Here is a 53,696-nt window from a genome sequence, read left to right on the forward strand (position 1 = left end):
CCTCAACGGGGCCGGCTCCCAACTGGTGGGTGTGGTCGACGGGCTGCGGCTCCTCGATCACACCCCGGCGGACCGGGGCCCCCTGGAGGGGCTGCACAGCGCCCAGGCCGAACTGCTGCGGACCGTGGCCGGACGACTGGAGCAATGGCGCCACTGCCTCGAGGTGCCCCACCGTCACCGACCGGCGCCGCCGGCCACAGCCATGGCCGCGCCGGCCCGCTGGGGGAACCTGGAGCAGGCCCTGCATGATCCGGATCTGGACCGGTTCGACCTGACCCTGCTGCAGCGCAATGCCAGCCGGCTGATGCTCTGCGGCCAGGCCCTGCGCAGCATCGAGCAGGCGGAGCACAGCTGGCGGGTCCTGGGGGAGGCCTCCGGCTGACGCCATGGCTGGAGCGCCCCCGTCCCCAACGCAGGTCTCCGGCCACCCCCCGGCGCTGGCGCTGGCGCTGCTGCTGCTGGCCGCCACCGGATCCGGCAACGCCGAACCGCTCCCCGCCGGGCCCGGGGCTGAGCCAACGCCACCGGAGGCGCCCCCACCGCAGCCGGCCCTGGTCCAGCTGGAGCCGGGTTGGGGCACCCTCCAGCAGACCCTGGGCCTGCCGGCCTGGGTGGATCTGGACCTGGAGATCCTGGCCGAACCGATGGTCAATCCCGTCGGCGGCCTGGTGAGGGAGGCGAGCTGGATCCAGCAGACCACCCTGGCCCTCACCCTCCGGGCCCCCACCGGCGAGAGCGCGGGACAGGAATGGAAGCGATGGGCGATGCATCTGGCCGTCGCCGGCTACAACGGCGATCCCAGCTACGCCCAGCGGGTGGGGGCGGCGCTGCCCCTGCAGGAGGTGGCCAACCCGGTGGGGTTCTGGCTCACCCGCGCCAGCCTGGAGCGCCGCTCCGCCGACGGCCGCTGGAGCCTGGAGGCGGGGCTGGTGGGCATGGCCCCCGACCTGTTCAGCGCCCCGGTCGAAGGCTTCTACGTCCACGACGCCCTCAACGGCGCGCCGGTGCTGTTCACGATCCCGAACTTCCCCGTCTTTCCGGTGGCGGCGCCGGGCGCCCGGCTGGTGCTGCGGCCGACCCCGGCCACCACCCTGCGGCTGGCCAGTTTCAACCTGGCCGCCACCGACGAGGTCGCCAAGCTCCTGGGGACCGCCAGCGGCCTTCCCCCCGGACGGGGCTGGACCCACCAGCTGCAGTGGAGCTATGCGGCCCCCTGGCTCAACCGCCGGCTGGGGGAGCCGATCGCCGCCTGCCGCCACGCTGGCGGCCTCCGGGCCCGGGGCCGGACCTGCGGCCGGCCCGTGATGGTGGAGCGGCAGCTGCCCGGCGGGCTGCTGCAGCTGGCGGCCTATGCCGGGACCGGGCCGAACCGGGGCCTGTACGGCAGCGCCACCGTGCCCGTGGCCCTGCCCTGGGGCCTCGACCACCGGCTCTGGGCCGCCACCGCCGCGGGCTTCGACACCGCCGCCAACCCCACGCCCAGCTACATCGGCGGTGGTCTGGTGAGCCAGGGGGTGCTGCCGGGCCGTCCCCTCGATCTGCTGATCCTCGGCGTGGCCCGCACGGGCTTCAGTCCGATCAGCCAGCCCGGTCTGAGCCACGAAGGGGTGGTGGAGCTGGGCTATCAGATGCGGATCAACCAGTCCTTCAACCTGCAGCCCAGCCTCCAGTGGGTCCTCAATCCCGGTGGTGCCGGCCGGGTGCCGGGCCTGTTCGCGGCGGGCCTGCAGCTGGGTTTCAGCTTCTAGGAGCCGGGGAGGCCGATGTCGAGCAAACTGGGCGCCGGACGGGGGAAACGGGAGGCCATGGGGGGCAGCGGAACGGGGCGGCCCCTGGCCAGGTGGATCCTCGCCGGCATGGCGCCAGGGATGGCACTGGGTCTCGGCCTCGGACCGGGCCCCATCGCGGCCCAGCCCCTGCCGGCGACCGGTGCCGGCGATGTCCGGCGCCTCGAGCGCCGCTGGAACGAACTGGATCGCCAGATCCGTGCCCTCGATGAGCTGCTGCCCGCCGAAGCGGCCCCCCTCCCCGCGGCCGGGCCGGACAGGGCGCCGCTGCCGGAGGCGCCGCTGGAGCCTGCGGAAGCCAGCGCGGCTGACGGGCCACCCCAGGGGCCCGTTCCCCTGCCGCCCCTGGCACTGCCGGAGGCGGGCGACCTCCACCCGGGCCAGCTTCAGGCCCTGAGCCTGGAGCAGTCGCTGGCGATCGGTTTCGCCAACAGTCCCAGCCTCCAGGCCCGCCGCGACGCGGTGGCGGTGGCCCTGGCCGAGCTGCAGAGCCAGATGGGCACCTACTGGCCCCGGATCTCCGCCTATGCCAACGGCGGTACCAACCAGGCCAGCACCAGCTTCTTCTCCCCCACCGGCACCGGGACCCTGTTCGCCCCCAGCAACCCCTTCTTCATCCCCCCCGGCGGCAGGGGCTCCCTCAACACCAACACCAACGGGGTGAGCGGCGGCCTCGAGCTGCGCTACGCGCTGCTGGATTTCGCCCGCACGCCGAAGGCGCGGGCCGCCCTGGCGCGACTGCGCGGCAGCCGTCTGGACTACGCCGATGCCCTGCGGCGGCTGCAGCTGTCCCTGAGCGAGAGCTACTACCAGCTGCAGCGGGCCGACCAGCTGGTGCGCATCCGCGAGGCCGTCGTGCGCAACGACCTGCTGATCCTGCAGGACAGCCTGGACCTCAAGCAGGCCGGGCTGGTGCCCCGGCTCGACGTGCTGCGGCGGCAGGCGATCGAAGCGGACGGCCAGGAGCAGCTGATCGCGGCCCTGGCGGAACGGGCGGTCGCCCGCCGGCGGCTGGCGGCTCTGCTCAACCTGCCGCCCCAGCTGACCCCCACCGCCAGCGACCCGATCCGCCTGCAGCCGCGCTGGCCCCTCGACCTGGAGGCCAGCCTGCTGGCCTCCTTCCGGGACAACCCGGAACTGGAAGCCCTCCTGGCCACCCGCGAGGCGCTGCTGCGCCAGAAGGATGCGGTCGCTGCCGAACTGCTGCCGAAGCTGTCGCTGTTCGCCAGCGCCGGTGCCGGGGCCACCAACGCCAACAACTGGAACGTGCGCATCGCCGACGGCGGCTGCTGCGGAACCACAGTGGCCACCTCCCTCAACACCTACGGCACCGACTGGTCGGTGGGCCTGGCGGTGAGCTGGCTGCTCTTCGATGCGGGGACCACGCGGGGCCAGGCCCGGGCCCTGGAGCGCCGCGGTGCCGCGGTGGCCCAGCAGTACGCCGCCCAGCGCAACGACATCCGGCTGCGGATCGAGCAGGCCTTCCTGGGCCACGAGGCCAGCCTGGCGCGCCTGGTGGCCGCCAGGCGGGGCGTGACGGCGAGCCTGGAGGCCTTCCGGGATGCCCGCCTGCGCTACCAGGCGGGCCTGAGCAGCGAGCTGGATCTCTCCAACACCCAGGAACGGCTGATCGCCAGCCTGGTCCAGCGCCTGGAGGCCACCGTGAACGTCAACGTCACCTACGCCCAGCTGCTGCGCGAACTGCTGCCCATGCCGACGGACCCGGAGGCCACGGTTCCGGCGCGCCTGCAATGGAGCCCATGACGATGCCCCCCGAAGCGATCGATGCCGCCGATGCCCGGCGTGACGGCAGTCTGCGCCTGGGGCAAGTGGTCGCCCTGCTGCTGGCGGCGCTGCCGCTGCTGTTGCTGCTGCAGCCCTACCAGTGGCTCTCGGCCCTCGGCTTCCGCCTCCAGCAGGCCTGGCCCCTGGGCGGGGGAGGGGGGATCCCCGGCGGCAGCCTGCTGCTGGTGTTCGCCGGCACGACGCTGCTGACCCTGATGGCGAACGGCCCCCTCAAGGGCGGCCGGGGCGGCGGACTCACCGGGGTGCTGGCCCTGCAGCTGGAGCGGGTGCGCCAGGGTCCTTCACGCACGGCAGCGCTCGCCTCCCTGGATCTCAGGCGCCAGCTGGCCCGGCTGCCGCTGCTGCTGCTCACCCATGGCGCCGGCCTGACGGTGGGGCTGGAGTCCCCCTCCGCCTCCCTGGGGGCGAGCCTGCTGCTGGCCCTGCGGCAGTGGGTGGCCCCCCTCAAGCGTCTGCCCCTGCCGGTGCTGCTGGCGACCGGCGCCGGGGCGGGTCTGGGCATCGCCTTCAACTCCGTCCTGCTGGGGGTCACCTATGCCATCGAGGAGCTCTGCCGGCGGCGCTCGGCGGCCCTCATCAACGGCACGCTGCTGATCACGGGGGCGGGCGTGATGCTTGGGGTGGCCACCGGCCTCTGGGGCAGCACCCCGGACGCGGCCCCCGCCCACCAGGCCGGTGCATCCCTGCTGGTGGGAGGCGGCGTCCACCTGCTGGGTCCCGCCCTGCTGCTGACCCTGGCCGCCGGCTGGCTGGGGGGCGTGTTCGCCGCCGGTACGGCCTGGATGGCCGCTTGCTGGGGCCGCTGGCTTGCGCGACCGGCCAGGGCGGGGGGATCGGCCCTGGCCAGGCCCCTGGCGGGGGCCCTGCTGGCCGCCCTGGTGATCAGCCTGGCGGCCGTCGCCAGCGGTGGCTGGAGCCTCAACGACGGCCAGCTGCTGATCCTGCGCATGGCCTACGGCGAGGATCGTCCTGGGCTGGAGATCCTTCCCTGGCGGCTGCTGGCCTCAGTGCTCAGCATCGCCATCGGCGCCCCCGGAGGTGTGATGCACGACGCCATGTCACTGGGGGCGCTGCTGGCCGGACCCCTGATCGCCGACCTGCCGCCCCTGGAACGGCAGCTGCTGGTGTGGACCGGGGCGACGGCCCTGTTCAGCGGGGCCTGCCGCACGCCCCTGTTCTGCGCGCTGTTCGTGATGCAGATCGCGGGAACCATGGCGCTGCTGCCCTGGCTGCTGTGGGTGGCCGCTCTGGCGGCACCGATCGGCCGCTGGGTATGGACAGAGACGTGGAACGAGGTGCAACTGGAACGCTGGCTTGAGATTCACGGAGTCAAGGAGACAGAAGGGATGAAAGCAGCATGAAGAGTCCACCCCTGTCCCTTTCGCGACAGGGACTGCCCCGGAAGTGACGGCCGGGAAAGAGACCTGGGACGGGCAAGCAAGAAAACGCTAAAGTGGAAATCGGGGTCGCAGGTCTACGAACTGTTTCACCAACTGACCGACCAACAGCCCTTGCAACCTGATGTGTTTCCCCGTCGGCCGGCCATGTATCGAAGAGGGATCCATTGAAACCGCCTGAGACCCCTGACGACGAACCGCTTCGGCTGGCCAAGCTTCGATCCCTGGGTCTCCTCGACACAGGACAGGACGCCCGTTTCGATCGGCTCACCAGACTGGCCCAGAGGATCTTCAAGGTTCCGATCGCAATGGTCAGCCTTGTCGATGAACATCGGCAGTGGTCGAAATCCACCTCAGGTCTAGGTGGTTCGGAAGCCTCCAGAAGCGTGTCGTTCTGTGGTCATGCGATTCTTGGCTCAGAGGTATTCATCGTTCCCGACGCCTTGGAGGATGAACGATTCCATGATAATCCTCTGGTTCTGGGAGAGCCCCATGTTCGCTTTTATGCGGCTTGTCCCTTGACGGTGGACCATCGAAAGATCGGCACCCTGTGCATCGTCGATCAGGCACCCCGAACCCTTGATGGGGAGCAGATCGAGATCCTGAAGGATCTGGCGAGCGTTGTGGAGCAGGAGGTGGTCTCCACCCTGCTGGCCACCAGGGACAAGCTCACCGGCCTGGAGAACAGGCGCGGATTTCTTGCCCTTGCCCAGCAGAGCCTTCAGCTCTGCACGCGCCAGGCGATACCGGTTTCGCTCCTCTATCTCGATCTGAACGATTTCCAACGAATCAACCACCTCCACGGGCGCCAGGCTGGTGATGAGGTCCTGATCACCCTGGCGGATCGGATCACGGATGTCTGCCGAGACTCCGATGTGGTGGCCCGACTCGGTGGGGATGCCTTCGTGGTCCTGCTGATCAACGCCACCCGGGAGCAGTCCGACACCGTGGTCCATCGCATCGAGAAAGCCCTCGAGCAGGACAACGGACTGTCGAACAAGGACGATGCCATCTCGTTCTCCTATGGCATCACCGCCTATCAACCGGAACGGCATGAAACCATTGTCGAGCTCCTGGCCGATGGGGAGGCCCTGATGAAGGAGATCAAGCAGCTGCGATCCCTCCAACAGGAGGATGGCCAGACCCCTGGGCCCGCCGCATCAGAGGCCGACCGCGCCCGGGCAGGCGCCAGCAGCGTGTTGCAGAAGCACAGCAGCTGAACTCCCTGCCGCCGCAGGAACGGAGTCCACGGCGATCCATGAATCCGAAATCAAGGGGCCAGAGGCGATCCTCTCTCGCCAGCGGTCTCCAGGATCCTGCGGATGGTCTGGTCAAGCTCCTGGAGTTTCACCGGCTTGGCCAGGTACTCGCTGGCACCGGCAGCCAGGCACTTCTCCCGGTCGCCTTTCATCGCCAACGCCGTCAGCACGATGATGGGCATCACCGCCAGCTCTGGCCTGTCGCTGGAGCGGATCATGCGCAGGACGGAAAAACCGTCCACCACCGGCATCGACATGTCCAGAATCAACAGGCTGGGAACACGGTCGTGCAGGAAGTCGATCGCCTCCTGGCCATTGACCACCTCCTGCACCCGGTATCCCTTGGCGTGGAGATAGCGTGCGTAGATCAGTCGGTTGACCCGACTGTCCTCCGCCAGCAGGATCAACGACCGCTCCGCTGGAACGCCGTCCTCGGCTCCGTCCGAGGCCATCGGCGCCGTATCCGGCGCTGATTCCTCCGTGGATGCCTCTGGGGGGAGTGTGACAGGAAGCCGGACGCTGAAGCGGGTTCCCTGTCCATGGGCCGATTGCAGGCTGATGTCCCCGCCATGGGCCAGGAGGATGCGTTTCACGATCGAGAGGCCAAGGCCGGAGCCCGTGAACTGGCGGTTCAAGCCACTGTCGATCTGCACGAAGGGCTGGAAGATCTTGTCCTGATCCTCCCGATCGATGCCGATGCCTGAATCGATCACACAGAGCCTGAGCGTGGCCTGACCAGCCGCCGCCTCCGGGGGACAGCTCAGCCCGACCTCCAGACGAACCGATCCTCCAGCGGGAGTGAACTTGACAGCATTACTGAGCAGGTTGATGAGAACCTGACGCAGCAGCCGCCCATCAAGCAGAACAACAGGCAGGGCAGGGTCGATCTGTGAGGACAGGTGAATCGACTTGGCCTCCGCCATTCGCTCGATGGTGGCGATGCAGGCGTGGCAGAGAACAGGGATCGAGACGGGATGGGGATGGACTTCAAGCTTGCCGGCTTCGATCTTGGTGATGTCAAGGATATCGTTGATCAACTCCAGCAGATGGTGTCCACTGCGATCAATCTCCTCCAAGGCCTTGCGCTGGATCGGGGACATCTCGCCATAGATATTCTCCTGCAAGGATTCCGCCATCCCGAGAATGCCATTCAGTGGGGTTCGCAGTTCATGGCTCATGTTGGCCAGGAACTCATCTTTCAGGCGCGTCGAGCGAGCCAGCTGGTCATTGATCGAGGCCAACTCATCGTTCACGGTGATCAGGCGTTCTTCAGCCAGCTTCTTCTCTTGCAGCTCGTCCTCCAGTTTGGCGAACAGGTCAGCCTGCTGGATGGCGATGCTGAGTTGGCTCGCGACATGATTGACAACTTGAAGATCCTCCTCACTCCAGCGACGAGGCCGTTTGGAGTGATGCATACACAACAGCCCCCATAGACGGGAACCGCAGATCAGTGGAACCACCAGATTGGCCTGAATCTTCAGGCCAAGAAGAAGCTCCCGATAGCAGGGCTCCAAGGCGGCTGTCGCCACATTATCAATGACCTGATGTCCGCCCTTGAGGTAGCGAGAGACCAGCGCATCGTCGAAACAGGTATCGTCGATCGAAACGGCCAACAACGACTCCGTATCTGGCTGAACCGCCTCCGCGATAAAGGCACCACGATGACACTGGCAAGCCTGATCGAACTGATAGATGGCCACCCGGTCAACCGCAAGATAGGGAAGCATTTCGTTGACCGCCACCTGAAAGATGCGCTTGAGCTCAAGAAACGTGAGAATCCGCTCCGTGATCTCCCGCAGGATCAGTTCACGTTGTATCTGGCGCTTTAGATTGACAGCATTCTGCTCCATTTTCTCCGCCATCTGATCAAACGCCACGGAGATTCCAGCCAGCTCATCGGAGCCATCCAGTCCACTCCTTACCGCCAGATCGCCTTCACCCAGGGCGTGGCTGGCGGCGATGAGTTTTCTGATCCGACTGGTCAGCGCATACTGAAAGAACAGCCAGACGCAGATACCGAGAAGAACCAGAAGAGCATTGAACGCCAGAGTCCGCCGGAGCGCTTCACGGAACGCGGTGCGCTTCGCCTCGGCCAGGCTGTAGTCAACATAAAAAATACCGACACGAGATGGCTTCAGTTCGCCAGGCAGGGGCTTGAGCAGGATGGGATAAACGGCTGACAGATGAAGGCGGTCCGTCGAGAGTCGGACCGTTCCCCGAAGCGAACGGCGAGCCTGGGAAAAGAGGGAGGCCAACGGCGCCGCTTCCGTCGCTCCGATGGGTTGGCCCTCAAGGCTGTAGTCACTGGCACGGAGAACGATGTTCCTGTCGTTGAAAAGAATCACATTCCGATAGCCCGCATTGGTTCCCAGCTGGCTGATCAATGCAACGACTTGATCACTCTGCTGATCAGTTCGATAGAGATAGTCCACCATTCGCGCGGCCTGGGAGACCGAGGACTTCAGATAGATGGTGGCGCTTTGCTCGGATCTGCGATTGGCATCTTGAACTTCCAGAGCAAACTGAATGGCACCAATCGAAAAACCACTCACGACAATCAGGGCCGGGATCGTGAAGCGAAGGGGCGGAGGGAATCTGGTCATGCTGCGATCCACCGCCTAACGACGAGCCAGCGCACGCTCGACAAACTGAGCATCCAGAAGACTGGCAGGGTCTATCGTTTTCGTGATCAGCCCGTTGTCATGCATGACCCTGATCAGGTTGGTCATGGTGACCACCAGCGATGGATCCCGCTGAGTCAGCAACGCCACATTCGTTTCCAGTGACGGCTGCTCCAGCAGACGGAAAGCCTCCAAGAGTTCCTCCGGCTTCACCCGGGTGCGCCTGGCCATGCGCCGGGCGGCATCGGCCGGATTGCTTTGGAAATAACCCAGGGCCTTGAATCTCGCCTCCACGAGGGTCTGCAGATTCTCGGCGTTGTTGGCGATCGCCTCGCTGCTGGCGGCCAGGGTGTCCACAATCTCTCCCGGGATCCCGCTGCTGTCAAACAAGGGGATGGCGCCCGCCTTGAGCAGGTTGGTGCGCGCCGGGCCAAAGGTCACCACCGCATCGACCCTTCCAGCCCTGTAGGCAGCCTCGTGATCCCCCAGTTCCAACGACACCACCGTGACGTCCTGGGGGGTCATGTCGTTGAGCTCCAGGGCTCGGCCGAGAAAAAAGGCCCCCAGGGCGGTGGCCTCCACGCCGATGCGCTTGCCCTTCAGCTCTCCCATCGTCCTCAGGCCAGGTCTGGCAAGGATCACGTCCCCTCCGTTGGAGAAGTCCATGATGGCGATGATCCGGATGTCCCCCTGGGTGGCGGCCAGGGTGATCACCTGATCGATCGACAGGCCTGCTCCATCGATTTCATCGTTTCGGTAGGCCCTGACTTCCTCGGTCCCGGAAGGAAAATCAATCAGTCGGATGGGCTTGTCTTTCAGCTCACCCAGGTCTCTGGCCAGGTAGAGAGTTTCATAACCGGTCCAGAGGTTGGCGCCGATCCGCAGGGGCAACGACGCTGGCCTGAAGCAACCGAACAGCGCCGCCAGCATGGCCAGGACGACCATACCGATCAGAACCCATCGCGGACGGTACGGAATCCTCACTGTTCTCTGCCGCACCCTGGAGCCTGCATCCATGGGCTGAATTATCAGCGTCTCAGGAAACGACGATCCGGCGAGGGAACAAAACGTTGATGCACGGTGTCCTCCATGGGCAGAAGTTCAACACTTACCAGCCGGAGTCCTGCGACGAAGCGATCATTCGGGACGGGAAGAATACCAGCGCTCGATCCTGTAGCCCAGGATCACCAGGAGCACCACCAGCCAGAACCACAGTTCCGGTGGGTTGGCATTGCACAGGACTACCAGGAGCACCACCTCACTGACCAGCCAGGGGAGCTCCTGGCGCAGCAGGGGATTGCGGATCTGCCACCACCGGCGGTCAGCCATGGCGCTGCTCACTCATGGCGGGGCTCCACTCTGGCGCAGGGAAGGACGGTCCCAGAGCCGATCGATCCGGAGGCTGCGGTAACCGCCCGTCAGGGAACGCAGGCCCGGAATCACGTAGGTGATCGGGGTGCGCCACTCCACGTAGGCATGGGCGGCGATCGTCAGGCCCTCCCGCACAGGAAACACCCCGCTGCCGCCGGAGAGGGTCCAGCGGTAGCCGTCCCGGCTGGTGGGGTCCCGCTCCAGGGCGATCTCCGTCCGCATCACCGGTCCGTGCTTGAGCAGGTCCCGGGCCAGCTGGGGGTTGCCGATGGTGGTGGAGATGTCCTCCTCCGTGGCCGGCAGGGCCAGCACCTGAACCACCTTGCCGACGATGCCGCCGAACCGACCCCGCTGGTCCCAGAGGGGCACCACCTCCACCGGCAGGCCGGCCGGCAGGCGGCGGGCATCGGCCGGGGCGAAGTAGGCCACCGCCTGCAGCCGCGGCCCCCCGGCACCGCCGGCGCCGGCCCGGCCCAGGGTGCCGAGGCGCTGGCCGGTGGCCACCGTCTGGCCCTGAATCACCTGCAGGTCCAGCACGGTGCCGTCCCGGTCGGCCAGCACCTGGCCGTCGAAGGCCAGGCGGGCCTCGGTGACCCGGATCTGACGGCGCATGTCGTCGATCTGGTAGCGACGCCGCAGGGCCTGGGTCTGGATGTCCAGCCGGACCTGCTCATAGCGGGTGAGCAGATCCTTCTCCTGGATCCTGACCGCATCAAGACTGACGCTGGTGCTGGTCAGGCCCTGCTCGGCCGCCACCACCTCGGAGGCCAGGGGCGCCACCACCTCCCGCTGGCTCAGCCAGCGCAGGTTGCGCACCTTCTCCGCATAGGTGGCCGCCAGCTCCTCATAGCGGCGCCGGTCCTGGGCCAGCTTGGCCAAGGCGGTGTCGAGGCTGAGCCGCTCGCTGGAGAGCCGCAGGGCATCGCGCCGGTCGAGCTCGCGGTTGTCGCGCTCCAGCTGGGCGAGGTTGCCGCGCTGCTGCTGCAGCTGGCGGTCGAGCACCGGCAGGTACAGCTCCATCAGCACCTGCCCCTTGCGCACCTGCTGCCCGACGGCCACCCGCAGCCGTCGCACCTGGCCGCCGGCGCGGGCATCCAGCAGACCGGCGGTGTCGGGGTAGATCAGCACCCCCTGCCCCATCACCTCCGTGGGAACCGGCCAGAACAGCACCCAGAGCCCGAGGGCCCCGCCCATCGCCACCAGGCAGGCCCCCACCTGGCCGCGATCGCTGAGGCCACTCCAACGACGGCGCAGGGTCGCCACCGGCCGGCGAGACTGGGCTGCTCCGGGCGGAAGGGCTGCACCGGTCGGGGGAGCGGACGTGGCCATCGCCGCCAGCATGCTGGATGGAAGGCCGCCTGTCAGCCCGGCAGGACGCCGAATCCGGCCAGATCCCCCGGATCGGCCAGCCCGGCGATCACATCGGCCAGCAGGGGGGCGAGCACCGGCACCTGGGCGAAGGCGCCGCCGAATCCGCTGAACACCCAGAGGCCCGCCGTGTCGCCCAGGGGCCCCACCAGGGGAAGGCCACCGCTGCAGAAGGCCACCGGCACCTGGTGGTAGGGGCCCGGCAGGGCGGCCAGCACCGGATCGAGCCCGGCCAGGCCGGCCCGCAGGCGGCGTTCCATCACGGCCACCGCAGGCGGCTCACCGGGATCCACGCCCGGCCGCACCAGGCTGATCTGCCCCAGCAGCAGCCCCTTTCCCCGGGGGGCGAAGCCGGCATCGACGATCCAGCGCTCCTCCGCCAGCTCCGGAGCCCGGGCCTCCAGGGACGGCCGTTGCCAGTGGCGCGGCTGCACGATGCGACGCGAAGCCGCATGGCGCTGCCAGGGGCTGGACGAGGCGGGCGGCAGGGAAGGGCTTGCCGGCAGCGCCAGCACCCCGGCCCAGCTGGCGCGATGGCGCTGCGGCAGAGCCGGGGCCAGGGCGCGGCAACCGGCCCCGGCCGCCAGCACCACCTGATCCGTCACGAGGCTGCCGCCGGGCTCCAGCTGCAGTTGCCAGCCGGCGGCCACCGGCCGCGGCGGCGCCACCACCCTCCCCCGCCGATGCTCGACAGCGGCCGCCGCCAGCGCCCCGGGCAGGGCGGCCATCAGCGCCGCGGTGTCCACCTGGGCGAAGGGGGGGCGCAACAGCGGGGTGGTCCAGCCGCCGCCATGGAGGCGCAGGCCGCAGCCCCGCCAGCCGAGCCGCCCATGGCGCGCCTGCAGCCGTCGCCAGCGGGCGGGGGCCTGGTGCAGCAGCCGGCCCAGGGGCCCCGGAGCCCCGGCCCACCAGGCCACCCCCCCGTAGCTGAGGGCCGTGGCCGTCGCCTCCCCCGCATCCACCAGGGTCACCGCCAGACCCCGCTCCGCCAGCTCCAGGGCCAGCAGGCTGCCGGCCAGCCCGCCGCCGATGACGGTCAGCGAGCCGGGGGCGGACACCTTCAGATCTGCAGGGTGAAGGAGCCGATCACCACGGCGAACAGGTCCTTCACCTTGTTCCAGCGGGCCTCGTTGGTGCTGGCGGCGAAGGTGTAAAGGCGGCCGCGGTCGACCACCACCGTGGCGAGCTCGTGGCGGTCCCGGTCGGCCAGATGGACCGTGTACTCCAGGTCGTAGTAAGTCCGCCCCCCCTGCTCCCGCTCGTGGGCCTCCACCAGTTCGGCATCCCGGCCGCTGCCTTCCGGGGAGATGACGCTGCGCCGCAGGGTCTCGCCCACCTCGACGGCGCTGCCGAGCTGGCTGAGATCCCGGTCGGGGGTGACCTCGGACACCACCAGGCTGAGGGTCTCGTCGCTGTTGATCAGGTCGTGGAAGACCACCTGGGGACCATTGCTGACCTGCACCCGGGTCCAGCCGGTGGGGTACAGGAAGGCATAGCGGCCATCCGGGCTCTGGAAGGAGTTCAGGCCCGCGGCGGCGGCGCTGCAGCCCACCAGCATCAGGGTCAGCAGCAGGGCCGCCAGCAGGGAGCCGCCCCGGGCGCGCCAGGGGACGGTGGCCGCAGGGGCCGCGGCAGCGGTGGCAACGGGCTGGTGGGTGGCGTGGAAACCCATGGCGCGGGGCGGGGCAGGGGAGCTGGCGGGAGCCGGGGCCATCCTCACCCGGCGCCGTCGCCCGCCGCGAGTGGGCCGCCTAGATTCCCTTCCACCTGCGGCCGGTTCGCTGAGCGGTTTCACCCGACCCCTGGCCCGGCTGATCGACCAGTTCGAACGACTCCCCGGCATCGGGCCCCGCACGGCCCAGCGACTGGCCCTGCACCTGCTGCGCCAGCCCGAGGAGCAGATCCGCAGCTTCGCCGATGCCCTGCTCGCAGCCCGCAGCCAGGTGGGGCAGTGTCGTCGCTGCTTCCACCTCTCGGCCGAGGAGCTCTGCGAGATCTGCCGCAACGAGGAGCGCCGCAACGGGCAGATCTGTGTGGTGGCCGACTCCCGCGACCTGCTGGCGATGGAGCGCAGCCGCGAATTCCACGGCCAGTACCACGTGCTGGGCGGACTGATCTCGCCGATGGATGGGGTGGGTCCGGAGCTGCTGCAGATCCAGCCCCTGGTGGAGCGGGTCGACCGGGAGGGGGTGATCGAGGTGATCCTGGCCCTCACCCCCAGCGTGGAGGGGGACACCACCAGCCTCTACCTGGCCCGCCTGCTCAAACCGTTCACCAGCGTCACCCGCATCGCCTACGGCCTGCCGGTGGGGGGGGAGCTGGAATATGCCGACGAAGTCACCCTGGCCCGGGCGTTCGAAGGACGCCGGCGCATGGAATGAATCCCACGCCTGACCCCGACGCCTGAGAGCGACCCCATGACCGCCACCAGCCGCTACAGCGCCATCCCCCCCGCCGAGCGGCTGCCGGAGTGGATCCGGCGTCCCCTGGGGCAGGCCTCGGCCACCGAACGGGTGCAGGGGGTGGTCAAGGCGCAGCGGCTGCACACCATCTGCGAGGAGGGCCGCTGTCCCAACCGGGGTGAGTGCTACGCCGCCGGGACGGCCACCTTCCTGCTGGGGGGGCCGATCTGCACCCGCAGCTGCGCCTTCTGCCAGGTGGACAAGGGCCGGGCCCCGGTGCCCTTGGACGGGGCCGAGGCGGAGCGGGTGGCGGAGGCGGTGCAGGTGCTCGGTCTGCGTTACGTGGTGCTCACCGCCGTGGCCCGCGACGACCTGCCCGACCACGGGGCGAGCCTCTTCACCACCACCATCGCGGCGATCCGCCGCCGGGATCCCCAGGTGCTGATCGAGGTGCTGACGCCCGATTTCTGGGGCGGACACCCCGACCCCGAAGCGGGCCGCCGGGCCCAGCGCCAACGGCTGAGCGCAGTGCTGGCCGCTGCACCGGTCTGCTTCAACCACAACCTCGAGACGGTGGAGCGCCTGCAGGGGGAGGTGCGCCGCGGCGCCACCTACCGCCGCTCCCTCGACCTGCTGGCCATGGCCCGGGAGCTGGCGCCGGGGATTCCGACCAAGTCCGGCCTGATGCTGGGCCTCGGTGAGACCGCCGCCGAGGTGGTGAGCACCCTGGAGCACCTGCGGGCCGTCGGCTGCCAGCGGCTCACCCTGGGACAGTACCTGCGCCCCTCCCTCGCCCACATCCCCGTGGCCCGCTACTGGCGGCCGGAGGAGTTCGAGGAGCTGGGCGCCATCGCCCGCGCCATGGGCTTCGCCCAGGTGCGCAGCGGCCCCCTGGTGCGCAGCAGCTACCACGCCGAAGCCAGCGACGCCGGCACCTGAGACCAAAGGACGCGGCGCGTGAAGCCAGCGGCACGCCCTCAGAGACCCAGCAGGAAGGCGTCCCGGCGGTGGAAATCGGGCGCAGCCCCCGGATGGGCCAGGGCCCAGTAACTCAGCTGGCTGCGGAGATCCTCGATCACCCCGGCGATCGCCACCTGCAGGGGGGCACCGGCGGGGATGGCGGCCGGCAGCGGCAGGTCCAGCTCCATCGACAGGACACCGTCCCGCTGGCTGACCCGGTGCAGGGGCCGGTCGTAGCCAGGCTCCGGCCGCAGCCCCTGCCGGTAGTCCTCCAGCCGGTACAGGTTCCAGTGGCCGGCCGGGGAGAGATTCAGTTCCCAGTAGGGCCGCTCTCCCGCGATGCCCCAGAAGCACTCGAAGCAGGTCGCCGTCCAGAGATTGTCCCGTCGCTCGGGCGAGGCCACCGGTGGCGGCACCTGCACCGTCTCGATCGCGCCCCCCAGCCGATAGCGGAGCTTCAGCTGGGCACCCTCCCGGCTGACCTCCCCCTCCAGCCGCAGGTCCGGAGCGGGGCACTCGCCGCCGAAGGGACGGAGGTCGAAGCCGTGGCGGAGGGGAGCCGGCATCAGGGGGCGCCGGCGCCGCCGGCCCGGAGCTCGTCGATCACGGCGAGGATCGATCGTTCCTGGGCCTCGATGCTGGCCGTCAGCCGGAACTGCACCAGGGCCCGTTGCAGATTGTGGTCGGGCCGCTCCGTCCGGAAGTAGACGTTTCCCGCCAGGTGATCGGTGAAGAAGCGCAGGCCGAGCTCGAAGCTGATCAGGCGGATCGCGGCATAGAGACGGTCGTAGTCGGCCTCGGTGAGAAAGCCTGAGGCGGCGGAGAGGTAGCCGCCCAGCACCGCGCGGCAGAGATCCACATCGAAGCGGACGGCCTCCAGATCCGCCGTCTCCTCACCGAGAGGATTGCAGCAGGAGCGCAGGCAGTCGCCGATGTCGTAATGGATCAACCCGGGCTTCACCGTGTCGAGATCCACCAGGGCCACGGCCCGGCCGGAGCCGTCCTCCAGCATCACGTTGCTGACCTTGGGATCCCCGTGGATGGGGCGGAGCCGCAGCTGGCCGCTGGCCCTGGCCCCCTCCAGCACCGACGCGAAGCCCCGGCGCTCCTCCACGAAGGCCCGGCAATGGCTGACGTCGCCCCCGGCTGCGGCCGGCGCGCCGGCCAGCACGGCGTCGTACTGCTCCAGGTACCGGGGGGTGATGTGGAATCCCTCAAGGGTGTCGGCCAGGCGCTCCGGCGGCAGATCACTGACCAGGTGGTGGAACAGACCCAGACCGACGCCCACCTCCCGGGCCTGGTCGGGACTGGTCACCAGATCGAAGCTCCTGGAAGATTCGACGAAGGTGATCAGACGCCAGAAGCCGTCCTCCCGCTCCACCCAGGGCCGCTGGTCGGCGCGGCAACGCACCACCCGGGGGACCTCCCAGCGGCGCTCCCCCAGGGGGGAGTCCCCCTCAGCCAGGCGGCGCTCGACGTGGTCCCCGAGGGCGAGGATGTTGGCCATCACCAGATCGGGGCGGGGAAACACCCTGCGGTTCAGCCGCTGCAGGACGAAGCGCCGCACGGGCGGGCCGTCACAGACGACGACGAAGCTTTCGTTGACGTTGCCACTGCCCAGAGGTTCGAGGCTGCGGATCGGGCCGGGAAGATCGAACGCCTCGGCGATGGAGACCAGGGCGCCGTCGGATTCCCCCAGGGTCATGGGCCGCTCACCGGTGGCGCAGGTGCAGTTGATGGTATGCCGCGCTGGCAGCCCTGCAGGAGGGCGAGCACCTCACGGTCGCTGAGCTGCTCGAAGTGCTTGTACCACAACCCCACGGCCTGCAGGTCCTCGACGACGGCCAGGGCCTCGATGCGGTCCACCAGGCGGCCCAGTTCGCCGGCGACCTCCCGATCCACCACCGGCACCGCCAGGGCCAGGGAGGCCGGGCTCACCCGCCGCAAGGACAGCAGCGCCGCCTTCACCGTCATGCCGGTGGCGATGCCGTCGTCCACCACGATCAGGTGTCGGCCGCGCAGCTGAGCGCCGGGTGGGTCCCCGAACAGGCGCTGGCGCCGTTGCAGTTCCAGCTCCTGATCCCGCAGCCAGCCGTGCTCCGTTGCCGTAGTGGCCCGCTGCCGGCCCCCCGCCCCGTGGCGCCAGACCACCACCCCGCCAGCGGCGACAGCCCCGACGGCCAGCTCCGGCCAGCGGGGATCGGCGACCTTGCGCACCGACCAGGTCACCAGGGGCAGCTCCAGCCGCGACGCCATCGCGGCCGCCAGCGGCACTCCGCCCCTGGGCAGGGCCACCAGGGTGGTGTCGCCGCGGTGGCCCCGGCGATCGGCGAAGGCCTCGGCCAGGGCCAGGCCCGCCTGGTGTCGGCTGGTCCAGAGGGGAGCGCGGGTCACCATGGCGAGAGGGACGGCAGAACGGATCGTGCGTGGGCACCGGGGCCACGGGCCCTCCCCATGCCACCTGCTTTCCCTGTGTTAGCCATCGCCGCCGGCGGCGGATGCAGCAGAGGCGCGGCTCCCTCAGGGGACGCTCTGGAGAGACCCCCTCTGGGTCTTCACCTTGGCCCAGACGGCTTCGGTGCCGGCCGCCATCGGCCTGGAGCTGAGGGCGTGGATCTGCAGGACCTGCCCCCTGGGGATGATGCCGAGGGACGAACCTGAGCGGATCGTGCCCTGGGAGCGCAGATACACCGATGTGATGGTGGTGACATCGGCATTGGGCGAGGGTTTCCTGGCGACGTTGATGGTGCGGTCGTCGAGCAGGGCGCCGGAGGGATCCGCCTTGCCGATGTAGATCCATCCCTGCAGGTCGGAAGCGGCGATCTTGGCTGTCGTGATCTCCTCGAGGGCCTGGGCCACGGGCGAAGGTTGCACCTGAACATTCACCACCGCCTCCTGCTGGCGCGACCCCGGGGAATCGCCGATCAGCTTGTCTTCCTTGCGGATCTGGCGCTGCACGATCACATCTTCCGTGCGCGCCAGCATCTCGAGGGCGTTCTTGCAGGTTGACTGCTCCGGAAGTTCCTTGCATTCCTGCCGCAGCAGGAAGGCCGCAGCATCCCGGAGACTGTTCTTTCCACTCTGGAGGGCGATGTTGGCAATGTTCATCTTGTCTTTATCATTGGCCGCAATGATGTAGAGGCCAATCAGGGCAACCTTGCCCTTGGTTTCATTCTCGCCCGTGAGATTGTCCATCTGATCGAGGATCTGTCTGGAGAAGGCCTGGGTTCGCCTGGCCTCCTCGAGAGAATGGGTGATCTGCATCGAGCTCCAGGCCTGGAAAGCCCCGGAGAGGGACACCACCGATGCCGTGAAGATGCTGAGATTCCTGATCAGAGAGGAGGTCTCATCGGAAGGAGAGGGACCCATGCTTCCTCGGACCGCACCGCCGTCCTCAGGCTATGGGAGGCCAGCCCTGGTGGCCCTCCGCTGCAGGCAACGTCACATCACCCACCGGGCAGCGGCCATCGGCACCGGCCTGCGCTCGCCTCCGCGGATCGTGACGCCTGATGGTTCACCCTCAGCGTGGAGCCTCAGCGTTGACCGTCTCCATCGGCGTGCTAGATCGGAGGGGTCCGCCGGTGAGGCGGACGCCATCTCAGGGATTCTGAGGTTCACCATGCATCACGACGCCGCCGTCCTGATCGGACGGTTCCAGCCCTTCCACGAGGGGCATTTCGGGTTGGTCGAGGCGGCTCTGCAGAGGGCCGATCGCTTGATCCTGCTGCTGGGCAGCCACCGCTGCGCTCCGGACATCCGCAACCCCTGGAGTAGTGGCGAACGGGAGGCCATGATCCGGGCCGCCCTTCCGGCCGCGTGGCAGCGGCGGCTGGAGGTGATCCCGATCCGTGACCACCTCTACTCCGACAATCTCTGGCTGGCGGAGGTGCAGCAGAAGGTGCTCGCCGTCACGGCCGAGGACGAGCGGGTGCTGCTCATCGGTCACCGCAAGGATCGCAGCAGTTACTACCTCGATCTGTTTCCCCAGTGGGACTTCCAGGATGTGCCGCTGAAGAGTGATGTCCACGCCACGGCCATTCGCCAGGCCTACTTCTCCGATGCCGATGCACCGGGGTGGGCCGCCCATGTCCCGGAGGCGGTGCGGGCCTTCCTCACGGACTACCGGGCCACGGGGCGCTACCGCTGGCTGCGCCAGGAGGCCGACTACATCGCCGGCTACCGCCAGCTGTGGTCGGTGGCGCCCTATCCGCCCACCTTCGTCACCACCGACGCGGTGGTCGTCCAGTCGGGCCATGTGCTGGTGGTGCGCCGCCGGGTGCGACCCGGCCAGGGGCTGATCGCCCTGCCGGGGGGCTACCTCAACCAGCAGGAGCCGGTGCTCGAGGGAATGCTGCGGGAGCTCCGCGAGGAGACGGGTCTGAAGGTGCCCCGGCCGGTGATCGAGGGATCGATCGCCGATCGCCACGTCTTCGATGCTCCGGGCCGCTCCCTGCGTGGCCGGGTGATCACCCACGCCTTCCTGATCCAGCTCAAGGGCGGGGCCCTGCCCGCTGTCCGCGGCGGCGACGACGCCGAAAAGGCCTTCTGGATGCCCCTGGCCGACATCTACGTCCACGAAGACAGCTTCTTCGAGGACCACGTCCAGATCATCCAGCACTTCATCTCCCGACTCTGAGCGGCGCCGCCGCCGTCGCCGACAGCCGTTGCCGACAGCCGCCCCATCGACGCCTGCGGCCCGGGGAGACCGGGCCGGGGCCAGCCATCCACCCCGTGCGGAGCGCACACCATGGACTTCAATGTTCTGCTCGACACCGACAGCTACAAGGGCAGCCACTGGCTCCAGTACCCCCCCGATCTCACCGCCATGGGGGCCTACCTGGAAAGCCGCGGCGGCGAAAACCCCGACACCCTGTTCTTCGGCCTGCAGATGCTGCTGCAGGACACCCTGGAGCGGCCGGTCACCCGGGGCGATGTGGAGGAGGCCGCCGACCTCTGGAGCGCCCACGGCCTGCCCTTCAACCACCAGGGCTGGCAGCGCCTGCTCAGCGTCCACGGCGGCCGGCTGCCCCTGCGCATCCGGGCCGTCCCCGAGGGCAGCCGGGTGCCCACCGGTAACGTGCTGATGACAGTGGAGTCCACCGATCCGGCCCTGGCCTGGCTGGTCACCTGGGTGGAGACACTGCTGCTGCGCCTCTGGTACCCCACCACCGTGGCCACCCGCAGCTGGCACTTCCGCGAGCTGCTGCGCTCAGCCCTGGAGCGCTCCGCCGATGACCCGGTGGCCGAACTCCCCTTCCGCCTGCACGACTTCGGCTCCCGCGGCGTCTCGAGCCGGGAAAGTGCCGCCATCGGCGGCCTGGCCCACCTGGTGGCCTTCCGCGGCACCGACACCGTCGCCGCCCTGGTGGCGGGCCGGCGCCACTACGACGGCCCGATGGCCGGCTTCTCGATTCCGGCCGCCGAGCACTCCACGATCCTGGCCTGGGGGCAGGAGCACGAGCTGGAGGCCTACCGGACCATGCTCGACCGCTTCGCCCGGCCCGGTGCCGTGCTGGCGGTGGTCTCCGACGCCTACGACCTCTGGAACGCCGTCGACCATCTCTGGGGCGAGCAGCTGCGGGAGCAGGTGATCGCCTCGGGCGCCACCGTGGTGATCCGGCCCGATTCGGGCGACCCGGTGGCGATCGTCCCCGAGCTGCTGCGGCGCCTGGAGGCCCGTTTCGGCAGCCGGCTCAACGGCAAGGGCTACCGGGTGCTGGAGCACGTGCGGGTGATCCAGGGGGACGGCATCACCGCCACCAGCCTGCCGCTGGTGATCGAGGCGATCCTGGCGGCGGGCTTCAGCGTCGAGAACGTGGCCTTCGGCATGGGGGGTGGCCTGCTGCAGCTGGTGAACCGGGACAGCCAGCGCTTCGCCTACAAGGTGTCGTGGGTGGAGCGGGCCGGCCGGATCCGGCCGGTGCACAAGAGCCCGGTCACCGATCCCGCCAAGACCAGCAAGGCCGGCGTGCTCGACCTGATCCGGGACGAACGGGGATACCGGACGGTGGTGCTCGAGCGTCCGGAGCCCCATCCGGCCAGCTGCCTGCAGACCGTCTTCGAGAACGGGGCCCTGCGGCGACGCTGCAGCTTCGAGGAGGTGCGCTCCCGGGCGATGCAAGGCTGAGGGCCCGCCCGCCGTCCCCCCGACGCCATGCCCGGCCACCGGTTGCCGTCGCTGCTGTTCCTGCTGGCCCTGCTGCCGGCCGGGCCGGCGGCAGCGGCGCCGGCCTTCCAGGCCACCGTGCTCTCGATCGGCGATGGCGACACCCTGCGGGTGCGCCGTGGCCAGCAGCGGATCACGGTCCGGCTGGCCTGCATCGATGCCCCGGAGACGGCCCAGAGCCCCTGGGGACAGCAGGCGCGCCAGGCCCTCCTGATGCGCCTGGCCGTTGGGCGGCCGGTGACGATCCAGCCCCACAGCACCGACCGCTTCGGGCGCACGGTGGCTGAGGTGATCCGTGACACCAACATCAACCTGGCCCTGGTGGAGGAGGGGCTGGCCTTCGCCTACCGGCGCTACCTGGCCGGCTGCGACGGGTCGGCCTACCTGGAGGCCGAGGAACGGGCCCGCCGCGGGGGGCTCGGCGTCTGGCGGATTCCGGGTGGGATCACCCGGCCCTGGGACTTCCGGCGCGGCCGCCGCTCCGCCCGGATCCCCGATGACACCACCCCCGACGGGCGCCGCCACTTCTGCAGCCAGATCGGCTCCCATGCCAGGGCCCAGGAGCTGCTGCGCCAGGGCCACGGCTACCTGGATTCGGACGGCGACGGGGAGGCCTGCGAAAGCCTGCGCTGAGCAGGGCCAGCCGGAGGGTCGAGGGGCATGGGCGGCAGCGCTCCTAGGGTTCAGGGGCCACCGGGTGGCTGGCCATGATCCCTCCCGAGGCCACGGACTGGCAGGCCCTGTCCGGGTCGGAATGCCTGCGCCGGCTCGGTGTCGAGAGGGAGGGTCTGGGCGGAGCCGCCGCGGCCGAACGCCTGGCCACCACGGGCCCCAACCGGCTCCATCTGCCGCCGGGTCCCGGGCGCTGGCGGATCCTGCTGGACCAGTTCAGCAACGTGATGCTGCTCCTGCTGCTGGCGGTGGCGGCGGTGTCGGCCGCTCTGGCCGTGGTGGATCACGCCGTCCCCAAGGATGCGATCGCGATCCTGCTGATCGTGGGGCTCACCGCGCTGCTCGGCTACCTGCAGGAGAGCCGGGCGCTGCTGGCCCTGCGCAGCCTGCTGGACCTGGCCCAGCCCCTGGCGCGCGTCCGCCGCGACGGGAGCTGGCAGCGTCTCCCGGGTGACCAGCTGGTGCCGGGCGACCTGATCCGCCTCGAGAGCGGTGATCAGGTGCCCGCGGACGCGCGGCTGCTGGAGGGCAGCGACCTGGGGCTGCAGGAGTCGGCCCTCACGGGCGAAGCCGACCTGGTCAGCAAGCACCCCGAGCCGCCCCTGGCAGCGGACACGCCGCTGGTGGAGCGCTGCAACTGCCTCTTCCTCGGCACCGCGGTGGGCCGGGGCCGGGGGCTGGCGGTGGTGACCGCCACGGGCATGGCCACCGCGCTCGGAGGCATCGCCACGCTGATCCACACCGCCCGCCCGGAGCCGACGCCCCTGCAGCAACGGCTGGCGGACCTCTCCCGCCGGCTGGTGGCCTGGGCCCTGGGGCTTGTGGCGGGGGTGGTGCTGGGGGGCTGGCTGCTCGGCGGCGCCCCCCTGGAGCTGCTGGAGCTGGCCCTCTCCACCGCCGTGGCGATCGTGCCGGAAGGGCTGCCGGCGGTGATCACGGTGAGCCTGGCCATCGGCACCCAGCGGATGGTGCGTCGCGCCGCCCTGATCCGCCACCTGCCGGCGGTGGAGGCGCTGGGCGCCATCACCGTCATCTGCACCGACAAGACCGGCACCCTCACCCAGAACCGGCAGGTGGTGACCGAGCTCCGCTGCGGCACCCTGGCCCTGCACCCCGGTGAGGGGGACGAATACGAGGGCGAGGGCGAACTGGAGGCCGGCGGTGGCCACCATGGCTGGCGGGCCGTCGCGCTGGCACCGCCGCCAGAGGCCGTGGCCGGGATCAGCCCCGGCAGCCTCGACCTGCTGCTGCAGGCCGGCGTGCTCTGCAACGACGCCGAGCCCCGGCAACGGGGGGGAATGGGCGATCCCACCGAAGTGGCATTGCTGGAGATCGCCGCCCGGGCGGGGCTGGAGGCCGCCAGCCTGCGGGCCCAGCACGGGCGTGTCCACGAGATTCCCTTCCGCTCGGAGCAGCGGATGATGGCGGTGTGGCTGAGGGATGCCGACGGGCGGCTGACGGCGCCTCTGGGCCACCCATCGGCGGGCCTCCCAACCGTGGACCGGAGCCTTGGCGAGGACTCGCTGGTCCTGCTCGCCAAGGGAGCTCCCGAGGCGATCCTGCACCGCTGCGACCGCTGGCTGGACGGCGCGGGGATGCGGCCCCTCGATCAGGCCCAGCGGGACTGGTGGCTGGCCCAGGCCCGCGGACTGGCGGCCTCGGGACTGCGGCTGCTGGCCTTCGCCGCCGGCCCCCGGTCTCGGGGCCCGGAGGCCGGGCTGGAGGGCCTGGTGCTGCTCGGCCTGATGGCCCAGCGCGATCCACCCCGGCCGGAGGTGCCCGCTGCCGTGGCCCGCTGCCGGCGGGCCGGCATCCGGCCGGTGATGGTCACCGGCGACCATCCCCTCACGGCGCGCTCGATCAGCGAGGCCATCGGCCTGGCGGAGCCGGGAAGCCCGATCGTTCAGGGGCCGGAGCTGGAGGGCCTCGAAGCGGCAGCGGTGGAAGCGCTGGTGGGCCGGACCAGCCTCTTCGCCCGGGTGGTGCCGGAGCAGAAGCTCCGCATCGTGCGGGCGCTCCAGGCCACGGGTGCGGTGGTGGCCATGACCGGGGACGGGGTCAACGATGCCCCGGCCCTGCGCCAGGCCCACGTCGGTGTGGCCATGGGCATCAGCGGCTCGGACGTGAGCCGGGAAGCGGCCGACGTGGTGCTGCTCGACGACAACTTCGCCTCGATCGTCAATGCCGTGGAGGAGGGCCGGCAGGTGTACGCCAACATCCGCCGCTTCGTGCGCTTCATCCTCGGCTGCAACCTGGGCGAACTGATCACCATCAGCTCCGCCCCGCTGCTGGGGCTGGCCCTCACCCCCCTGCAGATCCTCTGGATCAACCTGGTGACCGACGGACTGCCGGCGCTGGCCCTCGCCCTGGGTCCGCCGGCGGAGGATCTGATGCGCCAGCCGCCGATCGAGCCCAGTGAATCGATCTTCGCCCGGGGTCTTGGCGGCGCCATCCTGCGCATCGGGCTGGTCTTCGGTGCCCTGGTGGTGGCGCTGATGGTGGTGGCCGCCCAGCTGGGACGGCCCTGGCAGACGATGGCCTTCACCACCCTCTGTCTGGCCCAGCTGGGCCATGCCCTGTCCGCCGGCAGCGATCGGGCCCTGTGGCGCACCGCGCCGGCGGCAAACCCCTGGCTGCTGGGGGCGGTGCTGGCCAGCGCCGCCCTGCAGCTGATGCTCCTCTACGTGGCGCCGCTGGCCCACTTCTTCGGCGTCACCCCGCTGACGGCCAGCGAGCTGGCGGCCTGCGGGGGCGTCAGCCTGCTCTTCGTCACCTACCTGGAGCTGGAGAAGTGGTGGAGCCGCTAGCGGCCTGCGCCATGCTGGACGGCCACGCCACCCCCGCCGGCGCATGAGCCTCGATCAGGCCCGCTCCTTCCTGGCCCGCATGCAGGACGACCAGGCCCTGCGCGCCGAAGTGCTGGCCGCCGCCACCGCCGACGACGTCGCCCAGATCGCCGCCGGCAGGGGCTTCGACTTCTCGGGCGATGAGCTGCTGCGCCTGTCGGGGAAGAAGGTGGGTCGGGTCACGGTGACCAAGCAGGACATCCCCGGGGAATACAACTGAGCGGGCCGGCCGGCGCCGGCGCTCAGGCGACCGCCAGCCGGCGCCATTGGCTGCGGAACCGGGGCGGCACCGGATGGGGCTCGTAATCCCTGGGGTCACTCGGTCCGTGGCGGAGCACGGCATTGACCAGCAGGGCCGGGATCCGGCCCCGGTTGATGGCGCCGTGGGGCACCCCGGGGGGAATGCAGACCCAGGTGGCCTCGTCCTCCCGCAGGGGGATGCGGCGCAGCTGGCGGTTCTGGAGCACCACCAGATCGATCGCCCCCCGCAGCACTAGCAGCTGATCGGTCTGAAAGCGGTGGCAGAAGAGTTCGAAGGCGTCGCCCCGGGCGATCTCGGCGATCAGGGTCTCGTCGCTGGTGCGGGGCGCGGAGAAGAGTGCATCTCCGTGGAGCGTGCGCTGGACGGGGACGAGCTCGACGGTTCGGGACAGGGCGGTTCTGGACGGTCCGATTCTGGGCGGGCCGGTTCGGGACTGGACCATGGTGTTCTCGGCAATATCGTTAACTTTCGCGACCGTTTTCCCAGGCGGTCGTCGTATCAGCTACCGACAACCGCCGCTGTCAGGATTCACTCGCGGTTGTCGCCGCGCCGCCACCTCCGCCGCCATCGGCGAAGCGTCGGCTCACCTCGTTCCAGTTCACCAGCGACCACCAGGCGGTGACGTAGTCCGGCCGGCGGTTCTGGTAGTCGAGGTAGTAGGCGTGCTCCCACACATCCAGGCCCAGCAGGGGCACGCCCCGCTCGATGCCCGGCAGATCCATCAGCGGGTTGTCCTGGTTGGCGGTGCTGGTGATCGCCAGGCTGCCGTCGGGTCGCCGGATCAGCCAGGCCCACCCCGAACCGAAGCGGTCGGTCGCCGCCCGGGCGAAGCGCTGCTGCAGGGCTTCGGGGGAGCCGAAGGCCGCGGTGATCGCCGCCCCCAGCTCCGCCGAAGGGGCACCGCCCTGGCCCGGGGGCGCCATCACCTGCCAGAAGAGGGAATGGTTGTAGTGGCCGCCGCCGTTGTTGCGCACGGCGGCCGGGTAGCGCGACATCCGGCCCTGCAGATCCTCCAGCGCCATCCCCTCCAGCTCGGGGTGGTCGGCGATCCGGGCGTTGAGGTTGGCCACGTAGGCGGCGTGATGGCGGTCGTGGTGGATCGTCATCGTGGTGGGCGCGATCGCCGGAGCCAGGGCATCGACCGGGTACGGCAGCGGCGGCAGGACAAAGGTGGCCAGCGCCGGCCCCGGGTCAACCACGCACACCGTCAGAGCCACCAGGGCCGCCAGGCCGCAGGCCCGCAGAACCCGTAACAAGGCAGGAAGGGCCATGGACCGGACAGGGCAGAGGCCTCGGTTCTAACCGCTCCACCGGTCGGCGGCAGCAGCGGGGGGCAAGCGGCGGGCGGCGACCACGGAGCTCAGGGTCTCAGCCATAACGCCAGTCGAGCCAGGGCACCCCGGGAAGGATCGCGGCGGTCGCCTGGCGGTAGGCGCCGTAATCCGGATGGAGCAGCACCAGGCGGGCCTCCTCGCGGCGGGCCTTGAAGCCGAGCACAACGACCAGCCCCAGCATCAGGCCGAGATGCAGCAGGCTCCCGAGGGCCACCGTCACGCCCAGGGAGCAGAGGATCAGGGCCTGGTAGAGCGGGTGGCGGCAGCGGCCGTAGGCCCCGGTGGTCACCAGGGGGGCGTCCGCCATGGGTTCGGGGAGGGGGCTGAGGCTGGCGCCCAGGTTCCGGGCTCCCTGGCCGGCCAGCACCAGCCCCAGGCTGAACTGGGCCAGCCCCGCGAGGCGCACCGGCAGCGGCCAGGCCAGACCCAGGGAGGCGGGAGGGGGGGTGGCCGGCAGCAGATGGGCCGCAATCAGGGCCATCTGGGCGATCAGCCACCACTCGCCGCGGCGGTTGTCCCGCAGACCCTCCCAGGAGAAGCCCCAGGCGGTGAGTCTTTCGGCCAGGGCGTTCGGCATGGTGACCTCGCGGTTCGGCGTCCACCTCCATGCTGGGCCCGAAAGGAGCTCAGGGGCGCAGCAGATCCGCCACCAGGGCATCGAGGGCTGCCGGGTGGCGCAGCAGCTGCTGGTGGCTCCAGACCGGCAGCATCCGCCGCGGCCCGATCGGCAACACCGCCCGCCAGCCCGGCACCACCATCAGATCGAAGACCGTGGCGTAGCTGCAGCAGTCGATGCCCCGCAGCAGGGTGAGGTCGGCATTGAGTTGCCGCAGCAAGGGGCTGCCCACCTTGAGATCGGCGATGCCGGCCAGGGGCCTGCGGGGCCAGGGCTGGGCCGTCAGGGTCCCCTGCTGGGGGCTGCCGAGGCTGATGAAGCGGCGGGTGCGGGCATGGCCGCCCAGCCGCTGGATCCAGGTGCGGGCGATGACGCCACCCATGGAGAAGCCCAGAATGTCGAGCGGCTGGGCAGTCCCGAAGGCCGCGTCGATGGCGGCGGCGAGACGCTGGGCCGAAATCTCGATCGCGTCAGCAACCAGGGGGAGCGGCAGGGCCGGCTTCAGCAGGCGCTGGCGCCTGCCGGCCAGCCGCCGATCAAGGCGGTCGAAGACCCGGGGCGTGTCGAACAGGCCATGGACCAGGACCAGCGGCGGAGGCGTCTCAAGGCCGTCGGCCATGGCAGCGGAGAGCAGGTTCTGACCATCCTGCGGCGCGCACAGGAGCAGATGTTGGACGAGATCTCCTGCAGGGAGGGGCGTTCAGGGGACCGGCTTCGGGTCTCGCGGCTGATCGTTGGCTCGCTGGATCAGGGATCGGAGACTGGCGGGGATCCGCTGTGGCAGGCGTGACAGGGAGGGGCTGCCGGCCGGAGGGACCTGGCGCTGTTCAAAGGCTGGCCTGGAGAGGCGATCCGGAGGATGGGTGGCGGGAGGATTACTTGGTCAGGGGGGTGGGGGAGGTGTCGAGCGTGCGGAAGACGCTGTCGCTCGTCTGGGAGGTGGCGCTGATGCCTGCCGAGGAATCGGACTGCGACTCGGGGAAAGGAATCACCACCATCGAAATCAGGAAGGCGGCACCGCTGATGGCGGCCACTGCCAGTTGGGCTATGGGGCTCACAGGATCCATGGCCGTCGTTTCACTGCCCATTAAGAATACACCAAGTCATCGCTCACGGCCATGTTCGGCTCTGCGGTGCTGCTGCAAGCCTGCCGCGATCAGGCTGAATGGCCGACAACGCTATCGCCGACGGACGTTTCAGGGCGTCATCGGCCCCTGGATCGCCCCTCCCCCGTCGCGGCGGAGCCCTCCACTGGCCCGCCCGCGGGGCGCCGATAAACTGAAAAAGTGAGGAGAGCATCGGTGACTGGCCCCACGGGACCCACCCCCCAGGACCCGCCCCGGATCAGCCGCTACGAGGCACTGGCGGAGCGCTGGCGGCTGCAGAGCCACCGGACCGACGAGCTCCACGAGACCCTCCGCACCCACTCCTACCTCCTGCTCACCGAGCTGGCGACGGAGCTGGGCGTGGAGGCGAGGACCTGGAAGGAGCAGAGGAACCCCTTCCATCGTCGCTACGTCGAGTACCGGCTCTCTCCGTTTGCCGGATCGGAGGGGGAGACCCGGATCGACCGTTACACCGCCAGGGGCGAGCTGGAATTCGCCATCGTCCTCACCTTCGATCACGGGGAGGACCGGTTCCCCAAGACCCGGTTCCTCGTCCCCCTGGCCACCCGGATGTACCGGCAGCACCCCCAGTTCTGCCTCTGGGACCCGGTCGCGGCCGCTCCCCTGGAGGGTTTCCTCTGGGTGGCCACCCGCCCTGCGGTGATCCAGGACATCCTGACGGTGCTGGATCGGGAGCTGGCCATCGACCCGTTCGAGGGGCCGCCCACCCCACCGCGGCTTGGTTGTCTCTGAGGGTTCCCGGCACACCGGACCCCTCAGGCCAGCACCGGAAAGCAGCCCCTGAGGCCACTGACGAGCATCTGGACGGCGATGGCGCTCAGCAGCAGACCCATCAGGCGGCTGATCACCTTCTCCTGAAGTTCCCCCAGGGCCTGACGCAGGGGCATCGAGGCGATCAACAACAGATAGATCAGGATCGCCAGCAGGCCGATCACCCCACTGAGGGCGAGCCTGCCCTGCCAGCCAGCCGGGGCATCGGCCACCACCAGGGAGATGGCGCCGGGGCCCGCCAGCAGCGGCAGGCCGATCGGCACCACACCGGCACTGTCCTCGGTCCCATCCAGGGAGCCGTGGCTCACCTCCCGCCCATCGATCAGGCGCAGGCCGATCGGCAGCAGAATCAGCCCCCCGGCCACCCGGAAGGCCTCCAGGGTGATGCCGAACAGGTCGAGCAGCCCCTGGCCCCACCAGCAGGCGGCGATCAGGGCACAGAGAAAGGTGAGCACCGCCAGGCGGCTGATCCGGCGGATCCGCACGGGGTTGCCCCCACCGGCCTCCACTACCACCGGCAGCAGACCGATCGGCGAGCTGATCGCCAGCAGACCGACGGCCGTGTTGATCAGGGACATGGGGGCCCCGGGGACACCGGCAGAGCGACGACCATCATCGGAGCCATGGGCCCGCCGATCGGAGCCGCGGGCCCGGCCCCGCCCCGGCCGCACCAGTCACATCCAGTCATCACCCCGGGGGACCCGCCCCATTGCACCCCTGGCATCCGGCGATTGACTGGGCTCCCTTCGCCCTCGACCCATGGTCTCCGCATCGGCCCGGCTCCGGATCCGGGCGGCCCTGATCACGCCGGTCCTGCTGAGCCTGCTGCTACCCGCCCCGGCTGCGGCCGCCACCTACCAGGCCCTCTGCGGCAACAACCCCTGCACCATCAACCTCGACGCCAACGGCATCGGTGACAGGAAGAGCTTCATCCCCATCGGCCGAGTCGCCCGCTGGTTCGCAGGCGGAGCGGAGACCTACGACACCACCAACGGCACCGTGGGGGCGGTGGGTGGCGGCACCGCCGGAGCCATCGCCGGTGGCCTCCTGCTCGGCCCGGTCGGCCTGGTGGGGGGCATGGTGGGCGGTGCCCTTGCCGGATCGAAGGCCGGCAGGACGGCGGATCTCTACTTCACGGTGGTGGGCTACGACAGCGCCGGCGACAAGACCACCCTCAACTTCCGCTTCGTGAATCCCAGGCCCGCCCATCAGATGAAGCAGGAACTGGCGGTGTTGACCGGTCTGGCCATGGGGGAAACGCGCTCCCTGGCGGAACTGCAGCGCCGTGTCGATCCCCTGCCCCAGCGGCTCGGCAACGGAAGCGGGCCCCAGTCGATTCCCTCCCAGTCCTACGTGGCTCCTTCCCGTTACCGCTGAGCCTCGGCCGCCAGCCGGTCGAGGGCGTCCTGCATCGCGGCCGTCACCCGCTGATAGCAGGCCTGCACATAGGCCCGGTCGCGGCTGGCGGCATGGCCGCTGCGTTCCAGGCGGATCGGCGGGCACACCCGCGTGTGGATCCGCACCGGCAGGGGCAGGTTGAGCAGCGGGCCCAGGGCCAGGCCCCAGGGGAGGCCCAGGTAGAGGGGCATCACCTCGGGATCGATGCCGAACAGCCAGGGCATCCCCCGCTCGTGCAGCGCCCGGAACTGGGGGTAGAAGTCCTCCAGCACCACCAGGGTGTCGTGGGCCCCCCAGGAGATCACCGGGACGATCGGCAGGTCGTGCCAGATCGCCAGCCGCAGGAAGCCGGTGCGGCCGGCGAAGTGGATGCGGCCCCGGTCCCGGTGCGGGCGGAAGGTGTCCTGCCCGCCGCCGGGATACACCAGCAGACTGTTTCCCTCCTCCAGGGCCGCCAGGGCCAGGCGCGGGTGGTAAGGGATGGCGCCGGTACGGGCAGCCAGATCGGCCAGGGGCGGATAGCCCAGCCAGACCTTCGGGTGGGCGAGCCCCAGCACGGGGCGTTCCAGACCGAAGCGACGGAACCAGTCGTACATGACCATGTGCATGTCGGGCGCCGCCAGACCGCCGTTGTGGGTGCCCACAAACAGCACCGGATCGGCGTCGGGGATGTGCTCCCAGCCATCGGAGACGACCCGGAAATAGTGCTGATACAGCCAGCCCCAGAACGGCATCAGCCGGCGGATCAGGGCCGGATCCCGGCGTTGCCAGCGGTGCAGCGCGGCCTGGCGGCAGACGGGCATGGGGGAGAGGGAAGCGGGCTGGAGTCTGGCCACCGGATGGGCGCCACCGGTGCGGTGGCAGCCCTTTCTGGGCTCGCCAGGCGTCCGGTGCCCCAGGCGCCTCCGTCGTCGCCCACCGCCCCCATGGCCGAGCTCACCCTGCTGTTCGATGGCGGTTGCCCCCTGTGCCTGCGGGAGGTGAACGCCTTGCGCCGCCGCGACCGGGGGGTGGGCCGGCTGGCCTTCGTGGACGTGAACGACCCCGCCTATGACCCGGCCCGTCACGGCGGCATCACCTACGCCGAGGCCATGGGCCGCATGCACGCCCTGGATGCCGACGGCGGCGTGATCCGGGATGTGGAGGTGTTCCGCCAGGCCTATGGCCTGGTCAACCTGGGCTGGCTCTACGCCCCCACCCGCTGGCCCCTGCTGCGGCCCCTGGTGGACGCCATCTACGGGCTGTGGGCCCGCTGGCGCCTGGCCATCACCGGCCGGCCGCCGTTGGAGGTGCTCTGCCGGGATCGGTGCGGGACCAGCGTCGGCCAGGTGCACGAGGTGGTGGGCGGCTGAGGGGCCTGCTGGCGAACGGGGGCGGGCTCACCCGGGAGAAGCCGTCCGAAGGAGTCGTTGTGCGGCACCCCCCGTCGTCATCGCGTCCGGGCTGGGTGCCTGTGGCGGCGCCATCCGATGAACCCCGAACAGATGAACTGCGACCCCTGAGATCTCGATCGTCCTGAGCATAGAAAAATCCGGTGGAACCAACTGTTGGCCCCACCGGAAAGGGATTCCAGGAGAAATCCAAGCCTAAAACTTTCCTCCCAGGGAGGCGGACAACCAGACACCAGACCCGGTAGCAGCCGCGACTGGCTCGCAGCGCCAGCGAAGCCGGCCGGCCTGGCAAACCGATCACCTGGGCTTATCGGCTGAATTGGCAATCCTGCGTGGAGGTACCACCCAAGAGGTGGAACTGCTCACTAATGTTCCCGGACTCCAACACGGGCCTCTCCTTCGGAAGTTTGGACACCCCTGCCGACAACCGCTTCCATAGGGGTCTTCCGCAGCACCCAACCCCGCCCACAGGAGCTTCCCGCCATGCCATCCGCCGTGTCATGACCCTCGCCATGCCCGCACGACCGCTGCGCCTGACCCTTCGCGCCGATGACCATCTGCCGGCAGACATGGGCTGGCAGATCGACGATGGCTACATCCGCGCGAACACCTGGAATGAGGAGGGTGAGTCCATCACCCTCGGCATCTGGGGACCCGGCGACCTGATCACGCCCACCGGCTGCGGAGTGACGCCCTACGAACTCATCTGCCTCACCCGGGTGATGGTGGTCGAGTGGGAGCCGAGCGAGAGCGAGACCCTGGCGTTCATGCGTGATCTGTTCACCCAGACCACCCAACTCCTGCAGATCCACCGGGTCAGGCCGGCCGATTCCCGGTTGCTGCGCTTGTTGCAGTGGATCGGCACCCGCTTCGGTCGGGTCAGCAGCAGCGGCACGACCCTTTCGCTGGAGGACATGAACCTCACCCACCGCCAGCTGGCCGCCATTGCCGGCATGACCCGGGTCACCGTGACGAAGTCCCTGACCCGCTTCCGCAGCAATGGACAGGTCGTCAAGGTCAGCGAAGCCGATCTGCTCGTCCCTCGCGATACCAGCCTGGCAACCACCGAGAACACCACCGCCACCCTTCCTTTGGGCTCCCTGACCTTCCCGAAAACCCTTCGCCATGAACCACCCGCCCACCGGAACGCCGGTTTCGACACCCCATGACGCCATTCCCTGGCATCAGCAATTCCGCCGCAGCCAGATCGTCCAGTCCCTCGAGGCCGTCCAGGACCTGATCGCCATCTCCCTCTGCCTGGGGCTGTTCGGCGTGATGGTGCTGCAGCTGAAGCGAACCTTCTCGACGCTCTTCTCCACCTCGGAGTTCCACGAGGTCACGGCGGACATCCTCTTCATCCTGATCCTGGTGGAGCTCTTCCGCCTGCTGATCATCTACCTGCAGGAGCAACGGGTGTCGATCGGCGTGGCCGTGGAGATCGCCATCGTGTCCGTGCTCCGCGAAGTTATCGTCCGGGGCGTGCTGGAGACGGACTGGCAACAGATCCTGGCGGTCTGCCTTTTTCTGATGACCATGGCCCTGTTGATGGTGGTGCGGGTGTGGCTACCGCCCACCTTCGCCGGCGTCGACCCGGAGGCCCAGGTGTCGGCCCGGGTGCGCCAACACCAGGAGTAGCCCGCTTTCCAATGCATTCTGCTGCGGATGTTGTTGCGAATACCGACATCTCGATGATGGCCTTGATCCAGCAATCCGGCCACTGAGCACCAAGGCTTTCAGCTCCTGATTCCTGGATCGATAAGTCCAGTTTATTCAGGAGATTCGCAGATCTGCTTGAAGACAGCACTCAGTTATTCTGATCAGCTCCTAATGTTGCCGGACCCCAAATCCGGGGCCACCAAACCACCCAGCCAGCCGCTTCTTCCCTCCCTCTCCCTTCGCCTGAGACTCCACGCCGCAGAGGCGATGAAGAGAGTCTGACCACAACGAATGAGCCCCAAGGGAGTGTTCATTGAGCAGCCCCTCTTCTTTTCTCGCCAACCCTTTCCCCTTCCTTTCCATTCGATGACCATGACGAGTCGCCGTCGTTTCCTCACCCGTTTCGGGGCCGCCCTGGGGTCCTCCCTGCTGCTCGCCGGATGCCTGGGCAATCCACCCGGCAGCTCCGATTCCGCCAGCGCACCCCAGGCCGCGAGTCCCGCGGCCGGCCAGGAGCTGGGCACCATCAAGCTGGGCTACATCCCCATCCTCGAAGCCGCTCCCCTGGTGGTGGGGGTGGAGAAGGGCTTCTTCGCCAAGCATGGGATCAAGGTGGAGCTGGCCAAGCAGGCCAGCTGGCCCGCCGCCCGCGACAACGTGGTGCTGGGCTCGGCCGGTGGCGGCATCGATGGGGGCCAGTGGCAGCTGCCCATGCCCCACCTGATCACCGAAGGCATCATCACCGACGGCAAGAAGGTACCCATGGTGGTGCTGGCCCAGCTGAACAGCCAGGCCAACGGCATCGCCGTCTCCAACAGTCTCAAGGCCGAGAACCTGGGCCTGGATCTGGCCCCGGCCGTGGACGTCTTCCAGCGCTTCCCGCAGAAGGAAGGCCGCAAGTTCCGTGCCGCCTACACCTTCCCCAACGCCAACCAGGACCTCTGGATCCGCTACTGGCTGGCGGCCGGCGGGGTCGATCCCGACAAGGACATCGAGCTGCTGACCGTGCCCTCCACCGAGACGCTGCAGGGGATGCGCAACGGCACCATGGATGCCTTCAGCACCGGCGACCCCTGGCCGTTCCGAATCGTCAAGGATGACATCGGCTACCTGGCCGCCCTCACCGCCCAGATGTGGCCGGCCCATCCCGAGGAATTCCTGGCGGTCCGCTCCGACTGGGTCGAGAAGAATCCCAAGGCCGCCGTGGCCCTGGTGAAGGGCCTGATCGAAGCCCAGCAATGGGCCGACAAGCCCGAGAACCGCAGCGAAGTGGCCAAGCTGATCAGCTCCCGCGCCTACTTCAACACCCCGGTGGAGGTGCTCGAGCCCGCCCTCAAGGGCCAGTACCTGCTGGGTGCCGATCGGAAACCCGTGAACGACCCGAAGCTGGGCCCGATCTACTGGATGAGTGATCGGGGGGTGATCTCCTACCCCTACAAGAGCCTGAGTCTGTGGTTCCTGGTGGAATCGCTGCGCTGGAACATGCACCCCGGCAAGCTCACCTCGATCGAGCAGGCCAGGGCCCTGGTCGACAGGGTGAACCGGGAGGACATCTGGCGGCAGGCCGCCACCGAACTGGGGCTTCCCGCCAAGGACATCCCCACCGGCTCCTCCCGGGGCAAGGAGACCTTTTTCGACGGCATCGTCTTCGATCCTGAGAACCCCCAGGCCTATCTCGACAGCCTGAAGATCAAGCGCTGATTCACTCCCCCGTCGGCCGAATCCCCTTCGGCCGGCTCTCCCTCCGACCCGTGACCCGGCGTCACGGGTCATCCCTTCCAACGCCTTTCTCCACTGTTTTCCAGGACGACCCCTCCCATGACCCTCACTGCACCCAGCCCCGGCGCCACCACATCCGGCCCCATGGCCTGGTGGAAGCGCCACCGCAAGCTGATCCTGCCGCCGGTGTTCGGCATCGCCGGCTTTCTGCTGGCGTGGCAACTCAGCGCCAGCCTCGGCCTCACCCGGCTGCCCGGCCCCCTGAGCCTGTTCACCGAGCAGCGCACCCGTGAACTGCTGCTCTATCCCTTCTACGACCGGGGCGGCCTCGACAAGGGCCTCTTCTGGCAGACGATGGCCAGCCTGGGCCGGGTCGCCCAGGGCTATCTCCTTGCCGCGGTGGTGGGGATCAGCGCCGGGATCGCCGTGGGCCTCAACAAGACCCTCAACCGGGCCTTCGACCCCCTGTTCCAGTTCCTGCGCATGGTGGCGCCCCTGGCCTGGGTGCCGATCGCCCTGGTGATCTTCCAGAAAAACCAGCCGGCGGCCATCTTCGTGATCTTCATCACCGCGGTGTGGCCGATTCTGATCAACACCGCCGAAGGGGTGCGGCAGATCCCGCAGGATTACCACAACGTGGCCCTGGTGCTGCAGATGTCGAAGAAGACCTTCTTCACCAAGGTGCTGATTCCTTCCGCCCTGCCCTACATCTTCACGGGCCTGCGCATCTCCATCGGCCTGGCCTGGCTGGCGATCATCGCCGCCGAGATCGTGATGAGCGGCATCGTCGGCATCGGCTTCTTCATCTGGGATGCCTATCAGCAGAACTACGTCAGCGACATCGTCCTCGCCGTGGTCTGGATCGGCGGCATCGGCCTGCTGCTGGATCGCCTGATGGCCTGGCTCCAGTCCCGGATCTCCCCCGGCCAGTGAGCCCGAGCCAGCCATGAACCTGCCCAACGTCCTCAAGCCCTTCGGATGGCTTGACGCCTGGATGAGCGACCGGAAGAACGTGATCCGCTTCCTGCTGGCCCGTGTCCTGCTCATGACCGCCATGGTCCTGGCCTTCGGCGTCCTCCATCTCTCCCAACCCTGATTCGCCATGACCACACTCGTTGACGTCCAGTCCCTCGAAAAGAACTTTCCCCTCACCGGTGGCGGCAACTACCTCGCCCTCAAGGGGATTGATCTGGAGATCCGCAAAGGCGAGTTCATTTCCCTGATCGGCCACTCCGGCTGCGGCAAGTCCACCCTGCTCAACATGATCGCCGGCCTGGATCTGCCCACCGGCGGCACCGTGCTCCTCGAGGGGGAAACGGTGAAGCGTCCGGGGCCCGACAAGATGGTCGTGTTCCAGAACTATTCCCTGCTGCCCTGGCTCACCGTCCGCCAGAACATCGCCCTGGCGATCGAGGAGGTGATGCCCGACCTGGGCAAGGCGGAGCAGGAGGCCCTGATCGACGAGCACATGGAGATGGTGGGGCTGACCCAGGCCGCCACCAAGCTTCCCGGCCAGCTTTCCGGTGGCATGCGCCAGCGGGTGTCGATCGCCCGCGCCCTGGCGATCAAGCCCAAGCTGCTGCTGCTGGATGAACCCTTTGGCGCCCTCGATGCGCTGACGCGGGGGAATCTGCAGGAGAAGCTGATGCAGATCTGCAACGAGCACGAACTCACCGCCGTGATGGTCACCCATGACGTGGATGAGGCGGTGCTGCTCTCCGACCGGATCGTGATGCTCACCAACGGGCCGGGCTCGAGGATCGGCGGGATCCTTGAGGTGGACATCCCCCGCCCCCGCCAGCGGCTCACGGTGGTGCACCACCCCAGCTACTACAGCCTGCGTTCGGAAATCATCTATTTCCTCAACCGCCAGAAGCGGGTGAAGCAGTGGCAGGCCCGCCCCCACAAGGTGCTGGCCCGCCACGGCCTGGAGAAGGTGAACCTGGATCTGGGCTTCATCCCGCTCGCCGCCTGCGCCCCCCTGGCGGTGGCCGAGGCCAAGGGCTTCTTCAGCAAGCACGGTCTCGACGACGTGCAGCTGGTGCGGGAGACAAGCTGGCGGGGGGTGGTGGACGGTCTGGTCGACAGGACCCTCGACGCGGCGATGATGCCCTCGGGCATGCCCACCTGGATGACGGCCGGGGGCCATGGCAGCGAGCCGCTGCCGATCGTGTCCTCCCTCACCATCAGCCGCAATGGCAATGAGGTGACCCTCGCCAAACGACTGGCGGAACAGGGCGTCAGCACGGTGGAGGACTACCGCGCCTGGTTGGGCAGCCACGAACGGGAGCCCCACCGGATCGGCATCGTCCATCCCGCCTCGATGCACAACCTGCTGCTGCGCTACTGGCTGGCGGCCAACGGCATCGATCCCGACAGGGACGTGCACCTGCAGACCCTGCCACCGGCCCAGATGCTGGCCGACCTCAAGGACGGCTCCATCGACGGCTACTGCATCGGCGAACCCTGGAACTTCCGGGCCGCCAGCAGTGGTCATGGGGTGCCGATCGTGGGGGATCTCGAGATCTGGTCGGGCCATCCCGGCAAGGTGCTCGGCGCCCGCGAGGACTGGGCCCAGGCCTACCCCAACACCCACATCGCCCTCACCAAGGCCCTGCTGGAGGCCTGCCGCTACTGCGCCGACCCTGCCCACTGGCCGGAAATGGGCGAGCTGCTCAGCGACCGGCGCTATCTCGGCATGAAGGCCGAGCTGATCCGCTTCAGCGGCCAGCCGGGTGAGTCCGGCTCCTTCGCTCCCCATGGGGAACCGCACCATCTGTTCTACGGAGCGGGACTCAACCGCCCCAGCCGCAGCGAGCACCTCTGGATCCTCACCCAGCTGGCCCGCTGGGCCGAGATCCCCTTCCCCCGCAATTACGTGGAGATCCTCGAACGGGTCTGCAGCGTGGGGGTGTTCAGCACCGCCGCCCGCGAACTGGGCCTGGACGACGTCAGCTACCAGCGCCGGGCCATCGAGCTGTTTGACGGCCGACCGTTCAACCCCGAGGACCCGATCGGCTACCTCAACGACGTCTCCCTGCACCGCGATTTCAGCATCGCCGAGATCCCCATCGGCCAGCCCCGTGCCATCAGCGTCTGATCCACCGTCCCTCCGCCATTTCCTCCGATGATCACCACGGCCAGAAAGCTCCCGTCCGCTGCCATCGCCAGCCAGCCCCTGCTGCGTTTCGAGGGGCTGGGCAAGGTCTATCCCACCCCCACCGGACCCTACCCGGTGCTGGACAACATCAACCTGCAGGTCGAGCAGGGGGAATTCATCTGCGTCATCGGCCATTCCGGCTGCGGCAAGTCCACGCTCCTGAACATGGTCTCCGGCTTTTCCTCACCCACCGCCGGCCAGGTGCTGCTCAACGGCAGGCCGATCGAGAAGCCCGGGCCCGATCGCATGGTGGTCTTCCAGGGCTATGCCCTGCTGCCCTGGATGACGGCCTACGAGAACGTCTACCTGGCCATCGATGAAGTGAAGCCCGACCTCTCCAGCCGCGAGAAGCGGGAGATCGCCATGGAGCACCTGGCAATGGTGGGCCTAGAGAAGGCCGTCGACAAGCGCATTCCCCAGCTCTCCGGTGGCATGAAGCAGCGGGTGGCCATCGCCCGGGCCCTGGCGATCCGCCCCGAGGTGCTGATCCTCGATGAGCCCTTCGGAGCCCTTGATGCGATCACCAAGGAGGAGCTGCAGGAAGAGTTGCTGCAGATCTGGAACACCCAGAAATGCACCGTGCTGATGATCACCCACGACATCGACGAAGCCCTCTTCCTGGCCGATCGGCTGGTGATGATGACCAACGGTCCGGCCGCTTCGATCGGCGAGGTGATGTCGATCGACTTTCCCCGGCCCCGCAACCGTGAAGACATCATGGAGGACCCGAAGTACTACGAGCTGCGCAACACCGCCCTCGATTTTCTCTACAACCGCTTCGCCCACGACGACGTGGAATGAGGCCCACGCGACGGGCCTGGCCGTTCGTTTCTGCCAGGATGCCCCCCCGACGGTGGCGTTGCTCTCCTGATGCGGACATCTCCGTCCCTGGCCGGGTTGGGCCTGGCGCTGGCCGCCACCCTGGCCGGGGCGTCGCCGGCCAGGGCCCTGGAGACCATCGAGCTGAAGCTGCCCCTGGTCGAGACCACGTTCTCGATCCGGTTGGCGGAACTGAGCGATCCCCGGGCCCTGCTCGCCGGCAACAGCGACCTGGCCGAGCTCGACCAGGCCACCCGGGGCGGCATCGGCCGCTCCCTGGTGGATCTGTTCAACGCCCCCCTGCCCCTGCAGGCCCTGGATGTGGCCCGCCAGGTGGTCCCCTCCCCCCTGGCCCAGCAGGCCCTGCTGCTGCTCTCCTCCCTCGGGGGGGTCGACGGTCTGCCGGCCGACATCTCCAGCGACACGGTGCTGAAGGTGCTGGACCGGGCCGCCGGCCGAGGACACCTGACGATGCTGGGGGTGCTCCAGGCCGTGCCAGGCCGGACCGCCAGCGTGGATGTGGGCAAGGGCCTGTTCCTGCTGCAGCGGATGAACGCCCAGCTGCTGTCGGCCAACCGTCTGCTGGAGGGAGCGCCGCCAGAGACCGCGGCCCCCTCCCTGCGGGATCCGGGCCCCCTGCCGGTGCGGCGCGACACCCTGACCCTGCCGGTGGCCTACCGACCCCAGCCCCTGGAGGTGGTGGTCATCCGCCCGACGCAGCAGGCCTCCGGCCGGCTGGTGGCCATCTCCCATGGCCTCTGGGATGGGCCCGAGAGCTTCGAAGGCTGGGGACGCCATCTGGCCAGCCACGGCTACACAGTGCTGCTGCCCCGCCACCCCGGCAGTGACCGCACCCAGCAGCAGGCCATGCTCTCCGGCAAGGTGCCACCCCCCGGTCCGGCGGAGCTGCGCCTGCGCCCCCTCGACATCTCCGCCCTGATCGATGCGGCGGCCGCCGGGACCAAGGGGCTGCCGAGCGGACTGGACACCGATGCGGTCGTGGTGCTGGGCCACTCCTGGGGCGCCACCACGGCCCTGCAGCTGGCGGGCGCCCGCCCCACCGCCCAGCAGCTGCAGAAACGCTGCAACGATCTCCAGGACCCCCAACGGAATTTGAGCTGGGTGCTGCAGTGCAGCTTCCTGGGAGGGACCGACCAGGCGGCCCTCACCGACCCGCGGGTGAAGGCCGCCGTGGCGGTGAGTCCGCCGATGTCCCTGCTGTTCGACGCCGGCGCCGTCCCGGCCTTCCAGGGCCGGGTGCTGGTGGTGAGCGGCAGCCGCGACTGGGTGGTGCCCCCCGGACCGGAAGCCATCGCCCCGATGGCCCGGGTCACCCGCCTGGGGAACGCCGGACACCGTCTCGTCCTGGCGGGGGGCGGCGATCATTTCAACCTTGGCTCCCCCTACGACCTGGGCGGCGGCCCCCTGCGGGGACTGCTGCTGGCCTGGGTGAACGGGGCCTTCACCGCCGGTCCCGCCGTCGCCCCCGGACCCGGAGCCTCGGCCCTGCTGCCCCCGGGTGGCTGGGGGGATGGGAGCCTCTCCCTGATCGACGTGACCGACCGGCTGGCGAGTTGGAACCCCTGAGGCGTCGGCGACCGCCGTCTGACCCACACTTGATTCGGCGCCCCTGGATCCGGCCACCCGATCAATGCTCCCCCTGTCTTCCCTCCCCCCAGTGATCCGCGTCTGGGGCAGCGCCGGGCTGGCCACCCTGCTGATCCTGGCCGGGCCGGAGGCCAGGGCGGCCGAGCAGGTGGTCTTCGTCAGTGGGGCGTTTCGCCGCTCGATCCCCGTCGCCGACCTGGAACGGCTGGCCCGGACAGGTGAGGCCGTGGGCCTGCTGGGGGATGCCCTGCGGCTGGGCGGCAGGGACCCCGCCGAGGTCGGCAAGCTGCTGAACCACCGCGTGACGCTGCCGCTGGTGCAGACCACCAGGCTGTTGAGCACCCGCTTCGGCGAGAGCGCCCTGGAGCGGCTGTCCGGCATCCTGTATCCCCTCAAGGCGCCGCCGGTGGGCATGGTGGCCCTGCGTTCGGCCACGATCCTGGGGATCGAGGACGGCTCGGGAACGCTGTCGGCGGTGGGATTCCTGCGGGCCTACCCCAACGAGGAGGTGGCCATCAACCTGCCGGCCCTGCAGTCGGCCCTGGCGGGGTTGAGCGGCATGGGCCACGTGGTGAAGGAGTTTCTCGAATCCGACCTCGGCTCCAACCTGGAGCGGATCCAGGAGCCCGGTCCGCCGGCCGCCCCCTGACGCCACCGTCCGGGCCGGATGGCCGGCGCTCAGCTCCCGCGCCACCGGGGCCTCGGACGGCACCGCGGCCAGCCGCCTCAGGATCGCCTCCGGGGCGAGAAGCCGGGGACCCTCGAGCCCGTCCGGCCGGGCTGTTGCCGGCCCAGCCTGGACGCCAGCCATGGCGTCACTGTGCCGTCACCTCAGCCCCATGGTCTCCGTCCGTCTCTTCGAGCAGCCACAGGGCGAGCCCGCCGCCACGGCCGCGGGCTGCCAGCCAGAGCGGCCGTTCGGCGGCGATCAGGGCGAAGAAGGGTCGGCGCAGCGGATCGGGCTGGGGCAGGGCCCGCTCGATCAGCACCCGCCCGCCCAGGAGCAGCAGCAGGCGCTCGAAGCTGAACACCAGCAGCGGGCGGCGGCCCTCCAGACGTCCCGCACCCTCGAAGCGCAGCTCCAGGGCACCGATCCGCACGCTGTTGGCCAGCCGCAGCTCCCCATCCTTCGAACCCGCCCCAGCCGCGGACAGCCGCAACCGGGCCGCCAGCCCCCGCAGCAGGACGGCGGCCGCCGAGGCGGGCTGCCGGCTCCCCTTGTTCCAGATCCGCTCGAGCCGCCAGCAGCCGAGCAGATCCGCGGTGGTCAGGCCACTGCCGTCGCGTCGGCAGCGCCGTTCGCGGTCGAGCAGCCACGGGGCATCGGGGACCACGGCAGCGCCTCTGTAAGCAGCTCCCGACGCTAGGGACCGCTGGGCGATCGGGCCGGGCGCCTGGAACCCGCCCTGCTTCGCAATCACCAGCTGCTATTGAGAATCGCTTGCAAAAGTGACGGTGGGTCCTCTAGGTTGACAGCCGTTCGCAATAAGGCCTCTCCCTTCGCCCGATGCGTTACCGCTTCCTCCCCGACGACCCCGCCAGTGCCGTGCGCATGCCCGCCGGCCAGACGGTTCTGCTTGACCCCACCCCCCGTCCCGGCGGTTCCTGCCTTGAGGTCCTCGACGGCATCGCCCGCGTCTACTGCCCCTGTGAGGAGACCGAGGGCATGACCCTGGCCTTCCTCCAGTCCGGCGACCAACTCCGCACCGACCGCCTCTGCAGCGAGGGCGTCTGCGTCGAGGCCCTCACCCCCCTCTGCTTCCGCAGCGATGCCGAGCCCCTCGAAGGCCATGGCTTCGATCCGGTCAACGAGTGGACCCTGCAGCTGCTGCGCATCCGCCACCTCGGCAGCGCCGAGCAGCGGCTCCATGCCCTGCTCTCCCTGCTGGTGCGCCGGCTGGGGCGCCGCTGCGGCCCCTGGTGCGATCTCCCCTTCCGCCTCACCCATGAGCGCATCGGCGAGCTGATCGGCACCACCCGCGTCACCACCACCCGGCTGATCTCCCGCATCCGGGCCGCCGACCTGCTCGAGGCCCCCAGCGGCGAGACCGGTCTGCGCCTGGCACCGGCCCTGGTGGACGGCGCTCCCCTGGCGGCCTGAACCGGCATGACCGTCCTGATCCGCAACGGCGACAGCCTGATCGGCAGTCTCTGCCGGGACATGGCCGCGGTGCGCCAGAGCTGGCAGCGGCTGAAGGGTCAGGGGGCCACCTGCCGCGACGAACAACTCCGCCGGCGGCTTGGTCGTGAAACCCATCGGCTGGAGCAGCGCCGCCTGGAACTCCAGCGCCAGGCCCGGGCGCTGATGCGCCTGCCCCTGCGCGATCCCCTCGGGGCCGCCTTCCTGATGGAGCTCACCAGCCGGCCCCTGGCCGCCTGAGTCCCCCGGGGAGGGAGGCCGTTGGCCGGGCTCAGACCGGGGCAGCCGCGGCCGCCTGGGCCGCCGCTAGTTCCCCATCGATCAGCAGCATGGCGGCGGCCTCCTGGCGCCCGAAGCGCACCCGGCCGAGCAGGTGGGCCGCGCCGTTCTCAGCGGCGATCTGGCCCTGGATCATCGGGTCGAGGAAGACGGTGGTGCGCACGTCGCCGGCGCGCTCCGCCAGGGAATAGAGGAGTTGCAGAGAGGTGGTGACATCGGCCTCCAGGCGGAAGGCGTCCGCCAGGGCCGACTCGGCGTCGCTCCACTGCTGGCAGGGGGCGGGCAGTTCACCGAGGTCCACCGTCTGGCCGCGGGCGATCAGGTAGTCGGCCAGCAGGCCGGCATGCTGCTGCTCGCCGCGGGACTCGGCCATCAGGTGGGCGGCGAAACCGCGCAGTTCCCGCTCGGCGAACCAGAGGGCCATGGCCCAGTAGGCGGCGCTGGCCTTGCGCTCCAGGCCCAGGTGGTCCTGCAGACCCTCGAGCAGCCCTGCCTCCATGGGCTGGGCCATGGCCCTCCCGGCGGGGCCGGTGGCCACCGCGGTCTTGGGCAGGGAGGAGGTCGGGGAGGTCATCACGATCGGCCTGGGGGGAAAGAACCCATTCACCGTCCCCACAATTTACGGAGCCCGGCAACGAACCGAGCCATCACGAACCGGCCCATTCCGCACGCGTCGTGGGTGGAGAGTCCCAGACTCAGGGAGCCTTGGACCATTCCCATGGCCAGTGCCGTCGACCACGCCCTGCGGCTGCGCAGCCTCTGGACCGCCTGGCTGCTGGCGATGCTGTTCCATGTGGAGCTGGGCCTGATGCCCCTGTTCCACGGGATCTCGCCGGAGATCCATGGCCATGTGGCGGCCGCCCAGCTGCCGCTGTTGTTCGGGGCCATGCTGGCTTATGTCCTGGTGCCGCTGGCCGCGGTCGTGCTGATCGCCTACGCCGCCAGTGATCCGGGCCAGCCTCGGCGCTGGCGCCACTGGCGCTGTGCCCATTTCTGGATGAGCGTTGCTTACACCCTCACCAACCTCCCCCACCTGGCCGCCGACATCCTGGTGCCGGACGCCCGGGCCGACCAGATCGTGCTGATGCTGGCGATGGTGCTGATCGGCCTGCTGATCAACCGCGAGGCCTGGTTCTGGTGGCGAACTCAGCGCGGCCCGATGTCCCCCAGCAGGCAGGCCACGTGGGCGGCGCTGGCGGATGCCAGGCCCTCGAGGTCGTAGCCGCCCTCCAGGGCGGACACCAGACGGCCCTGGGCATGGTCCGCCGCGATGCTGAGCATCAACCGGGTCAGGGCCGCGAAATCCCTGTCCTGGAGGCGTAAATCCCCGAGGGGATCGCCGGCCCTGGAATCGAAACCCGCCGAGATCAGCACGAAATCCGGGGCGAAGGCCTCGGCCAGCGGCAGCAGCTCCTCCCGCCAGGCGGCCACCAGCTCGGGCCCGGACGTCCCCGCCGGCAGGGGACAGTTGCGGGTGTAGCCGGACCCGGGCCCCTCGCCCTGTTCCCGGCGGGAGCCCGTCCCCGGGTAAAGCGGCGCCTGGTGGCTGCCGAAGAACAGCACCGAGGGATCGCTCCAGAAGATGTCCTGGGTGCCGTTGCCATGGTGCACATCCCAGTCGACGACCAGGATCCTGTTGAGACCATGCGCCGCCTGCAGGTGGCGGGCGGCGACGGCCACGTTGTTGTAGAGGCAGAAGCCCATGCCCCGGGCCGGACTGGCGTGGTGACCCGGGGGCCTGACCACCGCATAGGCCCGCTGCACCCGCTGGTCCATGACGGCTTCCACCGCCGCCAGCACCCCCCCCGCCGCCAGCCGCGCCGTTCGCTCCGAGTGGGGGCTGATGGCGGTATCGCCGGTGGACAGCTGCTCTCGGCCGGCCTGGATATCCTCCCGGACCTGCTGCAGATACCCCGGCGTGTGACAGCGCAGCAGTTCCGCATCCGTGGCTGGGCGGGGCGGGAGGATCCGGCAGCGGGCCAGCAGACCGGCCCGCTCCAGGCCCTGGATTACGGCATCGACCCGGGCGGGGCATTCCGGGTGCCAGGGTCCGGTGAGGTGGTCGCGGTAGCTGGCGCTGCAGACGATGCCGACGTCCGGGGCAGGCGTCAGTGGGGGAGAAGGCAGACCGAGCTGGCGTTGCCTCTCACCCCCACCGCTCGGTTGGGAACCTGGGGCAGCCATTCCGGACGGGGCGACACCCCACTTTGCTGCATCGCCAGGGCATCGGCGGGCAGCTGTTCGGTGAGGACGACGCCCATCGAATCCCGTGCCCAGATCTCCACGTCCGTGGCGGGCGGACAATGGAAGGTGAGCACCTCAAAGGGAAAGACAACCCGCTCGAGGAAGAAATCCTCGGGACCACAGCAGCGGATGATCCGCATGCGTTCCGAACAGTTGCGGTAGCTACAAAGTAAGACGTCCATGGTGTCCTCCGACCAGACTGAGACCTGACCATGGCATCAACACACGCTCCCCCGGCCATGTCCGTTGCCGATGCGACGAACAATCCGGCATGAGTGTTTGTACCGCTTAAGGATGACTCAACTGCGCCTGAGCCAATTCGGAGCTCCGCTGAACCAGTCACCCAGATCGTCCCGGCCGGGGTCGAATCCTTCGCTGTCACAGGGGTCGCCCAGGTCCAGCGAGCCCGTGAGGCGGTCGAGTTCCGATTCGGGCTCACCCCGTTGCTGGGTGCGCTGAGCCCGCCGCAGCCAGCTCCAGACACTGGCATCGCGATCAGCGAACTTCTGAACATAGATGCGTTCATGGAGACTGACCGGGCGGGAATCGGCAATCCTGCCGATGATCTCCTGAAGCCTCAGACGGGTGGTGGGTGTGAGCATCTTTCCAGTCATCCATTGGCAGAGGATCTAACCGTTCTCCGAAATCGAACGGTGCCGAGGATCACAGAAACCAGCCACCTGTCAGGACTTGGTGAAATCGATCCATCGATGCCGATGCCATGCCCTGTCGCGGTCTCCGGCCGCCGGCGGCAGAATCGGATCCTGTGATCACGCTCCAGAAGCCGCAGCCCACCGCCCTTGATGTCCCCTGCAGCGATGGGCGCCCCCCCATCCCCAACCCCCGATCCAGCCCCGCAGCCCGCGGGGCTCAACGCACCGCAGATTCTGCGGCTCGTCTACGACGGAGGCTGCCCCTTCTGCCGTCATTTCGCCCTGAGCAGCGAACTGCGTGGCGGGATTCCCCACCTGCAGATCGTCGACGGGCGGGCCGACGCGGCTCTGCGCGGCGCCCTCCTGGCGCGGGGCCTGCCGCTGGCGCAGGGGGCGGTCCTGCTCCAGGGCGAGCGGGCCTGGCACGGGGCGGAGGCGGTGCGGCAGCTGTGCACCCTGATGCGGCCCAGTGATCCCCTGCTGCAGCTGCTGGTTCCGCTGTTCGATGCGCCGACCCGCAGCCGCCGGCTGTACCCCCTGCTGCTGGCAGCGCGGCGCCTGGCCCTGGCCCTGAAGGGCCTGCCGCTGGATCCGGACCGGCCCTGACGGCGAGCCCCGACGGAACCCCGGCTCAGGGCAACGGCGGCAAGGGCGCCCGGCCCGCCACGGAAGGACCCGTGCCGATCGGCTGCAGCAGCGGGGAGGGGTCCACCGCCACCAGTCGCCCCTGGCGCAGCTGGCGCCACTCGAAGTGCAGATGGGCCGTGGTGGCCGAGCCGCTGCTGCCCACCCGGCCGATGGGCTGCCCCGCCACCAGGCTCTCGCCGGGCAGAACCGATACATCCAGCAGATGGGCGTACAGGCTCTGCCAGCCGAGGCCGTGGTCGATGACCACCAGCAGGCCGTAGCCACCCACCTCATCCACCAGCCGCACGGTGCCGGGCAGCACGGCGAACACCGGCGTTCCCTCCGGGGCGACGAGATCGAGGCCGGTGTGCAGGCGCCAGGCGTTGCGCGCGTCGGCCAGCCGCCAGCCGAACGGAGCCTGCTCGGTGGGCTGGAGAGCGAGGGGATAGCCCAGGGCCCCGGCCTGGTGCACGGGAAACACCCCCACCGGGGCTGGCCGGTAGCGGGACCGCAACGGTTCCGGCAGACGGTCGTTCTGGCCCAGGTCGCCCACCGGCACCTCCAGGGGTATCTCCGTCGGCCGGGGCGGCGGCTCCCCCATCGCCAGAAGGGGACGGGGACCCAGGGACAGGGGCAGCAGCCAGGGCAGGACCAGCGCCGTCAGAAACCGTCGGAAGCGGGAATCCATCCGCCTGCTGCAAGGGACCGTGCAGGCCTTGGTAACGCCCCCGGCCGCCGCTGCCAAGACGGGGATGGCGGGACGCGAATGCCCGTGGTGACCGGGACGGTCAGGAACCGGTGGCCGGCTCCTGGCTCTGGGGCAGGACCGCCATGGCGCTGGCGATGGCGGTGTCCATCACGATGCGCAGGGCCAGGCAGGGATCGATCGCCTCCCGCCCCATGGTGATGGCCTTCTGGGCCACCAGGCCGAACAGGATCGGCCACTCCACCGGCTCGGGGCAGAACCGCCGGGCCAGCGGCAGCAGGGCCGGCCAGAGGCTCGGCAGCGACTGCAGGGATTCCGGCGACGGCTGATGGGCCTCGGGCACCTGGGGCACGCCGAAGTCCCCCTGGCCGAGGTGCTCGAGGCCATGGCGCCACAGGGCCGTCGGGTCCGGCAGGGCCGTGCAGCCGGCCTGCTGGGCGGCGCCGGCGGCCAGACCCCAGGTGGAGTACGGCTCATGGAAGAGGGCCTGGACCAGCCCTTCCCCCACCAGGCAGGAGCCCCCGTCCCCGGTGCCGACCACGTGCAGCCCCGAGAGCTCCGCCCGGCCCGCCGCCCGGGAGCGGGCCCGCACGCCGGCCTGGCAGGCCTGGCCCGCCAGGGCACCGCAGACCGCCAGGAGCGATTCGACATGCACACCCCGCTCGGACGCCATGGCCTTGAGAAGCCGGCGGCTGATCTCCTCGGCACCCAGGCGGGCCCCCACCAGGGGGTCCTGGGCCCGGCGGGCGGCGATGGCCTCATCCAGGGGATCGCGGGAGGGAGCTGTCATGGCCGCAGGGGATGGGGGTCAGGGGGGTCCAGCCCCAGCGTTCCCGGCCCCGGTCGCGCCCCCCGTCGCGCGTTTGGGGGGCGGGTCGGTCCGGCGGGGGACACGGATCACCACCGTGCCGGCAAGCTTGTCGTGCCAGCCCTGGCGACGGGGATCCCAGGCCGCCCAGAAGAAGCCCAGGAGCAGGGGCAGCGTGGAAATGAGATAGCCGATGTAGCGCAGGCACCACTTGCGAAGGCCAGGTTCGCCGCCGGTTCCGGCATCGACGATTCTCAACCGCAGCATCAGCTTGCCGGGCGTGCCCTGCTTCCAGCGCCAGAACAGGATCACCACCAGGGCCGACACCACCGTGCTGACGACCAGCACCGCCGTCTCGTCAGGCACGGCATAGAGAAGGAGCGGCAGGGGGGCCGTGATGATCAGCATCAGCACCGAATCGATCAGCGAGGCCGCCGTGCGGACCCGGAATCCCGCGTAGGCGATGGCCGAGGCGGGGGAAGATTCACTGCGCTCCATGGGGCCATCTTCTCCTCCCGGCAGCGTCAGGGGCGGAGCGGTGTTAGGACTATGGAGCTTCTCTCCATCGTTCATGCGAGCCCTTACCTTTCTGTTCGCCCTGATGGTGGGTCTGGCCATGGCCTTTCTCGCACCGGCGATGGCCGGCGGCCACAACCAGGCCCCCGCAGCGATGGTGGCTCCGGAGATGGCCGCGATGGCTGACGAGCCCGCCGCGGACCAGCTGGTCAGCGACCTGCTCACCGACCTGAGCATCGATCCGGCCCCCGTCCTCGACGTCGCGGCCTGAGTCCCCACCACCTCACGCAACACAACGGTCGGGCTGGCACCTGAACCCATGGCTCGCACCCTGCTCGACCCACGTCTGACCCTGGTCTCCCTGCGGCCGGATCAGCCCCAGAGTGACCCCGCGGACAGCGCTGAGGCGCCCCGCCGCGGCAAGGGCTTCTCCGGATCGCCCTCCCGCGGCCAGGGCAAGGCCTCGGGCAGCAAGGGCCGCCGCAAGAAAGGTACGGGTCTCTCCGCCGCCGACCACGGGCCCCTGGGCCGCAGCCCCAGCCTGGAAGCCATCGAGGCCAGGGCCCGTCTCGGCCTGGCCCTGGCGGGCCGGCTGCGGGAAACCGATGTCAATCTGGCCTGGAAGAAAGCCGCCGCCGAGCATCACCCGGACCGCGGCGGGCGCCACGCCACCATGCAGGCCGTGAACGCCGCCAGGGACGTCCTGCTGGGCAGGGGGCTGGGCTGAGGTTCAGCGCTCCGTGTCCTGCCCCCCTTGATCGGCCCCCCTGATCAGCTGCGCTAGATGAGCCCCGGCAGCAGCCACCAGCTGCTCTGGCGATAGGCCTCGAAATCGGGATAGCGCTCCGCCATCGAAGCTTCCTTGCCGATCATGCGGGGCAGGTAGAGCGCCAGCACGGAGGCGGGGAGCAGCCAGGCCCACGGCGAGCCGGCGATCACCGCGAAGCTGCTGTAGCGGAGCAGGTCGCCGAGGTAGTTGACATGGCGGACGCGGCGCCAGGCCCCGTCCGCCACCAGGGTGGCCCCCAGGACCTTGGCGGTGCCCTTCTGCACATCGGCCGCCGTGTTCAACAGCGATCCGAAGATGTAGAGGCTGAGCCCCAGGGCGATCGTCACCGGGCCGATCGGTACAGGATTGGCCATGGCCAGCCAGCCGGGCAGGGCGTAGAACACCCCGACATAGAGCACCACGGCGACGGCCTGTGGCGGGCCCACCACCTCGGTGAAGAGCTGGGTGGTGCGCCAGGGGAACAGCACCTCCTCAAGCAGCCACCAGAGGCAGTAGCTGATGTGGAGGGCGAGGTAGATCGCGACCCGTTCCGACTCCAGCCCCAGCACCAGCGCAGGCACCAGCAGGGCCACGATGGTGGTCACCTTGGCGATGTTGATCGCTTGCAGCTGGGTCATCGGCAGCTGGGCCACCCGGAGCCCGACGGGGTTCCATGCTGGCAGGCGTCTCAGCGTCACGGAGGGGCCGAGGCGGGAAAGCGCTCCAGGTAGGTGGCAACCGCCAGGGGGCGGCTCTGGCTGTAGCCCACCGGCAGCCAGAGGTCGCCGGCTGAGGAGGCGTAATGGATCTCCCAGTGGTACAGGCCCGTGAAGGCCGCCGGATCCATGCGCAGCAGCTCGGCGTAGAGCAGCACGGCCCTGACGTAATGCCGGCTGTTGTTGTAGCCCCACAGCCCCCGGCGAATGTCCCGCAGGCCTCCGCGCCGCACCAGGTAGCGGGCCGCCGCATGGATTGCGTCCTCGGGATCGCGGATGTCTCCCTTGCCGATGCCGGGCTCGGCCCAGGTGGTGGGGAGGAACTGCATCGGGCCCCGCGCATCGGCGACGGAGACGCCATCGATGCGGCCCATGCCCGTTTCGACCAGGTTGATGGCAGCCAGAACCTCCCAGGGATTCCCAGTGGCGGCGGAGGCCTCCCGGTAGTACCGCAGCAGGTCGGCGGCAGGCTCCGGGGGGATGATCCGCCAGGCGGGCACGACGGCCGGACGCCGCCCCCCCCGGTGCATGGCCAGAAACTCCCGACGGGCGGCCACATGGCGGTCCATCACCCCCTGCCAGCGGACGGGCAGGAAGCTCCGCACCCGGGCGGCCAGGGCCGGATCGGCGGCGAGCCGGCGATAGGTGACCTGCTGGCGATGCCCCAGCTCACCCAGGAGCCCGGTCGGAGTGTCGGCGGACCGCAGGGCAGCCTCCGCGGCGGCCAGCTGGGAGGCGATGGCGGCGGGGTCGGCCGGCAGCCGGGGATAGGCCCGCGGGGCCGGCTGTGGCGGGGCCGACTCCGTCGGCGAGGCTGGTGGCGACGCTGGTGCAGCATCCGGGGAAGAGGCGGCAGCGGGGCTCCCGGTGGGGCGGCCGGTGGGTGCCTGGGGCACCGACACGGTGACCGCCAGCGCCGCCGAGGCCAGCAGCAGGGCCAGCAGCACGGGGGTGACGACGCGCATGGGCAGGGGAAGCGTCGGGCGGGGGGGGAATCGGGCGATCAGGTCTTGGTCAGCCAGCAGAACTGGTAAGCCTGCAACACGATGCGGCTGCCGGACTGGGACGGCCGGCGGCCCGAGTGAAGATCCACCAGTCCATCGTGACTGCTGAAGACCGACGGCACCAGGCTGTCGAGATCGAAGAACCGGGGCTGGTCGTTGAAGTTGGCCACCACCAGGACCAGCTCGGATGGCCGCAGGGGGTTGGTCCTCACGAACGCCAGCAGATGGTCATTCTCCAGGGGCAGAATCTGGCGATTGTTGAAATCGGCGAAGGCTGAGATCTCCTTGCGAATCGTGATCATCTTCTTGATCGCCGAGAAGATGGTATGTTCCACGGTTCCTGGCTTCCGCCTGAGCTCCGCCTTGGCCCAGTCGATCTTCGGGCGATGCACCCAACGGGTGTCATTGCACTTGCTGGGGTCATCATAGAAGCTGTAGTCATTCAAGACGCCCAGGGCATCGCCGTTGTAGATGAGCGGGATGCCCCCGAACGACAGAATGACCCCATGCATCAGCAGGATGCGGCTGATGGCCGTGGCGATCAGGGCCTGATCCTTCGATTCGAGGGCCGACTCCAGACCGACAAGGGAGGCCAGGGACCCGCAGATGCGGGCATCGCCCGTGGTGTCGTTGGGCATGAAGGTGAGCCCGCGGGGGATGGCATCGAAATCCCCCTTGAAGTAGTCGATCAGGAAGCGCCGATGGGCGCGGGGCTCGTAACCAACCTGCTCAATGTCACTGTCATCGAAACCGAAGCCGATATCGTCATGGCAGCGGACGTAATTGAGCCAGGTGGCCCGCTCCAGCTTGTTGGGAAGGCTCTTGAGGCCCTGGCAGAGGAGCCGGGTGTTGCGGGTGGCCACCGCATCCCAGAGCAGCGCCATCAGGGTGGCGTTGTAGGCAATCTCACATTCCTTGGCCACGATGGCATCCTCGCCGAAGTATTTCGTGATTTCGGTGGGGGCGACGATGGCCTCGGCGATGAACAGGACCCCAGGCGCGGTCACCTGGCAGCAGTCCTTCATGAGCTGCAGAATGAGGTGGGCCTTGCGCTCGTTCTGGCAGGTGGTTCCCAGCTTCTTCCAGAGGAAGGCAACGGCATCGAGCCGCAGAACATCGACGCCCTGGTTGGCCCAGAACAGCAGCACATCGAGCATCTCGATGAACACCGCAGGGTTGGCGTAGTTGAGGTCCCACTGGTACTCGTGGAAGACCGTCATCACCCACTTCCCCATCTCCCCATTCCAGGTGAAATTGCCAGGATCGCTCTCAGGGAAGACTTCGGGCATGTTCTGCTCGAAGACATCCGGAATGTCCCTGTCGTCAAAAACGTGGTAATAATCCTGATAGTGCTTCTCCCCAGCCATCGCACGCCTGGCCCACTCGTGCTCATCCGATGTGTGATTCAGGACGATATCCAGAACCAACAGGATGTCACGCTTCCTGAACTCGTCGGCAATCCTGCGCAGATCATCGAGCGTGCCGACCCTGTCATCGATTTTGCGAAAATCGCTGATCGCATAGCCACCATCGCTCTTACCAGATGGGCACATCAGGATCGGCAGGATGTGCACCATGTTGATGCCCAGCTCCTGGAAGTAACTGATCTTGCTGGCCAGATCCGGCAGGTTCTCCGCGAAGCCATTGGAGTAAACAGCCATCCCGACCCACTTCTGGGAAAGGAACCAGTTGTAGTCATCCTCTCTCTGGATATCGAGGGATTCAAGATCAGGCGAGCGGTCGATGTAGCCTCTCGCCATGGTTTCGACCAGACGCAGAAGCTGCAGCTTGAAGTCGTCACGATGACCATAAAGGGTGACGAACAGCGAATGGATGGCGTAGAAGTTGGCGCCGAGCCTGGTGTAGAAATGGCGCAGGTCCTGGCGCCGGATCTCCGGTCGCAGATCGTCCAGAATCGCGTTCAACAGGGAGTGGGAGATCTGCTCGTACATCGGCTCAGCCGACCCCCCAGGCATTCAGAAACCTGGCGTAGACCGATGGGTCATCGATGGTGGCACCGCGCCGCGACACCAGGGCCGCGGCGAAGTCCCCGGCACGGCCAAGGCTCACGGCCCATGGCCACTGCTGGCTGAGCCCCAGCAGAAGCACGGCGGCAAACCCATCCCCCGCCCCCACCGTGTCGACCACAGGGCCGGCGGCGGCAGGGGCCACGGAAAGGATCTCGCCGTCACACCAGAGCAGGGCACCGAGGGCGCCGCGGGTGACGACCAGCGTCTCCAGCCGGTGACGCCCGGCAAAACGGTGCATCGAGGCGGCCAGATCGTCCCCGGGAGGAGCGTCCGGGCTCAGCAGGGCCAGCTCCGCGGCATTCAGCTTCACGTGGTGGGCCCCATCCACCAGGGGCAGAACCGTCTCCGGCGACCACCAGGGTGTCCGCAGATTCACATCCAGGACGATCGGCCCCTGATGGCGCGACGTCAGGCTGGCCAGCGCCGCCGCCGATGCAGCATGGCGAAGGGCCAGGGTGCCGTGATAGAGGATCCCGCTGGTCGGAACCTGGCCAGGCTCGGGCGATGCAATGAAATCGTAGGCGCAGCCCGACACAATCTCATACGTGGGCTCGCCATCCACGAGGCTGATGCTCACGCGACCGGTGCCATGGATCGGATCGGTCTGCAGAGCGGAGCCGTCCAGGCCCCAGTGCCCGATGGCGGAGAGAATCCGCTCGCCCCTGGCGTCCCTGCCGACCCGGCTGAC

General features: G+C 69.2%; 59 protein-coding genes (2 of these 59 only partly in view). 30 read left to right on the forward strand and 29 right to left on the reverse strand.

Annotation, left to right across the window (positions count from 1 at the left end):
- The 5 genes from KBZ08_RS11495 to KBZ08_RS11515 form a co-directional block, all read left to right on the forward strand.
- Positions 1-382, forward strand: partial view of an FUSC family protein gene (locus KBZ08_RS11495; protein ID WP_254973070.1) — the 3' end only. Its footprint begins 701 nt before the window's first position; only the last 382 of its 1,083 coding nucleotides appear in the window; the start codon falls outside the window, past its left edge; it ends in the stop codon at positions 380-382.
- Between the two features lie 4 nt (positions 383-386).
- On the forward strand, positions 387-1,748 hold the full coding sequence (locus tag KBZ08_RS11500; RefSeq protein ID WP_254973072.1) for a carbohydrate porin: 1,362 nt from the start codon (positions 387-389) through the stop codon (positions 1,746-1,748).
- A gap of 15 nt (positions 1,749-1,763) precedes the next feature.
- Positions 1,764-3,551, forward strand: a complete 1,788-nt coding sequence (locus KBZ08_RS11505) for a TolC family protein (protein ID WP_254973074.1) — start codon at positions 1,764-1,766, stop codon at positions 3,549-3,551.
- Positions 3,548-4,954, forward strand: coding sequence for a chloride channel protein (locus KBZ08_RS11510; protein ID WP_254973076.1), 1,407 nt, complete (start codon positions 3,548-3,550; stop codon positions 4,952-4,954). The genes KBZ08_RS11505 and KBZ08_RS11510 overlap by 4 nt, the downstream gene beginning before the upstream one ends.
- Positions 4,955-5,157: 203 nt before the next feature.
- Positions 5,158-6,210, forward strand: coding sequence for a diguanylate cyclase (locus tag KBZ08_RS11515; RefSeq protein WP_254973078.1), 1,053 nt, complete (start codon positions 5,158-5,160; stop codon positions 6,208-6,210).
- Between the two features lie 50 nt (positions 6,211-6,260).
- On the opposite strand, the gene KBZ08_RS11520 is transcribed toward KBZ08_RS11515, so the two are convergent.
- From KBZ08_RS11520 to psbP, 6 genes are all read right to left on the reverse strand, one after another.
- A complete protein-coding gene (locus KBZ08_RS11520) occupies positions 6,261-8,852 on the reverse strand; it encodes an ATP-binding protein (RefSeq protein WP_254973080.1) in 2,592 nt (863 codons plus the stop codon).
- Positions 8,853-8,867: 15 nt separating this feature from the next.
- Complete coding sequence (locus KBZ08_RS11525; RefSeq protein WP_254973082.1) at positions 8,868-9,815, reverse strand: ABC transporter substrate-binding protein; 948 nt, start codon at positions 9,813-9,815, stop codon at positions 8,868-8,870.
- A 192-nt stretch (positions 9,816-10,007) separates the two neighbouring features.
- The gene (locus KBZ08_RS11530; protein ID WP_015108561.1) at positions 10,008-10,199 is read right to left on the reverse strand and encodes a hypothetical protein; all 192 of its coding nucleotides are present in this window, start codon (positions 10,197-10,199) and stop codon (positions 10,008-10,010) included.
- Positions 10,200-10,211: 12 nt separating this feature from the next.
- The gene (locus tag KBZ08_RS11535) at positions 10,212-11,504 is read right to left on the reverse strand and encodes an NHLP bacteriocin system secretion protein (protein ID WP_254973085.1); all 1,293 of its coding nucleotides are present in this window, start codon (positions 11,502-11,504) and stop codon (positions 10,212-10,214) included.
- A 98-nt stretch (positions 11,505-11,602) separates the two neighbouring features.
- On the reverse strand, positions 11,603-12,667 hold the full coding sequence (locus KBZ08_RS11540) for an FAD-dependent oxidoreductase (protein ID WP_254973086.1): 1,065 nt from the start codon (positions 12,665-12,667) through the stop codon (positions 11,603-11,605).
- A gap of 2 nt (positions 12,668-12,669) precedes the next feature.
- Positions 12,670-13,281: a photosystem II reaction center PsbP gene (gene psbP / locus KBZ08_RS11545; RefSeq protein ID WP_219904432.1), complete on the reverse strand. Its 612-nt coding sequence runs from the start codon at positions 13,279-13,281 to the stop codon at positions 12,670-12,672.
- 139 nt (positions 13,282-13,420) lie between these two features.
- On the opposite strand from psbP, the gene recR reads away from it, so the two are divergent.
- Together recR and lipA are read left to right on the forward strand one after the other, a co-directional pair.
- Positions 13,421-13,990, forward strand: coding sequence for a recombination mediator RecR (recR, locus tag KBZ08_RS11550; RefSeq protein WP_396103646.1), 570 nt, complete (start codon positions 13,421-13,423; stop codon positions 13,988-13,990).
- A 36-nt stretch (positions 13,991-14,026) separates the two neighbouring features.
- Complete coding sequence (gene lipA, locus KBZ08_RS11555; protein ID WP_254973089.1) at positions 14,027-14,950, forward strand: lipoyl synthase; 924 nt, start codon at positions 14,027-14,029, stop codon at positions 14,948-14,950.
- Between the two features lie 38 nt (positions 14,951-14,988).
- Here lipA and KBZ08_RS11560 read toward each other — a convergent pair whose 3' ends face one another.
- The 4 genes from KBZ08_RS11560 to KBZ08_RS11575 form a co-directional block, all read right to left on the reverse strand.
- Complete coding sequence (locus KBZ08_RS11560) at positions 14,989-15,537, reverse strand: DOMON-like domain-containing protein (RefSeq protein WP_254973092.1); 549 nt, start codon at positions 15,535-15,537, stop codon at positions 14,989-14,991.
- Complete coding sequence (locus KBZ08_RS11565) at positions 15,537-16,676, reverse strand: phosphotransferase enzyme family protein (protein WP_254973093.1); 1,140 nt, start codon at positions 16,674-16,676, stop codon at positions 15,537-15,539. The genes KBZ08_RS11560 and KBZ08_RS11565 overlap by 1 nt, the downstream gene beginning before the upstream one ends.
- Entirely contained in the window at positions 16,673-17,368 is a 696-nt protein-coding gene (locus KBZ08_RS11570) for a phosphoribosyltransferase (protein WP_254973095.1), read from the reverse strand. Before KBZ08_RS11570 ends, KBZ08_RS11565 begins: the two co-directional genes overlap by 4 nt.
- 123 nt (positions 17,369-17,491) lie before the next feature.
- Positions 17,492-18,340: a hypothetical protein gene (locus KBZ08_RS11575; protein WP_254973097.1), complete on the reverse strand. Its 849-nt coding sequence runs from the start codon at positions 18,338-18,340 to the stop codon at positions 17,492-17,494.
- Positions 18,341-18,590: 250 nt separating this feature from the next.
- On the opposite strand from KBZ08_RS11575, the gene KBZ08_RS11580 reads away from it, so the two are divergent.
- The 5 genes from KBZ08_RS11580 to KBZ08_RS11600 all read left to right on the forward strand — a co-directional run bounded on the left by KBZ08_RS11580 (position 18,591) and on the right by KBZ08_RS11600 (position 24,875).
- The gene (locus KBZ08_RS11580; RefSeq protein WP_254973098.1) at positions 18,591-19,607 is read left to right on the forward strand and encodes a bifunctional nicotinamide-nucleotide adenylyltransferase/Nudix hydroxylase; all 1,017 of its coding nucleotides are present in this window, start codon (positions 18,591-18,593) and stop codon (positions 19,605-19,607) included.
- A gap of 111 nt (positions 19,608-19,718) precedes the next feature.
- Entirely contained in the window at positions 19,719-21,098 is a 1,380-nt protein-coding gene (locus KBZ08_RS11585) for a nicotinate phosphoribosyltransferase (protein WP_254973100.1), read from the forward strand.
- Between the two features lie 27 nt (positions 21,099-21,125).
- Complete coding sequence (locus tag KBZ08_RS11590) at positions 21,126-21,770, forward strand: thermonuclease family protein (protein ID WP_254973101.1); 645 nt, start codon at positions 21,126-21,128, stop codon at positions 21,768-21,770.
- 74 nt (positions 21,771-21,844) lie between these two features.
- Positions 21,845-24,616, forward strand: coding sequence for a cation-transporting P-type ATPase (locus tag KBZ08_RS11595; RefSeq protein WP_254973102.1), 2,772 nt, complete (start codon positions 21,845-21,847; stop codon positions 24,614-24,616).
- A 43-nt stretch (positions 24,617-24,659) separates the two neighbouring features.
- A complete protein-coding gene (locus tag KBZ08_RS11600; RefSeq protein WP_015108575.1) occupies positions 24,660-24,875 on the forward strand; it encodes a Nif11-like leader peptide family natural product precursor in 216 nt (71 codons plus the stop codon).
- Positions 24,876-24,897: 22 nt separating this feature from the next.
- Here KBZ08_RS11600 and KBZ08_RS11605 read toward each other — a convergent pair whose 3' ends face one another.
- The 5 genes from KBZ08_RS11605 to KBZ08_RS11625 all read right to left on the reverse strand — a co-directional run bounded on the left by KBZ08_RS11605 (position 24,898) and on the right by KBZ08_RS11625 (position 27,925).
- The gene (locus KBZ08_RS11605; protein ID WP_254973104.1) at positions 24,898-25,359 is read right to left on the reverse strand and encodes a cupin domain-containing protein; all 462 of its coding nucleotides are present in this window, start codon (positions 25,357-25,359) and stop codon (positions 24,898-24,900) included.
- A 79-nt stretch (positions 25,360-25,438) separates the two neighbouring features.
- Positions 25,439-26,188 carry a superoxide dismutase gene (locus tag KBZ08_RS11610; protein ID WP_315861259.1) on the reverse strand — a complete coding sequence of 250 codons (750 nt, stop codon included), beginning with the start codon at positions 26,186-26,188 and terminating at the stop codon, positions 25,439-25,441.
- 97 nt (positions 26,189-26,285) lie between these two features.
- On the reverse strand, positions 26,286-26,828 hold the full coding sequence (locus KBZ08_RS11615) for an isoprenylcysteine carboxylmethyltransferase family protein (RefSeq protein ID WP_254973106.1): 543 nt from the start codon (positions 26,826-26,828) through the stop codon (positions 26,286-26,288).
- Positions 26,829-26,877: 49 nt separating this feature from the next.
- Positions 26,878-27,486 carry a triacylglycerol lipase gene (locus KBZ08_RS11620; protein WP_254973107.1) on the reverse strand — a complete coding sequence of 203 codons (609 nt, stop codon included), beginning with the start codon at positions 27,484-27,486 and terminating at the stop codon, positions 26,878-26,880.
- 256 nt (positions 27,487-27,742) lie between these two features.
- Positions 27,743-27,925 carry a hypothetical protein gene (locus KBZ08_RS11625; RefSeq protein WP_254973109.1) on the reverse strand — a complete coding sequence of 61 codons (183 nt, stop codon included), beginning with the start codon at positions 27,923-27,925 and terminating at the stop codon, positions 27,743-27,745.
- 243 nt (positions 27,926-28,168) lie between these two features.
- Here KBZ08_RS11625 and KBZ08_RS11630 point away from each other — a divergent pair, with 243 nt between their 5' ends.
- On the forward strand, positions 28,169-28,726 hold the full coding sequence (locus KBZ08_RS11630) for a hypothetical protein (RefSeq protein WP_254973110.1): 558 nt from the start codon (positions 28,169-28,171) through the stop codon (positions 28,724-28,726).
- A 23-nt stretch (positions 28,727-28,749) separates the two neighbouring features.
- Here the strand turns inward: KBZ08_RS11630 and KBZ08_RS11635 are convergent, their stop codons facing one another.
- Entirely contained in the window at positions 28,750-29,343 is a 594-nt protein-coding gene (locus tag KBZ08_RS11635; protein ID WP_254973111.1) for a MarC family protein, read from the reverse strand.
- A gap of 181 nt (positions 29,344-29,524) precedes the next feature.
- Here KBZ08_RS11635 and KBZ08_RS11640 point away from each other — a divergent pair, with 181 nt between their 5' ends.
- The gene (locus tag KBZ08_RS11640) at positions 29,525-30,142 is read left to right on the forward strand and encodes a hypothetical protein (protein ID WP_106222596.1); all 618 of its coding nucleotides are present in this window, start codon (positions 29,525-29,527) and stop codon (positions 30,140-30,142) included.
- Here the strand turns inward: KBZ08_RS11640 and KBZ08_RS11645 are convergent.
- Positions 30,133-30,999, reverse strand: a complete 867-nt coding sequence (locus KBZ08_RS11645) for a lysophospholipid acyltransferase family protein (RefSeq protein WP_315858459.1) — start codon at positions 30,997-30,999, stop codon at positions 30,133-30,135. The genes KBZ08_RS11640 and KBZ08_RS11645 overlap by 10 nt on opposite strands.
- A 90-nt stretch (positions 31,000-31,089) precedes the next feature.
- On the opposite strand from KBZ08_RS11645, the gene KBZ08_RS11650 reads away from it, so the two are divergent.
- The 10 genes from KBZ08_RS11650 (at position 31,090) to KBZ08_RS11695 (ending at position 41,165) form a co-directional block, all read left to right on the forward strand.
- Complete coding sequence (locus KBZ08_RS11650) at positions 31,090-31,515, forward strand: thiol-disulfide oxidoreductase DCC family protein (protein ID WP_254973114.1); 426 nt, start codon at positions 31,090-31,092, stop codon at positions 31,513-31,515.
- 551 nt (positions 31,516-32,066) lie between these two features.
- Positions 32,067-32,723 carry a Crp/Fnr family transcriptional regulator gene (locus KBZ08_RS11655; RefSeq protein ID WP_219904429.1) on the forward strand — a complete coding sequence of 219 codons (657 nt, stop codon included), beginning with the start codon at positions 32,067-32,069 and terminating at the stop codon, positions 32,721-32,723.
- Entirely contained in the window at positions 32,680-33,189 is a 510-nt protein-coding gene (locus KBZ08_RS11660; protein ID WP_254973115.1) for a phosphate-starvation-inducible PsiE family protein, read from the forward strand. The genes KBZ08_RS11655 and KBZ08_RS11660 overlap by 44 nt, the downstream gene beginning before the upstream one ends.
- Before the next feature lie 387 nt (positions 33,190-33,576).
- Positions 33,577-34,911: a CmpA/NrtA family ABC transporter substrate-binding protein gene (locus KBZ08_RS11665; protein ID WP_396103644.1), complete on the forward strand. Its 1,335-nt coding sequence runs from the start codon at positions 33,577-33,579 to the stop codon at positions 34,909-34,911.
- Positions 34,912-35,073: 162 nt separating this feature from the next.
- Positions 35,074-35,862: a nitrate ABC transporter permease gene (ntrB, locus tag KBZ08_RS11670; protein WP_254973255.1), complete on the forward strand. Its 789-nt coding sequence runs from the start codon at positions 35,074-35,076 to the stop codon at positions 35,860-35,862.
- Between the two features lie 13 nt (positions 35,863-35,875).
- Complete coding sequence (locus tag KBZ08_RS11675) at positions 35,876-36,025, forward strand: hypothetical protein (protein WP_254973116.1); 150 nt, start codon at positions 35,876-35,878, stop codon at positions 36,023-36,025.
- Positions 36,026-36,031: 6 nt separating this feature from the next.
- A complete protein-coding gene (locus KBZ08_RS11680) occupies positions 36,032-38,029 on the forward strand; it encodes a nitrate ABC transporter ATP-binding protein (RefSeq protein WP_254973117.1) in 1,998 nt (665 codons plus the stop codon).
- Between the two features lie 27 nt (positions 38,030-38,056).
- Positions 38,057-38,890, forward strand: coding sequence for a nitrate ABC transporter ATP-binding protein (locus KBZ08_RS11685; RefSeq protein ID WP_254973118.1), 834 nt, complete (start codon positions 38,057-38,059; stop codon positions 38,888-38,890).
- 69 nt (positions 38,891-38,959) lie between these two features.
- Positions 38,960-40,495, forward strand: coding sequence for an alpha/beta fold hydrolase (locus KBZ08_RS11690; RefSeq protein ID WP_219904427.1), 1,536 nt, complete (start codon positions 38,960-38,962; stop codon positions 40,493-40,495).
- Positions 40,496-40,586: 91 nt separating this feature from the next.
- Positions 40,587-41,165, forward strand: a complete 579-nt coding sequence (locus tag KBZ08_RS11695) for an alpha/beta hydrolase (RefSeq protein ID WP_254973120.1) — start codon at positions 40,587-40,589, stop codon at positions 41,163-41,165.
- A gap of 166 nt (positions 41,166-41,331) precedes the next feature.
- Here KBZ08_RS11695 and KBZ08_RS11700 read toward each other — a convergent pair whose 3' ends face one another.
- Positions 41,332-41,850: a hypothetical protein gene (locus tag KBZ08_RS11700; RefSeq protein WP_254973122.1), complete on the reverse strand. Its 519-nt coding sequence runs from the start codon at positions 41,848-41,850 to the stop codon at positions 41,332-41,334.
- A 173-nt stretch (positions 41,851-42,023) separates the two neighbouring features.
- On the opposite strand from KBZ08_RS11700, the gene KBZ08_RS11705 reads away from it, so the two are divergent.
- Together KBZ08_RS11705 and KBZ08_RS11710 are read left to right on the forward strand one after the other, a co-directional pair.
- Positions 42,024-42,617, forward strand: a complete 594-nt coding sequence (locus tag KBZ08_RS11705; protein ID WP_159819071.1) for a Crp/Fnr family transcriptional regulator — start codon at positions 42,024-42,026, stop codon at positions 42,615-42,617.
- 6 nt (positions 42,618-42,623) lie between these two features.
- Positions 42,624-42,896: a hypothetical protein gene (locus tag KBZ08_RS11710; protein WP_106222877.1), complete on the forward strand. Its 273-nt coding sequence runs from the start codon at positions 42,624-42,626 to the stop codon at positions 42,894-42,896.
- Between the two features lie 31 nt (positions 42,897-42,927).
- On the opposite strand, the gene KBZ08_RS11715 is transcribed toward KBZ08_RS11710, so the two are convergent.
- Entirely contained in the window at positions 42,928-43,509 is a 582-nt protein-coding gene (locus KBZ08_RS11715; RefSeq protein WP_254973124.1) for a ferritin, read from the reverse strand.
- A 144-nt stretch (positions 43,510-43,653) separates the two neighbouring features.
- On the opposite strand from KBZ08_RS11715, the gene KBZ08_RS11720 reads away from it, so the two are divergent.
- Positions 43,654-44,157 (forward strand): hypothetical protein, encoded by a 504-nt coding sequence (locus tag KBZ08_RS11720; RefSeq protein WP_254973126.1) that lies wholly within the window; start codon positions 43,654-43,656, stop codon positions 44,155-44,157.
- On the opposite strand, the gene KBZ08_RS11725 is transcribed toward KBZ08_RS11720, so the two are convergent.
- From KBZ08_RS11725 to KBZ08_RS11735, 3 genes are all read right to left on the reverse strand, one after another.
- On the reverse strand, positions 44,082-45,119 hold the full coding sequence (locus tag KBZ08_RS11725; protein WP_254973128.1) for a histone deacetylase: 1,038 nt from the start codon (positions 45,117-45,119) through the stop codon (positions 44,082-44,084). The two genes, KBZ08_RS11720 and KBZ08_RS11725, sit on opposite strands and share 76 nt — an antisense overlap.
- Positions 45,044-45,319, reverse strand: coding sequence for a DUF1830 domain-containing protein (locus tag KBZ08_RS11730; protein ID WP_219904512.1), 276 nt, complete (start codon positions 45,317-45,319; stop codon positions 45,044-45,046). Before KBZ08_RS11730 ends, KBZ08_RS11725 begins: the two co-directional genes overlap by 76 nt.
- 159 nt (positions 45,320-45,478) lie before the next feature.
- A complete protein-coding gene (locus tag KBZ08_RS11735) occupies positions 45,479-45,781 on the reverse strand; it encodes a hypothetical protein (protein ID WP_106222873.1) in 303 nt (100 codons plus the stop codon).
- 216 nt (positions 45,782-45,997) lie between these two features.
- Between KBZ08_RS11735 and KBZ08_RS11740 the strand changes: the two genes are divergently transcribed.
- Positions 45,998-46,438 carry a DCC1-like thiol-disulfide oxidoreductase family protein gene (locus tag KBZ08_RS11740; protein ID WP_106222895.1) on the forward strand — a complete coding sequence of 147 codons (441 nt, stop codon included), beginning with the start codon at positions 45,998-46,000 and terminating at the stop codon, positions 46,436-46,438.
- Between the two features lie 25 nt (positions 46,439-46,463).
- Here the strand turns inward: KBZ08_RS11740 and KBZ08_RS11745 are convergent, their stop codons facing one another.
- The 3 genes from KBZ08_RS11745 to KBZ08_RS11755 all read right to left on the reverse strand — a co-directional run bounded on the left by KBZ08_RS11745 (position 46,464) and on the right by KBZ08_RS11755 (position 48,471).
- Positions 46,464-47,147 carry a M23 family metallopeptidase gene (locus KBZ08_RS11745; protein WP_254973130.1) on the reverse strand — a complete coding sequence of 228 codons (684 nt, stop codon included), beginning with the start codon at positions 47,145-47,147 and terminating at the stop codon, positions 46,464-46,466.
- Positions 47,148-47,247: 100 nt separating this feature from the next.
- Positions 47,248-47,955, reverse strand: coding sequence for a hypothetical protein (locus tag KBZ08_RS11750; protein WP_254973132.1), 708 nt, complete (start codon positions 47,953-47,955; stop codon positions 47,248-47,250).
- Between the two features lie 18 nt (positions 47,956-47,973).
- Positions 47,974-48,471, reverse strand: coding sequence for an RDD family protein (locus KBZ08_RS11755; protein ID WP_254973133.1), 498 nt, complete (start codon positions 48,469-48,471; stop codon positions 47,974-47,976).
- Between the two features lie 73 nt (positions 48,472-48,544).
- Here KBZ08_RS11755 and KBZ08_RS11760 point away from each other — a divergent pair, with 73 nt between their 5' ends.
- Both KBZ08_RS11760 and KBZ08_RS11765 read left to right on the forward strand, forming a co-directional pair.
- Positions 48,545-48,760 (forward strand): hypothetical protein, encoded by a 216-nt coding sequence (locus tag KBZ08_RS11760; protein ID WP_106222869.1) that lies wholly within the window; start codon positions 48,545-48,547, stop codon positions 48,758-48,760.
- A 48-nt stretch (positions 48,761-48,808) separates the two neighbouring features.
- Entirely contained in the window at positions 48,809-49,216 is a 408-nt protein-coding gene (locus KBZ08_RS11765; protein WP_254973135.1) for a molecular chaperone DnaJ, read from the forward strand.
- 53 nt (positions 49,217-49,269) lie between these two features.
- Here KBZ08_RS11765 and KBZ08_RS11770 read toward each other — a convergent pair whose 3' ends face one another.
- The 4 genes in view from KBZ08_RS11770 to KBZ08_RS11785 are tightly spaced (at most 56 nt apart) and all read right to left on the reverse strand, a layout consistent with a single transcriptional unit that may run on beyond the window.
- Entirely contained in the window at positions 49,270-49,896 is a 627-nt protein-coding gene (locus tag KBZ08_RS11770) for an isoprenylcysteine carboxylmethyltransferase family protein (RefSeq protein ID WP_254973137.1), read from the reverse strand.
- A gap of 56 nt (positions 49,897-49,952) precedes the next feature.
- Entirely contained in the window at positions 49,953-50,939 is a 987-nt protein-coding gene (locus tag KBZ08_RS11775) for a lytic transglycosylase domain-containing protein (protein WP_254973140.1), read from the reverse strand.
- Positions 50,940-50,977: 38 nt separating this feature from the next.
- Positions 50,978-52,930, reverse strand: coding sequence for an alpha-amylase family glycosyl hydrolase (locus KBZ08_RS11780; RefSeq protein WP_106222867.1), 1,953 nt, complete (start codon positions 52,928-52,930; stop codon positions 50,978-50,980).
- A gap of 4 nt (positions 52,931-52,934) precedes the next feature.
- Positions 52,935-53,696: the 3' portion of a PfkB family carbohydrate kinase gene (locus KBZ08_RS11785; RefSeq protein WP_254973142.1), read on the reverse strand. Its footprint extends 135 nt past the window's final position; 762 of the gene's 897 nt are visible here — the last part of the coding sequence; the start codon falls outside the window, past its right edge — the gene reads right to left on this strand; it ends in the stop codon at positions 52,935-52,937.

The sequence above is a fragment of the Cyanobium sp. Candia 9D4 genome (assembly GCF_024346155.1).
GTDB lineage: Bacteria > Cyanobacteriota > Cyanobacteriia > PCC-6307 > Cyanobiaceae > Cyanobium > Cyanobium minutissimum.

What these genes read in the sequence shown, in the direction of transcription:
- KBZ08_RS11680 (WP_254973117.1), top strand. Translation starts at nt 36,032, where the DNA reads ATGACCACACTCGTTGACGTCCAGTCCCTCGAAAAGAACTTTCCCCTC.
- KBZ08_RS11735 (WP_106222873.1), bottom strand. Translation starts at nt 45,781, where the DNA reads ATGCTCACACCCACCACCCGTCTGAGGCTTCAGGAGATCATCGGCAGG.
- KBZ08_RS11705 (WP_159819071.1), top strand. Translation starts at nt 42,024, where the DNA reads ATGCGTTACCGCTTCCTCCCCGACGACCCCGCCAGTGCCGTGCGCATG.
- KBZ08_RS11655 (WP_219904429.1), top strand. Translation starts at nt 32,067, where the DNA reads ATGCCCGCACGACCGCTGCGCCTGACCCTTCGCGCCGATGACCATCTG.
- KBZ08_RS11665 (WP_396103644.1), top strand. Translation starts at nt 33,577, where the DNA reads ATGACCATGACGAGTCGCCGTCGTTTCCTCACCCGTTTCGGGGCCGCC.
- KBZ08_RS11615 (WP_254973106.1), bottom strand. Translation starts at nt 26,828, where the DNA reads ATGCCGAACGCCCTGGCCGAAAGACTCACCGCCTGGGGCTTCTCCTGG.
- KBZ08_RS11560 (WP_254973092.1), bottom strand. Translation starts at nt 15,537, where the DNA reads ATGCCGGCTCCCCTCCGCCACGGCTTCGACCTCCGTCCCTTCGGCGGC.
- KBZ08_RS11730 (WP_219904512.1), bottom strand. Translation starts at nt 45,319, where the DNA reads ATGCGGATCATCCGCTGCTGTGGTCCCGAGGATTTCTTCCTCGAGCGG.
- KBZ08_RS11505 (WP_254973074.1), top strand. Translation starts at nt 1,764, where the DNA reads ATGTCGAGCAAACTGGGCGCCGGACGGGGGAAACGGGAGGCCATGGGG.
- KBZ08_RS11610 (WP_315861259.1), bottom strand. Translation starts at nt 26,188, where the DNA reads ATGGCCCTTCCTGCCTTGTTACGGGTTCTGCGGGCCTGCGGCCTGGCG.
- KBZ08_RS11530 (WP_015108561.1), bottom strand. Translation starts at nt 10,199, where the DNA reads ATGGCTGACCGCCGGTGGTGGCAGATCCGCAATCCCCTGCTGCGCCAG.
- KBZ08_RS11620 (WP_254973107.1), bottom strand. Translation starts at nt 27,486, where the DNA reads ATGGCCGACGGCCTTGAGACGCCTCCGCCGCTGGTCCTGGTCCATGGC.
- KBZ08_RS11725 (WP_254973128.1), bottom strand. Translation starts at nt 45,119, where the DNA reads ATGGCTGCCCCAGGTTCCCAACCGAGCGGTGGGGGTGAGAGGCAACGC.
- KBZ08_RS11660 (WP_254973115.1), top strand. Translation starts at nt 32,680, where the DNA reads ATGAACCACCCGCCCACCGGAACGCCGGTTTCGACACCCCATGACGCC.
- KBZ08_RS11525 (WP_254973082.1), bottom strand. Translation starts at nt 9,815, where the DNA reads ATGGTCGTCCTGGCCATGCTGGCGGCGCTGTTCGGTTGCTTCAGGCCA.
- KBZ08_RS11720 (WP_254973126.1), top strand. Translation starts at nt 43,654, where the DNA reads ATGGCCAGTGCCGTCGACCACGCCCTGCGGCTGCGCAGCCTCTGGACC.
- ntrB (WP_254973255.1), top strand. Translation starts at nt 35,074, where the DNA reads ATGGCCTGGTGGAAGCGCCACCGCAAGCTGATCCTGCCGCCGGTGTTC.
- KBZ08_RS11635 (WP_254973111.1), bottom strand. Translation starts at nt 29,343, where the DNA reads ATGTCCCTGATCAACACGGCCGTCGGTCTGCTGGCGATCAGCTCGCCG.
- KBZ08_RS11685 (WP_254973118.1), top strand. Translation starts at nt 38,057, where the DNA reads ATGATCACCACGGCCAGAAAGCTCCCGTCCGCTGCCATCGCCAGCCAG.
- KBZ08_RS11765 (WP_254973135.1), top strand. Translation starts at nt 48,809, where the DNA reads ATGGCTCGCACCCTGCTCGACCCACGTCTGACCCTGGTCTCCCTGCGG.
- KBZ08_RS11650 (WP_254973114.1), top strand. Translation starts at nt 31,090, where the DNA reads ATGGCCGAGCTCACCCTGCTGTTCGATGGCGGTTGCCCCCTGTGCCTG.
- KBZ08_RS11740 (WP_106222895.1), top strand. Translation starts at nt 45,998, where the DNA reads ATGGGCGCCCCCCCATCCCCAACCCCCGATCCAGCCCCGCAGCCCGCG.
- KBZ08_RS11760 (WP_106222869.1), top strand. Translation starts at nt 48,545, where the DNA reads ATGCGAGCCCTTACCTTTCTGTTCGCCCTGATGGTGGGTCTGGCCATG.
- KBZ08_RS11675 (WP_254973116.1), top strand. Translation starts at nt 35,876, where the DNA reads ATGAACCTGCCCAACGTCCTCAAGCCCTTCGGATGGCTTGACGCCTGG.
- KBZ08_RS11770 (WP_254973137.1), bottom strand. Translation starts at nt 49,896, where the DNA reads ATGACCCAGCTGCAAGCGATCAACATCGCCAAGGTGACCACCATCGTG.
- KBZ08_RS11775 (WP_254973140.1), bottom strand. Translation starts at nt 50,939, where the DNA reads ATGCGCGTCGTCACCCCCGTGCTGCTGGCCCTGCTGCTGGCCTCGGCG.
- KBZ08_RS11690 (WP_219904427.1), top strand. Translation starts at nt 38,960, where the DNA reads ATGCGGACATCTCCGTCCCTGGCCGGGTTGGGCCTGGCGCTGGCCGCC.
- KBZ08_RS11580 (WP_254973098.1), top strand. Translation starts at nt 18,591, where the DNA reads ATGCATCACGACGCCGCCGTCCTGATCGGACGGTTCCAGCCCTTCCAC.
- KBZ08_RS11750 (WP_254973132.1), bottom strand. Translation starts at nt 47,955, where the DNA reads ATGACAGCTCCCTCCCGCGATCCCCTGGATGAGGCCATCGCCGCCCGC.
- KBZ08_RS11585 (WP_254973100.1), top strand. Translation starts at nt 19,719, where the DNA reads ATGGACTTCAATGTTCTGCTCGACACCGACAGCTACAAGGGCAGCCAC.
- KBZ08_RS11520 (WP_254973080.1), bottom strand. Translation starts at nt 8,852, where the DNA reads ATGACCAGATTCCCTCCGCCCCTTCGCTTCACGATCCCGGCCCTGATT.
- KBZ08_RS11780 (WP_106222867.1), bottom strand. Translation starts at nt 52,930, where the DNA reads ATGTACGAGCAGATCTCCCACTCCCTGTTGAACGCGATTCTGGACGAT.
- KBZ08_RS11600 (WP_015108575.1), top strand. Translation starts at nt 24,660, where the DNA reads ATGAGCCTCGATCAGGCCCGCTCCTTCCTGGCCCGCATGCAGGACGAC.
- KBZ08_RS11715 (WP_254973124.1), bottom strand. Translation starts at nt 43,509, where the DNA reads ATGACCTCCCCGACCTCCTCCCTGCCCAAGACCGCGGTGGCCACCGGC.
- psbP (WP_219904432.1), bottom strand. Translation starts at nt 13,281, where the DNA reads ATGGGTTTCCACGCCACCCACCAGCCCGTTGCCACCGCTGCCGCGGCC.
- KBZ08_RS11510 (WP_254973076.1), top strand. Translation starts at nt 3,548, where the DNA reads ATGACGATGCCCCCCGAAGCGATCGATGCCGCCGATGCCCGGCGTGAC.
- KBZ08_RS11710 (WP_106222877.1), top strand. Translation starts at nt 42,624, where the DNA reads ATGACCGTCCTGATCCGCAACGGCGACAGCCTGATCGGCAGTCTCTGC.
- KBZ08_RS11595 (WP_254973102.1), top strand. Translation starts at nt 21,845, where the DNA reads ATGATCCCTCCCGAGGCCACGGACTGGCAGGCCCTGTCCGGGTCGGAA.
- KBZ08_RS11745 (WP_254973130.1), bottom strand. Translation starts at nt 47,147, where the DNA reads ATGGATTCCCGCTTCCGACGGTTTCTGACGGCGCTGGTCCTGCCCTGG.
- lipA (WP_254973089.1), top strand. Translation starts at nt 14,027, where the DNA reads ATGACCGCCACCAGCCGCTACAGCGCCATCCCCCCCGCCGAGCGGCTG.
- KBZ08_RS11605 (WP_254973104.1), bottom strand. Translation starts at nt 25,359, where the DNA reads ATGGTCCAGTCCCGAACCGGCCCGCCCAGAATCGGACCGTCCAGAACC.
- KBZ08_RS11575 (WP_254973097.1), bottom strand. Translation starts at nt 18,340, where the DNA reads ATGGGTCCCTCTCCTTCCGATGAGACCTCCTCTCTGATCAGGAATCTC.
- KBZ08_RS11500 (WP_254973072.1), top strand. Translation starts at nt 387, where the DNA reads ATGGCTGGAGCGCCCCCGTCCCCAACGCAGGTCTCCGGCCACCCCCCG.
- KBZ08_RS11640 (WP_106222596.1), top strand. Translation starts at nt 29,525, where the DNA reads ATGGTCTCCGCATCGGCCCGGCTCCGGATCCGGGCGGCCCTGATCACG.
- KBZ08_RS11570 (WP_254973095.1), bottom strand. Translation starts at nt 17,368, where the DNA reads ATGGTGACCCGCGCTCCCCTCTGGACCAGCCGACACCAGGCGGGCCTG.
- KBZ08_RS11590 (WP_254973101.1), top strand. Translation starts at nt 21,126, where the DNA reads ATGCCCGGCCACCGGTTGCCGTCGCTGCTGTTCCTGCTGGCCCTGCTG.
- KBZ08_RS11755 (WP_254973133.1), bottom strand. Translation starts at nt 48,471, where the DNA reads ATGGAGCGCAGTGAATCTTCCCCCGCCTCGGCCATCGCCTACGCGGGA.
- KBZ08_RS11565 (WP_254973093.1), bottom strand. Translation starts at nt 16,676, where the DNA reads ATGACCCTGGGGGAATCCGACGGCGCCCTGGTCTCCATCGCCGAGGCG.